The organism is Streptomyces sp. NPDC111628, from assembly GCF_055635195.1.
The window spans coordinates 453,775-509,463 of sequence record NZ_JBVKBZ010000007.1 but is presented as its reverse complement, the minus strand read 5'-3'; the positions used below and the strand labels follow the sequence as shown (position 1 = coordinate 509,463).

The 55,689-nt window shown below is 72.4% G+C and carries 50 protein-coding genes and 1 pseudogene (2 of these 51 cut by a window edge); 19 read left to right on the top strand and 32 right to left on the bottom strand.

What is annotated here, in order from left to right:
- Positions 1 to 1,183 carry the 3' portion of an MFS transporter gene (locus tag ACZ7MF_RS34900; RefSeq protein WP_471482197.1) on the top strand. Its footprint begins 44 nt before the window's first position, so the window shows 1,183 of its 1,227 coding nt (coding positions 45-1,227); its start codon lies beyond the left edge, outside the window; it ends in the stop codon at positions 1,181 to 1,183.
- 48 nt (positions 1,184 to 1,231) lie between these two features.
- On the opposite strand, the gene ACZ7MF_RS34895 is transcribed toward ACZ7MF_RS34900, so the two are convergent.
- Together ACZ7MF_RS34895 and ACZ7MF_RS34890 are read right to left on the bottom strand one after the other, a co-directional pair.
- Positions 1,232 to 3,676, bottom strand: a complete 2,445-nt coding sequence (locus ACZ7MF_RS34895; RefSeq protein ID WP_471482196.1) for an ABC transporter permease — start codon at positions 3,674 to 3,676, stop codon at positions 1,232 to 1,234.
- Positions 3,677 to 3,708: 32 nt separating this feature from the next.
- On the bottom strand, positions 3,709 to 4,485 hold the full coding sequence (locus tag ACZ7MF_RS34890; protein ID WP_471482195.1) for an ABC transporter ATP-binding protein: 777 nt from the start codon (positions 4,483 to 4,485) through the stop codon (positions 3,709 to 3,711).
- Between the two features lie 128 nt (positions 4,486 to 4,613).
- Between ACZ7MF_RS34890 and ACZ7MF_RS34885 the strand changes: the two genes are divergently transcribed.
- Positions 4,614 to 5,228 carry a TetR/AcrR family transcriptional regulator gene (locus ACZ7MF_RS34885; protein ID WP_471482194.1) on the top strand — a complete coding sequence of 205 codons (615 nt, stop codon included), beginning with the start codon at positions 4,614 to 4,616 and terminating at the stop codon, positions 5,226 to 5,228.
- A 144-nt stretch (positions 5,229 to 5,372) separates the two neighbouring features.
- Here the strand turns inward: ACZ7MF_RS34885 and ACZ7MF_RS34880 are convergent, their stop codons facing one another.
- The 3 genes from ACZ7MF_RS34880 to ACZ7MF_RS34870 form a co-directional block, all read right to left on the bottom strand.
- Positions 5,373 to 5,960 (bottom strand): hypothetical protein, encoded by a 588-nt coding sequence (locus ACZ7MF_RS34880; protein ID WP_471482193.1) that lies wholly within the window; start codon positions 5,958 to 5,960, stop codon positions 5,373 to 5,375.
- A 133-nt stretch (positions 5,961 to 6,093) separates the two neighbouring features.
- Entirely contained in the window at positions 6,094 to 6,921 is an 828-nt protein-coding gene (locus ACZ7MF_RS34875) for an MBL fold metallo-hydrolase (protein WP_471482192.1), read from the bottom strand.
- 155 nt (positions 6,922 to 7,076) lie between these two features.
- Entirely contained in the window at positions 7,077 to 7,301 is a 225-nt protein-coding gene (locus tag ACZ7MF_RS34870; protein WP_471482191.1) for a hypothetical protein, read from the bottom strand.
- Between the two features lie 515 nt (positions 7,302 to 7,816).
- Here ACZ7MF_RS34870 and ACZ7MF_RS34865 point away from each other — a divergent pair.
- Positions 7,817 to 9,907, top strand: coding sequence for a WD40 repeat domain-containing serine/threonine protein kinase (locus ACZ7MF_RS34865; protein WP_471482190.1), 2,091 nt, complete (start codon positions 7,817 to 7,819; stop codon positions 9,905 to 9,907).
- Positions 9,908 to 9,931: 24 nt separating this feature from the next.
- On the opposite strand, the gene ACZ7MF_RS34860 is transcribed toward ACZ7MF_RS34865, so the two are convergent.
- Positions 9,932 to 10,510: a TetR/AcrR family transcriptional regulator gene (locus ACZ7MF_RS34860; protein WP_471482189.1), complete on the bottom strand. Its 579-nt coding sequence runs from the start codon at positions 10,508 to 10,510 to the stop codon at positions 9,932 to 9,934.
- A 159-nt stretch (positions 10,511 to 10,669) separates the two neighbouring features.
- Here ACZ7MF_RS34860 and ACZ7MF_RS34855 point away from each other — a divergent pair, with 159 nt between their 5' ends.
- Positions 10,670 to 11,113, top strand: a complete 444-nt coding sequence (locus ACZ7MF_RS34855) for a DUF4267 domain-containing protein (RefSeq protein ID WP_471482188.1) — start codon at positions 10,670 to 10,672, stop codon at positions 11,111 to 11,113.
- A gap of 15 nt (positions 11,114 to 11,128) precedes the next feature.
- Here ACZ7MF_RS34855 and glnA read toward each other — a convergent pair whose 3' ends face one another.
- On the bottom strand, positions 11,129 to 12,490 hold the full coding sequence (gene glnA / locus ACZ7MF_RS34850; protein WP_087812139.1) for a type I glutamate--ammonia ligase: 1,362 nt from the start codon (positions 12,488 to 12,490) through the stop codon (positions 11,129 to 11,131).
- Positions 12,491 to 12,781: 291 nt separating this feature from the next.
- Between glnA and ACZ7MF_RS34845 the strand changes: the two genes are divergently transcribed.
- The 3 genes from ACZ7MF_RS34845 (at position 12,782) to ACZ7MF_RS34835 (ending at position 15,932) form a co-directional block, all read left to right on the top strand.
- Positions 12,782 to 13,450 carry a DUF3105 domain-containing protein gene (locus tag ACZ7MF_RS34845; RefSeq protein WP_471482187.1) on the top strand — a complete coding sequence of 223 codons (669 nt, stop codon included), beginning with the start codon at positions 12,782 to 12,784 and terminating at the stop codon, positions 13,448 to 13,450.
- Positions 13,447 to 14,073 (top strand): DUF305 domain-containing protein, encoded by a 627-nt coding sequence (locus tag ACZ7MF_RS34840; protein WP_471482186.1) that lies wholly within the window; start codon positions 13,447 to 13,449, stop codon positions 14,071 to 14,073. Before ACZ7MF_RS34845 ends, ACZ7MF_RS34840 begins: the two co-directional genes overlap by 4 nt.
- An 83-nt stretch (positions 14,074 to 14,156) precedes the next feature.
- The gene (locus ACZ7MF_RS34835; protein WP_471482185.1) at positions 14,157 to 15,932 is read left to right on the top strand and encodes an NAD+ synthase; all 1,776 of its coding nucleotides are present in this window, start codon (positions 14,157 to 14,159) and stop codon (positions 15,930 to 15,932) included.
- Positions 15,933 to 15,959: 27 nt separating this feature from the next.
- On the opposite strand, the gene ACZ7MF_RS34830 is transcribed toward ACZ7MF_RS34835, so the two are convergent.
- The 3 genes from ACZ7MF_RS34830 to ACZ7MF_RS34820 are packed head-to-tail and all read right to left on the bottom strand — an operon-like array spanning position 15,960 to position 16,972.
- Complete coding sequence (locus tag ACZ7MF_RS34830) at positions 15,960 to 16,406, bottom strand: VOC family protein (RefSeq protein WP_164413669.1); 447 nt, start codon at positions 16,404 to 16,406, stop codon at positions 15,960 to 15,962.
- A 51-nt stretch (positions 16,407 to 16,457) separates the two neighbouring features.
- Entirely contained in the window at positions 16,458 to 16,712 is a 255-nt protein-coding gene (locus ACZ7MF_RS34825) for a Txe/YoeB family addiction module toxin (RefSeq protein ID WP_030189135.1), read from the bottom strand.
- On the bottom strand, positions 16,709 to 16,972 hold the full coding sequence (locus ACZ7MF_RS34820; protein ID WP_052839935.1) for a type II toxin-antitoxin system Phd/YefM family antitoxin: 264 nt from the start codon (positions 16,970 to 16,972) through the stop codon (positions 16,709 to 16,711). The genes ACZ7MF_RS34825 and ACZ7MF_RS34820 overlap by 4 nt, the downstream gene beginning before the upstream one ends.
- Positions 16,973 to 17,146: 174 nt before the next feature.
- Here ACZ7MF_RS34820 and ACZ7MF_RS34815 point away from each other — a divergent pair, with 174 nt between their 5' ends.
- Entirely contained in the window at positions 17,147 to 20,149 is a 3,003-nt protein-coding gene (locus ACZ7MF_RS34815; RefSeq protein ID WP_471482184.1) for a bifunctional [glutamine synthetase] adenylyltransferase/[glutamine synthetase]-adenylyl-L-tyrosine phosphorylase, read from the top strand.
- A 143-nt stretch (positions 20,150 to 20,292) separates the two neighbouring features.
- Here the strand turns inward: ACZ7MF_RS34815 and ACZ7MF_RS34810 are convergent, their stop codons facing one another.
- Both ACZ7MF_RS34810 and ACZ7MF_RS34805 read right to left on the bottom strand, forming a co-directional pair.
- Positions 20,293 to 21,156, bottom strand: coding sequence for a phosphatase PAP2 family protein (locus ACZ7MF_RS34810; protein ID WP_471482183.1), 864 nt, complete (start codon positions 21,154 to 21,156; stop codon positions 20,293 to 20,295).
- Between the two features lie 94 nt (positions 21,157 to 21,250).
- The gene (locus ACZ7MF_RS34805) at positions 21,251 to 22,285 is read right to left on the bottom strand and encodes a LacI family DNA-binding transcriptional regulator (RefSeq protein WP_003976582.1); all 1,035 of its coding nucleotides are present in this window, start codon (positions 22,283 to 22,285) and stop codon (positions 21,251 to 21,253) included.
- A 391-nt stretch (positions 22,286 to 22,676) separates the two neighbouring features.
- Here ACZ7MF_RS34805 and ACZ7MF_RS34800 point away from each other — a divergent pair, with 391 nt between their 5' ends.
- The 7 genes from ACZ7MF_RS34800 to ACZ7MF_RS34770 all read left to right on the top strand — a co-directional run bounded on the left by ACZ7MF_RS34800 (position 22,677) and on the right by ACZ7MF_RS34770 (position 34,400).
- Positions 22,677 to 23,948: an extracellular solute-binding protein gene (locus ACZ7MF_RS34800; protein WP_471482182.1), complete on the top strand. Its 1,272-nt coding sequence runs from the start codon at positions 22,677 to 22,679 to the stop codon at positions 23,946 to 23,948.
- A 116-nt stretch (positions 23,949 to 24,064) separates the two neighbouring features.
- On the top strand, positions 24,065 to 25,069 hold the full coding sequence (locus ACZ7MF_RS34795) for a carbohydrate ABC transporter permease (protein WP_385360597.1): 1,005 nt from the start codon (positions 24,065 to 24,067) through the stop codon (positions 25,067 to 25,069).
- Between the two features lie 13 nt (positions 25,070 to 25,082).
- Positions 25,083 to 25,994: a sugar ABC transporter permease gene (locus ACZ7MF_RS34790; protein ID WP_391906658.1), complete on the top strand. Its 912-nt coding sequence runs from the start codon at positions 25,083 to 25,085 to the stop codon at positions 25,992 to 25,994.
- A gap of 129 nt (positions 25,995 to 26,123) precedes the next feature.
- Entirely contained in the window at positions 26,124 to 27,806 is a 1,683-nt protein-coding gene (locus ACZ7MF_RS34785) for a glycoside hydrolase family 13 protein (protein WP_471482181.1), read from the top strand.
- 95 nt (positions 27,807 to 27,901) lie between these two features.
- Positions 27,902 to 28,462, top strand: a complete 561-nt coding sequence (locus tag ACZ7MF_RS34780) for a GNAT family N-acetyltransferase (RefSeq protein ID WP_471482180.1) — start codon at positions 27,902 to 27,904, stop codon at positions 28,460 to 28,462.
- A gap of 107 nt (positions 28,463 to 28,569) precedes the next feature.
- On the top strand, positions 28,570 to 33,984 hold the full coding sequence (gene pulA / locus ACZ7MF_RS34775) for a pullulanase-type alpha-1,6-glucosidase (RefSeq protein ID WP_471482179.1): 5,415 nt from the start codon (positions 28,570 to 28,572) through the stop codon (positions 33,982 to 33,984).
- Positions 33,985 to 34,040: 56 nt separating this feature from the next.
- Positions 34,041 to 34,400: a 5-carboxymethyl-2-hydroxymuconate Delta-isomerase gene (locus tag ACZ7MF_RS34770; protein ID WP_471482178.1), complete on the top strand. Its 360-nt coding sequence runs from the start codon at positions 34,041 to 34,043 to the stop codon at positions 34,398 to 34,400.
- Between the two features lie 18 nt (positions 34,401 to 34,418).
- Here the strand turns inward: ACZ7MF_RS34770 and ACZ7MF_RS34765 are convergent, their stop codons facing one another.
- The 6 genes and pseudogenes from ACZ7MF_RS34765 to ACZ7MF_RS34740 form a co-directional block, all read right to left on the bottom strand.
- Positions 34,419 to 34,865: a hypothetical protein gene (locus ACZ7MF_RS34765; RefSeq protein ID WP_471482177.1), complete on the bottom strand. Its 447-nt coding sequence runs from the start codon at positions 34,863 to 34,865 to the stop codon at positions 34,419 to 34,421.
- Positions 34,862 to 35,554: a TetR/AcrR family transcriptional regulator gene (locus ACZ7MF_RS34760; RefSeq protein ID WP_471482176.1), complete on the bottom strand. Its 693-nt coding sequence runs from the start codon at positions 35,552 to 35,554 to the stop codon at positions 34,862 to 34,864. Before ACZ7MF_RS34760 ends, ACZ7MF_RS34765 begins: the two co-directional genes overlap by 4 nt.
- Before the next feature lie 66 nt (positions 35,555 to 35,620).
- Positions 35,621 to 36,688 (bottom strand): annotated as a pseudogene (locus ACZ7MF_RS34755) (PDR/VanB family oxidoreductase).
- Positions 36,685 to 37,575 carry a metal-dependent hydrolase gene (locus ACZ7MF_RS34750; protein WP_471482175.1) on the bottom strand — a complete coding sequence of 297 codons (891 nt, stop codon included), beginning with the start codon at positions 37,573 to 37,575 and terminating at the stop codon, positions 36,685 to 36,687. The pseudogene ACZ7MF_RS34755 and the gene ACZ7MF_RS34750 overlap by 4 nt, the downstream one beginning before the upstream one ends.
- 130 nt (positions 37,576 to 37,705) lie before the next feature.
- Entirely contained in the window at positions 37,706 to 39,637 is a 1,932-nt protein-coding gene (locus ACZ7MF_RS34745; protein ID WP_471482174.1) for a hypothetical protein, read from the bottom strand.
- A 64-nt stretch (positions 39,638 to 39,701) separates the two neighbouring features.
- Positions 39,702 to 40,211: a tetratricopeptide repeat protein gene (locus tag ACZ7MF_RS34740; protein ID WP_471482173.1), complete on the bottom strand. Its 510-nt coding sequence runs from the start codon at positions 40,209 to 40,211 to the stop codon at positions 39,702 to 39,704.
- 134 nt (positions 40,212 to 40,345) lie between these two features.
- On the opposite strand from ACZ7MF_RS34740, the gene ACZ7MF_RS34735 reads away from it, so the two are divergent.
- Positions 40,346 to 40,792 (top strand): hypothetical protein, encoded by a 447-nt coding sequence (locus tag ACZ7MF_RS34735; RefSeq protein WP_109031736.1) that lies wholly within the window; start codon positions 40,346 to 40,348, stop codon positions 40,790 to 40,792.
- A gap of 76 nt (positions 40,793 to 40,868) precedes the next feature.
- Here ACZ7MF_RS34735 and ACZ7MF_RS34730 read toward each other — a convergent pair whose 3' ends face one another.
- The 8 genes from ACZ7MF_RS34730 to ACZ7MF_RS34695 all read right to left on the bottom strand — a co-directional run bounded on the left by ACZ7MF_RS34730 (position 40,869) and on the right by ACZ7MF_RS34695 (position 49,251).
- Positions 40,869 to 42,386: a DUF1996 domain-containing protein gene (locus tag ACZ7MF_RS34730; RefSeq protein ID WP_471482172.1), complete on the bottom strand. Its 1,518-nt coding sequence runs from the start codon at positions 42,384 to 42,386 to the stop codon at positions 40,869 to 40,871.
- A 159-nt stretch (positions 42,387 to 42,545) separates the two neighbouring features.
- On the bottom strand, positions 42,546 to 43,199 hold the full coding sequence (locus tag ACZ7MF_RS34725) for a response regulator transcription factor (protein ID WP_356865955.1): 654 nt from the start codon (positions 43,197 to 43,199) through the stop codon (positions 42,546 to 42,548).
- The gene (locus tag ACZ7MF_RS34720) at positions 43,184 to 44,461 is read right to left on the bottom strand and encodes a sensor histidine kinase (RefSeq protein ID WP_471482171.1); all 1,278 of its coding nucleotides are present in this window, start codon (positions 44,459 to 44,461) and stop codon (positions 43,184 to 43,186) included. The genes ACZ7MF_RS34725 and ACZ7MF_RS34720 overlap by 16 nt, the downstream gene beginning before the upstream one ends.
- 53 nt (positions 44,462 to 44,514) lie before the next feature.
- Entirely contained in the window at positions 44,515 to 45,582 is a 1,068-nt protein-coding gene (locus ACZ7MF_RS34715; RefSeq protein WP_471482170.1) for an SDR family oxidoreductase, read from the bottom strand.
- A gap of 80 nt (positions 45,583 to 45,662) precedes the next feature.
- A complete protein-coding gene (locus ACZ7MF_RS34710) occupies positions 45,663 to 46,271 on the bottom strand; it encodes a winged helix-turn-helix domain-containing protein (RefSeq protein ID WP_471482169.1) in 609 nt (202 codons plus the stop codon).
- Positions 46,272 to 46,611: 340 nt separating this feature from the next.
- The gene (locus tag ACZ7MF_RS34705) at positions 46,612 to 47,541 is read right to left on the bottom strand and encodes a DUF6891 domain-containing protein (RefSeq protein WP_471482168.1); all 930 of its coding nucleotides are present in this window, start codon (positions 47,539 to 47,541) and stop codon (positions 46,612 to 46,614) included.
- A gap of 56 nt (positions 47,542 to 47,597) precedes the next feature.
- On the bottom strand, positions 47,598 to 48,629 hold the full coding sequence (glnII, locus tag ACZ7MF_RS34700) for a glutamine synthetase (protein WP_471482167.1): 1,032 nt from the start codon (positions 48,627 to 48,629) through the stop codon (positions 47,598 to 47,600).
- A gap of 136 nt (positions 48,630 to 48,765) precedes the next feature.
- A complete protein-coding gene (locus tag ACZ7MF_RS34695) occupies positions 48,766 to 49,251 on the bottom strand; it encodes a MarR family transcriptional regulator (RefSeq protein ID WP_471482166.1) in 486 nt (161 codons plus the stop codon).
- A gap of 103 nt (positions 49,252 to 49,354) precedes the next feature.
- Here ACZ7MF_RS34695 and ACZ7MF_RS34690 point away from each other — a divergent pair, with 103 nt between their 5' ends.
- On the top strand, positions 49,355 to 50,227 hold the full coding sequence (locus tag ACZ7MF_RS34690) for an alpha/beta fold hydrolase (RefSeq protein ID WP_471482165.1): 873 nt from the start codon (positions 49,355 to 49,357) through the stop codon (positions 50,225 to 50,227).
- Positions 50,228 to 50,230: 3 nt separating this feature from the next.
- On the opposite strand, the gene ACZ7MF_RS34685 is transcribed toward ACZ7MF_RS34690, so the two are convergent.
- Both ACZ7MF_RS34685 and ACZ7MF_RS34680 read right to left on the bottom strand, forming a co-directional pair.
- Positions 50,231 to 50,932, bottom strand: a complete 702-nt coding sequence (locus ACZ7MF_RS34685; RefSeq protein ID WP_471482164.1) for an RlpA-like double-psi beta-barrel domain-containing protein — start codon at positions 50,930 to 50,932, stop codon at positions 50,231 to 50,233.
- Between the two features lie 118 nt (positions 50,933 to 51,050).
- On the bottom strand, positions 51,051 to 51,410 hold the full coding sequence (locus tag ACZ7MF_RS34680) for an arsenate reductase family protein (RefSeq protein ID WP_471482163.1): 360 nt from the start codon (positions 51,408 to 51,410) through the stop codon (positions 51,051 to 51,053).
- 174 nt (positions 51,411 to 51,584) lie between these two features.
- Here ACZ7MF_RS34680 and ACZ7MF_RS34675 point away from each other — a divergent pair, with 174 nt between their 5' ends.
- Positions 51,585 to 51,899 carry a hypothetical protein gene (locus tag ACZ7MF_RS34675; RefSeq protein ID WP_003976610.1) on the top strand — a complete coding sequence of 105 codons (315 nt, stop codon included), beginning with the start codon at positions 51,585 to 51,587 and terminating at the stop codon, positions 51,897 to 51,899.
- Between the two features lie 54 nt (positions 51,900 to 51,953).
- Here ACZ7MF_RS34675 and ACZ7MF_RS34670 read toward each other — a convergent pair whose 3' ends face one another.
- The 4 genes from ACZ7MF_RS34670 to ACZ7MF_RS34655 form a co-directional block, all read right to left on the bottom strand.
- On the bottom strand, positions 51,954 to 53,141 hold the full coding sequence (locus tag ACZ7MF_RS34670) for a winged helix DNA-binding domain-containing protein (protein WP_471482162.1): 1,188 nt from the start codon (positions 53,139 to 53,141) through the stop codon (positions 51,954 to 51,956).
- Between the two features lie 86 nt (positions 53,142 to 53,227).
- The gene (gene pspAB, locus ACZ7MF_RS34665) at positions 53,228 to 53,806 is read right to left on the bottom strand and encodes a PspA-associated protein PspAB (RefSeq protein ID WP_471482161.1); all 579 of its coding nucleotides are present in this window, start codon (positions 53,804 to 53,806) and stop codon (positions 53,228 to 53,230) included.
- A gap of 9 nt (positions 53,807 to 53,815) precedes the next feature.
- Positions 53,816 to 54,730, bottom strand: coding sequence for a zinc metalloprotease HtpX (gene htpX / locus ACZ7MF_RS34660; protein WP_471482160.1), 915 nt, complete (start codon positions 54,728 to 54,730; stop codon positions 53,816 to 53,818).
- 94 nt (positions 54,731 to 54,824) lie between these two features.
- Positions 54,825 to 55,196 (bottom strand): winged helix-turn-helix transcriptional regulator, encoded by a 372-nt coding sequence (locus tag ACZ7MF_RS34655; RefSeq protein WP_003976614.1) that lies wholly within the window; start codon positions 55,194 to 55,196, stop codon positions 54,825 to 54,827.
- A gap of 93 nt (positions 55,197 to 55,289) precedes the next feature.
- Here ACZ7MF_RS34655 and ACZ7MF_RS34650 point away from each other — a divergent pair, with 93 nt between their 5' ends.
- Positions 55,290 to 55,689, top strand: the 5' portion of a protein-coding gene (locus tag ACZ7MF_RS34650) for an SDR family oxidoreductase (RefSeq protein WP_471482159.1). It continues 440 nt past the right edge of the window; 400 of the gene's 840 nt are visible here — the first part of the coding sequence; it begins with the start codon at positions 55,290 to 55,292; its stop codon lies off the right edge, out of view.

The following is a 55,689-nucleotide window of genomic DNA, read 5'->3' as shown; positions in this document are numbered from 1 at the left end:
CGGTACCACCGAGTTCGTGATGATGGGCCTGCTGCCCGACGTCGCGCACGACCTGGACATCTCGATCCCCACCGCCGGCCACCTCGTCTCCGCCTACGCGCTCGGCGTCGTCATCGGCGCCCCGCTGCTCGCGGCGGCGACGACCCGGATGTCCCGCCGCGCCGTCCTGATCGCCCTGATGGCGCTGTTCGTGGTGGGCAACGCCCTGTCGGCCGTCGCCCCCGGCGAGATCTCGCTGCTGGCCGCCCGCTTCGTCAGCGGCCTGCCGCACGGTGCCTTCTTCGGCGTCGGCGCGGTCGTCGCCACCGGCATGGTCGCGCCGGAACGCAAGGCCCGCTCCGTCTCCCTGATGTTCCTCGGCCTCACCGTCGCCAACATCGTCGGCGTCCCCGCCGCCACCGCCATGGGCCAGCAGCTCGGCTGGCGGGCCACCTTCCTCGGCGTGAGCGCGATCGGGGTGGCGGCGATAGCGGCGCTGGCCGTCCTGATCCCGCGCGACAGCGCCCCCGCCCCCACCACCGGCCTGCGCGGCGAACTGGCCGCCCTGCGCTCCCTGCCCGTCTGGCTGGCGCTCGGCACGACGGTCGCGGGCTTCGGCGCGCTCTTCGCGGCCTACAGCTACATCACGCCGATGCTCACCGACGCCGCCGGATTCGCCGAGACCAGCGTGACGCTGCTGCTCGCCCTCTTCGGCGTCGGCGCCACCGCGGGCAACCTGCTCGGCGGACGCCTGGCCGACCACTCCCTGCGCGGCACCCTCTTCGGCGGCCTGGCCTCTCTCGTCGTCGTCCTGGCGCTGTTCCCCCTCCTCATGCGTACGCCGGTCACCGCGGCCGCGTCGGTGGCCCTGCTCGGCATGGCCGCCTTCGTCACCGGCTCGCCCCTCCAGCTCATGGTCATGGAGAAGGCCGCCGCGGCCCCCTCCCTGGCCTCCTCCGCCAACCAGGCCGCCTTCAACCTGGCCAACGCCGGCGGCGCCTGGATCGGCGGCCTCGCCCTGGCCGCCGGATTCGGAGCCACCTCCCCGGCGACGGCGGGCGCGGCCCTGGCGGTCCTCGGCGTCGCGGTCGCGGCGACGGCATGGACGGTGGACCGCCACCGCGCCACCACCGCACCGGCCCCCGGCCGCGAGCGCGTGGTCGCGGGTCACGTGCCGAAGACGGCGGAGCCCGTACGGCGCTGACGCGAGCGCGGGCGGCGTCCTGCGGTCCCCGCACAGTCGGCCGAGGGCTCAGGCGTCGCGGCGTCGCAGCGCGGACGCCACCGGCACCACCGTGCCGAGTACGGCGAGAAGCGCCGAGGCCGCCGTCACCGCGCCGACGGCGGCCCACGGCACGACGACCGGCGCCGTGCCGAAGAGCTGGTGGAGGGCGGCGCCGAGGCCGAGGATGTTGACCCCGGCGGCGAGCAGCGCCAGGGTCACCCCGACCATCGTGACCAGTAGTGCCTCGGCGACGAAGAAGTGCAGGACCTGGCGCGGCGTGGCCCCGGTCAGGCCGAGGACGGCCAGGTCGTGGCGCCGGTCCGCGGTCGCCATCAGCAGGGTGTTCAGGATCGCCACGAAGCAGAAGAGCACGACGATCACGGCGGTGGACCGCTGCCGGGTCTCGGTGAGCCGGCGCGCCTGCGCGGCCTCGGCGGTGACCAGCCCGTCCCGGGTGGTGAGCCGCGCCCCGCTGCCTGCGAGCGCCGCCCGCACCCGCGCCAGGGCGGCCGGGCGGTCCGTCCCAGGAGCCAGGGAGAGCGCGGCCCGGCGCACCAGCCCGTCGCGGGCGAACAGGCCTGTCCCGGCGAAGCGTTCCGGCAGATAGGCCACGTCCTCGCCGGGCAGCGCCGCGTAGGTGGCGGCCACCCGCAGGATGACCTCGCGGCCGTCCGCGAGCCTCGTACGCACCCGGTCGCCGACCTCCATCCCCCACCGCTCGGCGACGGCCATGCTCCGCTCGTCCAGGTCGTCCAGCGAGCCGTGCACGACCTCCAGACGGGTCGACCGGCGCAGGGCTCCGGGTGCCACCGCCAGCCCGTCGTTCTCCGCCAACCGCCCGTCCCCGTCCGGGAAGTAGACGGTGGTCGGCACGGGCGCCGCGACGCGCACCCCCGTCACCCGGGCCACCCGCTCCGCCACGCGCGGGCTGAACCCGCGCGTCCCGTCCTCCGGCACGACGGCGTACGGCGCCCCGACCCCCGCCCGCAACCCCGCGTCCCGGGCGGCCCCCAGCGAGTCGGTGGCCGTGAGCAGGGACAGGGCGAGCCCCACCGTCAGCAGCACCGGCGCCGCGGTGGCCGCCGTACGCCGGCGCGAGGCGAGCGCGCTCTGCCGCACGAGGAGGGCGGCCGGGCCGCGCGACCGCCGCGACGGCCGCATCAGCACCCGGACGACGGGACCCACGAGCAGCGGTGCCAGCGCGGCGACCGCGACGACGGGCACCAGCAGCGAGACCACGTACGCGGTGGGGGAGAGGACCGTCCGGGGCGCGGCGAGCCCGATCCAGCACGCCGTCCCCGCCCCGCCGACCAGCCCCACGACGCCGAGGGCGGCCCGGCCGGGCGCCACCGCCGTATCCTCGGCCGTACTCTCCCGCAGCGCCTCCACCGGCCGTATGCGCGAGGCCCGGCGCGCGGCGGCCACCGCACCGCACAGGGCCACGAGCAGTCCGGTCAGGACGGCGGCCCCGAGCGGCGCGAGCACTCCCGGGCGCGCGGAGATCTCCACCGCGAACCAGGGCGGCGCGATGTCCATCCCGACCAGCAGACGTGTCAGCGGCCGGGTGCCGAAGAGCCCGAGCACCCCGCCCCCGGCCGAGGCGAGAGCACCGACCAGCAGAGCCTCGGCGCGGACCATGCGGCGCACCTGCGGTCCGGTGGCGCCGACGGTCCGCAGCAGGGCGATCTCCCGGCGCCGCTGCACCACCGCGAAGGCGAACGTGGAGGCCACCACGAACACGGCGGTGGTACCGGCGACCGCGGCCATGACCGGCAGCAGGGTGAGGGTGTTGTCCAGGGCCTCCCGGTCGTTCGCGGCGTCCGCGTCGGCACGGTGCCGGTCGGCCCCGGTGAGCACCTCGGCCGTGTCGGGGACCACCGCGCGCACCCGTTCCACCGGCCCCAGCGCGACCAGGGCGTCGACGCGGGGCGACAGCCGCTCCGCCTCCTGCGCGCTGAAGAAGACGGCGTCCTCCCAGTCGACCGGCGCGACGGTGCCGACGACGGTGTGGCGTCCCGGCCCGTCGGCGGCCGTCAGCACGGTCACCGACTCCCCGGTGCGCGCCCGGCCGGAGGGGACGACGATCTCGCCCTCCGCGCGCGGCGCCCGCCCGTCCCGCAGCGCGTACCCGCCGAACTCGGCCACCGGCCACGGGTGCCCGACCTGCTTCTGCGCGCCGCCGCCGTCCGCGAGCCGCGCGTAGAAGGCCCGGTCGACGACCGTGGCGCCGGTCGCGGACACGTCCCGTATCGACTGCGGGGACAGCCCCCGGGCCGCGGCGGGAGACCGTACGCCGAGGTCGTGCTGTGCGGAGTCCCAGCGCGGGTCGGCGGGCAGGACGACGGCGGGCGCGTGGGCGAAGCGGTGCGGGGGCCGCTGCGAGGGCTCCGCCGCCGACATCAGTACGACGCCGAGAGAGGTCAGTTGGGCCACCGCGAGGACGAGCGCGACGACCGTCCCGAGGAATGACACCCAGCGCAGCCGAAGCGTACCCAGCGCGACTCTCAGCACGGGGCACCCGCCGCCTCTTCCGCCGCGGGCCGGCCCAGTGCCGTCATCCGCTCGGCGACGGCCTCCGGGGTGGGCGAGCGCAGCTCTCCCGCGAGGAGCCCGTCGGCGAGGAAGACCACGCGGTCGGCGAAGGCCGCGACCTGCGGATCATGCGTGACCATCACGACGGTTCCCGCCTCCCGCTCACCGGGGGAGTGCACCAGATCCCGCAGGACGCGCAGCAGTTCGTGCCCCGTCGTGAGGTCGAGCGCCCCGGTCGGCTCGTCGGCGAAGAGGACGGCCGGGCGGGTCACCAGCGCGCGGGCGACGGCCACCCGCTGCTGCTGGCCCCCGGAGAGGTGATGCGGACGGCTCCCCGCCCGGTCGCCGAGCCCCACCTGCTCCAGCGCCCGCCGGACCTCCCCGCGCGCCGGGCGCCGCCCGGCGAGCCGCAGGGGCAGCGCCACGTTCTGCTCGGCGGTGAGGGAGGGCAGCAGGTTGTACGCCTGGAAGACGAACCCGGTGGCGGTCCGGCGGAACCGGGTCCGTCGAGTCTCGTTCAGCGAGGTCAGATCCGTCCCGTCCAGCAGGACGCGGCCGGAACTGGGCCGGTCGAGCCCGGCGGCGCACTGCAACAGGGTCGACTTGCCGGACCCCGAGGGCCCCATCACGGCGGTGAAACACCCGCGCTCGAACCGCAGGTCGACCGGCCCGAGCACGGTCACCTCCGTCCGCCCGGACCCGTACTGCCTGGTCAACGCCTCCAGCCGCACCGCTTCGTCATCCCTCATGTCGCTCGCTCCCCCTCGACCGCACACATGTGGACGCCGTCCACATTCTCGACGCGTCGTAGACTAGCCGCCGATGTGAACGACGTCCACATCGAAGGGGCGGGAGAACCGCGGACAGAGGAGCACCGATGGCCCCACGCGACACGTACCGGCACGGCGACCTGCGCAACGCGCTCATCGCGGCCGGTGTCGAGCTGGCCCGCGAGGGCGGTCCCGACGCGGTGGTCCTGCGCGAGGCGACCCGTCGGGTGGGCGTCGCCCCGAACGCGGCCTACCGCCACTTCGCCGACCGCCGGGCCCTGCTGGCCGCGGTCTCCCAGGCGGGCCTTGCGGAACTGGCCCGCACGATGGAACGCGAGTTGGTGACAGGTTCCCCCGCCCGCGCGCGCCTGCGCGCCCTGACCCGCGGCTACCTCGCCTTCGCCCAGGCCGAAACCGGCCTGTTCCGCGCCGCGTTCGCGACGACGGGCATGGCCGACACCGACACGGCGGAAGCGGCCGGGACCGAGGGCCGGACCGCCTACCGCCTCCTCACCGAGGCCCTGGACGACCTGGCCGCCTCGGGCGCCCTGCCCCCCGAACGCCGCCCGGACGCCGAGTACTTCGCCTGGTCCACCGTCCACGGCATGGCCGTACTCCTCACCGACGGCCCCCTGCGCGGCCTCACCCCGTCGCAGGCGGCGGAGGCGGAGCGCAGGGTGACGGACGCGGTGGAGCGGGGGTTGTGCGGCACGTCCGGGTGACAGGGTGGCCGTATCCCGTCACTCGGCGTGGTTCGCCCGTCTACCTTGACGTACGTCGCGACAGGACGCGTACGGCGGGAGGGCGTGGCTGCCTCGCGGTCGATTCGGCGGCATGGACGACGTTCGTGGCCTGGCCGGGCGCGATCAGTCCTCGGGCCTGATCTTCGAGGCCACGAAGAGCAGCGCCACCGTTGCCGCGATGAAGACTCCGGCCAGTTCTTCGTAACCGGTGAAGTAGGCGACGGGGATGGCGATGCCGCAGGCCGCTCCGAGCAGCTCGAAGACGCCCCCGATCAGCCGCCGGGGGCGATTCGCGGGCGGCGGGTGATGGGGGTTCGGCGGGCCGTGCCAGTAGTGCATGGGGCCCGCCCTGGGCTTCCAGCCCTCTGCCCGGAGTTCCAGATACTCCGGGTGGTGGCGGGCGTAGCCCAGACGACGGGGCGCCAGGCGCTGCCACGGCAGCAGGCCCCGGCGGATCGCGATCCAGACGAGCCCCGGCAGGCAGGCGACGGCCGCCCAGACCGCCGCGACCACCCGCTCCCCGGTCGAGGACGACAGAATGCCGAGCAGCCGGTCCAGCTGACCACTGGCGGCGTAGGCGATCAACGCGGCGACGGAGAGCACCGCCGCGGTCCGTTCTATCTGGTGTCCGGTGTGGCAACGGGCACAGCGTGGCACGGACACGATTTCCATACGCCAGGTGGAGCGCAGGACGATGATGAACGGGGTCATGGTGGTGTCCGTGTCCTTGTGCAACCCCAGGACGTGGTCGTGCCACGACGGTGGAGTGTCCTCGCCGCAGAACCAGCACTCCCGCACCACGCGTTCCCCTCCCCCGGCCGTCGCGCCGAACGGACCCTACCAACTAGCCGTCCGTGCCGCCCCGTTCGCTTCGTCGCGCAATCCTCGCGGCCTGGCCTTCGTGGATGTCGTTCACCCACTCCCAGCCGGGCTCGACCGAAGGCCCGAGCCTCGGATCGTCCGGAGCGCGGCCGTCCCTCAGCGCGTGCAGGTACTCCCGGTCCTGGTCGATCCGCACCCGGACCTGATCGGCCATGGCGACGGCTCCGTGCCCCGGCACGAGCACGTCGACGCCGTCCGCCACCTTCTCCAGCAGCCGTAGCCCGGTGAGATAGTCCTCAACCGGATGCTCCGTGTCGTCGAGCATCGGAACGAAGAGATCGGACAGCATGTCGCCGGCGACAAGCACCCCGCGATCCTCGACCAACAGCGCCGCGTGGCCCGGAGCATGAGCCGGATGTTCGATCACCCGTACGTCAGGCCCGTGCCACGGAATCAGCTCTGCTCCGGCGGGCAACCCCACGACGAGACCGAACAGATCCAACGGTGTCTCTTCGGCGATTTCCGGCGGCAGCCCCTCGGCGACACGAGCCTGCCACCCCTCTTCCGAGCGGAGCTCTCGCAGGTACGCCGAACAGCGGGCCGTGCCGTAACGCGGCGCACTGCCGAGTGCGGCGTGCCACAACGCGTGATCCCAGTCCGGATGTGTCGCGAAACCTGCCACGACGGGCTGGCCCAACTGGCGAAGGTCCTCCGCCAGGCAGACCATCTCGCCGGTCGTCAACCCGGGATCGACGACCAGCACACCAGCCACGCCCTGCACGACGACGGTGTTGTTCCGCAGCAACTCGCTCCGGTGCACCAGCACACCGTCCGCGACCGGTGTCAGCATGAGGTCTCCTCACATCAGCCCGCAAATTCCTGCCGAGACGGTAGCTCCGGACACTCGGGCAACGCAGGCCTTTGGACACCCCGGTTGCCCGGTGCGCGAACCCGGCCCCGGACACGGTGGTCCGGGGCCGGGTGTGGTGCGGGGCTGCGGTCGGGTCAGACGCTCGTCGTGTGGGCCTGGGCCGCCGCGCCGCCGAAGGGTGCCGAGACGCCGAGGCCGCCGGTGAGGGCGAACGGGCCGGACTCCGCGTGGAAGCCGGCGGCGAACGCGCCGTCGCCCGCGACGAGGGCCGCGCTCGCGGTGAGGCCGATGCCGCCGGACACCCGGTCCAGGTCCGCGTCGGAGATCTCGGCCGTTTCGACCTGGGGGACAGTGTTCATGGCAGGTCTGTTCCTTTCGGGGGAAGGGAGGGGAGCGGTGCGGCATGCAGGCCCGAGGCGTCCGGAGTGGGGGTCCGGTACAGGCCACCGGCGTGCCGCGCACCGATCAAAGCACGGGGGCGAACGGGTCACCATGGTCGAGCTGTTGGGCGCCACCGGCCGACGCCCCCGACTTCATCAGTGTGTGAATGCGGTCAGGGAAAGAGACCGGATCTTCACGCCATCCGCCGGGGTGCCGGGCTCCGCGGCGCCGCGACGCGCCTGGTCCGGCCGGTGTGCCGTCGGCACTCCCCGACCGTGCGACCGAGCGATGAACTCTGTGGAGATTCACGGGTTTTCCGGGACCGATCCCGGCGCCGGACCCCGGCCCTGGGGTGTGACACACCGGTTGTGGAATGATCCGGGCGCAGGTTCGCCGCCCCGGGCCGCGAGCCTTCGTCGAGCAGAGACTTGGTCGAGCAGAGACTTGAGGGAGCCATGATCCGCTGCACCGCATCCACCGAAGCCTTCGCGGGATGACGGACCGTCGGCCGGACCCGGCCACCGGTGACATACCGGCGGAGATCGGTCCCTACCGGCTGGAGCGGCTGCTGGGCGAGGGCGGGATGGGCCGCGTCTACCTCGGACGTACGCCCGCCGGGAGTGCCGTGGCCGTCAAGGTCGTCCACCGTGCGTACGCCGCCGACCCGGAGTTCCGCAAGCGGTTCGCGCTGGAGGTCGCGGCGGCCCGGCGCGTCCAGGGGCTCTACACCGTGCCCGTCGTCGCGGCGGACCTGGAGGCCGCGGAACCCTGGCTCGCCACGGCCTACGCCCCCGGGCCCTCCCTCCAGCAGGCCGTCGGCGAACGGGGGCCGCTGCCCGCCGACGAGGTGCTCGCGCTGACGGCCGGGGTCGCCGAGGCGCTGGAGACGATCCACGCCGCCGGGGTGATCCACCGGGACCTGAAGCCCTCCAACATCGTCCTCACCGCCGACGGACCCAAGGTCATCGACTTCGGCATCGCCCGTGCCGCGGACGTCACGGCCCTGACCGCCACGGGCATGCGTGCCGGAACGCCCTCCTACATGGCGCCCGAGTACATCCGGGGGCAGCAGGTCACCGAGGCCGGTGACGTCTTCGCGCTCGGTCTCGTCGCCCACTTCGCCGCGACCGGACGGCTCGCCTTCGGCGGCGGCAGCGACCCTTCAGTGGCGTACCGGATCCTGGAAGCGGCGCCGGACCTCGACGGCTGCCCCGCGTCCGTGCGCGGCGTCGTGGCCCGCTGCCTGGAGAAGGACCCGGCCCGGCGGCCGACGCCCGCCGAGATCGTCCGGCTCTGCGGCCGGGCCGCGCAGGGGGACTTCGACGACGGCCGCACGCCCACCGTCGTGTCCGCGCCCCCGGCGACCGGCCCGGACGCGCCCACCGCCACCGCCCCGGCGCGCACCCCGGCCCCGGACGCCGAGCCCGAGACCCCGTCCACCCCGCCGTACGCCGCCCTGCTCGGCGTCGTCGGTGCCATCGCGCTGGTCGTCGTCCTGGTCGTGACGCTGCTGCCCTGGTCGGGGAAGCCCCCGAAGAGCAAGCAGCCGTACCCCGTGGTCGCGGCGACCGACATCTTCGCCAAGGGGAGCACCGGCATCGCGTTCGGCCGGGACGGCAGGACGCTCGCCACCGGCGGCGAGGACGGCAGGATCAGGCTCTGGGACGTCACCACGCGCAAGGTGCGCGCCACCCTCACCGAGAAGGACTGGCGGGGGGAGCCGATGAGCATCCTCAACGTGACGTTCAGCGCCGACGGGAAGACGCTGGCCGCGAGGACCTACAACAGCCTGGTCGGCGTCTGGGACGTGCCGGGGCGACGGGAGATCCGCCGTATCGAGGAACACACCTACGCCCTCGCCCTCAGCCCCGACGGCAAGCGGATCGCCTTCGGCAACATCGTCGGCTCCGAGCTGTGGGACGTCGACAGCCGCAGCGAGGACGCGCGCGCCCACTTCACCCAGGAGGTGCGCATGATGGACGTGGCGTTCAGCCCCGACGGGAAGACCCTCGCCACCGTCGGCGACCCCTCCGGCAAGCGCAGGTTCCCGGACCACGAGCCGGTCAAGCTGTGGGACGTGACCCGGATCGACCCGAAGCCCTACGGACAGGGCGACCCCCGCCTCACCCTCGCCGTCGACGACGTCACCTACGCCGTCGCGTTCAGTCCCGACGGGAAGACCCTCGCCACCGGCGGACCGCGCAGCGACGTCCGGCTGTGGGACGTGGCCACCGGCCGCCTGAAGGCCACCCTCGCCAACGACCGCGCGGAGGCCCGGGACCTGGCGTTCAGCCCCGACGGCCGGAGCCTCGCCGTCACCGCCGACGGCGGGGTGTTGCTGTGGAACCTGGCCGACCGCAAACCGAGCGCCATCCTGTCCGACGACGACACCGGCTACGGCTACGACGAGATCCAGGAGCTGGCCTTCAGCCCCGACGGACGCCTCCTCGCCGGCACCACCCTCGGGGGCGTCGACGAACCCGACGAGGATTCCGACGCCCCGGACCAGTACGGCCCTCCGAACGACCCGAAGGCGAACCACGGCGTACGGCTGTGGAAGGTCCCGGCCAAGACCGCTCACTGAGCGGGCCCACCCCGTGCTTCCGGATCAGGCCACGGCGAGCCGGTCCACCAGCAGCTTCACCCGCTGCTCGGTTTCCTCCGGCGGCAGCCGTCCCGACCGGGTCAGGGTCGTCACCCCGTGCAGGGACGCCCAGAACACCTCGGTGAACAGCCCCGGTTCGACGCCGTCTCCGGCGACCTCGGCCAGGCTCTCCAGCAGCGCGGCGAAGGCGTCCTTCAGCGGCTCCGGGGTGTCCTCCCGTGCGTACGCCAGGCCGCCGTCGAGTTGGAAAATGGCGTCGTAGACCGCCGGGTTGCGTTCGGCGAAGGTCAGGTAGGCGCGGGCGAGGGCGTACACCCGGGCGCGCGGGCCGTCGGCGGCGGCGGTCGCGGCCCGCACCGCCGCGGCCATCTCGGTGGCGCCCTGGAGGGCGACGGCGCCGATGATCTCGCGTTTGCCGCGGAAGTGGCTGTAGAGGACGGGCTGGCTGTACTCGATGCGCTCGGCGAGCCGGCGGGTGGTGACCGCGTCCCAGCCCTGCTGCTCGGCGAGTTCACGGGCGGTCGCCACGATGAGGCGCTCGCGCTCCGTCCGTTCCCGTCGCTTGCGTTCCTGTACCGACATGATTCGATCCTAGCACTGCTAGACAATGGAGCGATGGTAGTACTAGCGTTGCCTCATCGGCTAGCAGCACTAGATGACGACTTCGAGCCACACCACTACGCGTTCATGGTCGGCGAGCAGGAGTTCGACGCCGCCCTCGCAGCAAGAAGGAGAAGCCGCATGTCGCTGAAGAACGTCAACACCGCCCTGGTCGCCGCCTGCGCCCTGTTCGTCCTCTACCTCGGGCTGTCCTTCATCCTGGCCCCAGAAGCGTCCACTCGAGGAGTCGGCCTGCCGGAGTGGCCCGCCGGCGACGGCGACGGCTTCCTCGTCATGAAGGGCACCCGCGAACTGGCGATGGGCCTGACCCTCGGCATCCTGCTGGTGACGGGCCACCGCCGCGCCCTGGGCTGGGTCCTGCTGACGGAGGCCGTCGCCCCGTTCGGCGACATGGTCAACGTCCTGGCCCACCACGGCTCCCTGGCCGCCGCGCTCGGTATCCACGGCCTGACCTCGGCGGTGATCGCGATCACCGGCCTGCTGACCCTCCGCGAAACCGGCAAGGCCCACAAGGCCCCCGCCCCGGCCCCCGCCCCGACGCCCGCCTCCGCGCAGCCCGCCTGACGTCTGTGCCCCGGACTACAGCACCGGCAGCGACTTCCGCAGTTCGAACGCCGTGACCTGGGACCGGTACTCCTCCCACTCCTGGCGCTTGTTGCGGAGGAAGAAGTCGAAGACGTGTTCGCCGAGGGTCTCGGCGACCAGGTCGCTGCGCTCCATCAGGGCGAGGGCCTCGCCCAGGTTCTGGGGGAGGGGCTCGATGCCCAGGGCGCGGCGCTCCGCGTCGGACAGGGCCCAGACGTCGTCCTCGGCGCCCGGCGGGAGTTCGTAGCCCTCCTCGATGCCCTTGAGACCGGCGGCGAGGAGGACCGCGTAGGTCAGGTACGGGTTGGCGCCGGAGTCGATGGAGCGGACCTCGACGCGGGCCGAGCCGGTCTTGCCGGGCTTGTACATCGGGACCCGGACCAGGGCCGAGCGGTTGTTGTGGCCCCAGCAGATGTAGGAGGGGGCCTCGCCGCCCGCGCCGGCGGTGCGCTCGGTGCCGCCCCAGATGCGCTTGTAGGAGTTCACCCACTGGTTGGTGACCGCGGAGATCTCGGCGGCGTGGCGGAGCAGGCCCGCGATGAAGGAGCGCCCCACCTTGGAGAGCTGGTACTCCGCGCCGGACTCGTAGAACGCGTTGCGGTCGCCCTCGAAGAGGGAGAGGTGGGTGTGCATGCCCGAGCCCGGGAACTCCGAGAACGGCTTCGGCATGAAGGTGGCCTGGAGACCCTGTTCGAGGGCCACCTGCTTCATGACCAGGCGGAAGGTCATGACGTTGTCGGCCGTGGAGAGCGCGTCCGCGTAGCGCAGGTCGATCTCCTGCTGGCCGGGGGCGCCCTCGTGGTGGGAGAACTCCACCGAGATGCCCATCGACTCCAGCATGGTGATCGCCTGGCGGCGGAAGTCCATGCCGATGTTCTGCGGGGTGTGGTCGAAGTAGCCGGAGTTGTCGGCGGGGGTCGGGACCGAGCCGTCGACCGGCTTGTCCTTCAGCAGGAAGAACTCGATCTCGGGGTGGGTGTAGAAGGTGAAGCCCAGGTCGGAGGTGCGGGCCAGGGCGCGCTTGAGGACGTAGCGCGGGTCCGCGAAGGACGGCGAGCCGTCCGGCATCAGGATGTCGCAGAACATGCGGGCCGTGCCGGGGGCCTCCGCGCGCCAGGGCAGGACCTGGAAGGTCGACGGGTCCGGCTTGGCGATCATGTCGGACTCGTAGACCCGGGCGAAGCCCTCGATCGCGGAGCCGTCGAAGCCGATGCCCTCGTCGAAGGCCTGCTCCAGCTCGGCCGGGGCCACGGCGACGGACTTGAGGAAGCCCAGCACGTCCGTGAACCACAGGCGTACGAACCGGATGTCGCGCTCCTCCAGCGTCCGGATCACGAACTCCTGCTGCTTGTCCATCTTCCGCTTCCCCATCCTTGCTGGTCAGGCCGCCTGTCTCCGGTACGGCGGGAGGCGGTCGGGCACTTGAGCATCACACCACAGCGCCGTTACGTATGCGTTGCGGACCTCCGTCGGCCGGCCCACCCCGTGACCGCAGCGTAGAGGCCACCTGTTCGATCGGGCCATTCCGGGGATCCGGCCGGGACGGATCCTGTGCCCGCCCTACGAAGGACGGGCCCCGCGCCATTACGATCAGCGGACCTCACGGTCGTCCGTTCCCCAGATTCCTTCCCAGAAGGGCAACACCCCATGGGTTCCGCCAAGAAGAGCAGCAACACGGCGCGACAGGCCCGCATAGCCGAGATGCGGCGTGCCGAGGAGGCCCGCAACCGCCGGAACCGGATCCTCACGATCACGCTCAGCACCGTGGTCGTCGCCGGTCTCGTCGTCGGCGGCGTCTTCCTCGTCCGGTCGCAGTCCGACGACTCCTCCGGCGACACGGCGTCCGACGGCAAGACCTCCGGCAAGTTCGAGACCGGCGCGGACGGCGTACGGACCTGGAAGGGCGACCTGGGGCGCAACCACGTCACCAAGAAGGTGACCTACCCGGTCGAGCCCCCCGTCGGCGGCGACCACAACCAGGTCTGGATGAACTGCAACGGCGACGTCTACACCAAGCCGCTGAACAACGAGAACGCCGTGCACTCCCTGGAGCACGGCGCCGTCTGGGTGACGTACACCGACCAGGCACCCAAGGCCGACGTCGAGAAGCTGGCCGCCAAGGTCAAGAAGACGCCGTACTCGCTGATGAGCCCCGACGACAAGCAGAAGGACCCGATCGTGCTGTCCGCGTGGGGGCACCAGCGCACGGTGACCGGCGCCGACGACCCGAACGTGGACAAGTTCTTCGAGAAGTTCGTCCAGGGGCAGCAGACCCCCGAGCCGGGGGCCGCGTGCACCAACGGACTGTCCCAGTGACCGCGAAACGGGCCGGCTGGATCGCGGGGGCCGCGGCCGCCGTGCTCGTCGCGGCCGGCGGGATCACCTACGCGGTCGCCGGGGACGACGGCGGGAGCAAGACCCCGGCCGCCGACTCCGCGGACGCCGGGTTCGCGCGGGACATGTCGGTCCACCACCAGCAGGCCGTGGAGATGTCGTACATCGTGCGCGACCGCACCGGCGACGAGGAGGTGCGGCGGCTCGCGTACGACATCGCGCAGACCCAGGCCAACCAGCGCGGCATGATGATCGGCTGGCTCGACCTGTGGGCGCTGCCCAAGGTGTCGTCCGACCCGCCGATGACCTGGATGGGCATGGGCGACGCGCCCTTGGCCGGTGAGGGTTCGCTGATGCCGGGGATGGCCACCGACGCCGAGATGGAGAAGCTCGGGACGCTGGACGGCAAGCAGGCCGAGGTCTACTACCTCCAGCTGATGACCGAGCACCACAAGGGCGGCGTCCACATGGCCAAGGGGTGCGTCGAGAGGTGCACCGTCGGCGTGGAGAAGCGGCTGGCCCGGGGAATGGTGGAGTCCCAGGAGTCGGAGATCCGGCTGATGGCCGACCTGCTGGCCGAGCGGGGCGCGAAGCCGCGGAGCTGAGACGGCGCGCGTGAGGTCTCGGACATCAGGCGGTAACACATCCGTCGCCCCATTGCGTCGTTCTGACGATTACAGTGGGGCCCGTGCCCCGACTACGACTCGCCCTCAACCAGATCGACTCCACCGTCGGCGACATCGACGGCAACGCCGAGTCGGTCCTGCGCTGGACCCGGCACTCGGCCGGGCAGGGAGCGCACCTGGTGGCGTTCCCGGAGATGATGCTGACCGGGTACCCGGTGGAGGACCTGGCCCTCAGACCGTCCTTCGTCGAGGCCTCCCGCGCCGCCCTGCGCTCCCTCGCGGCGCGGCTGGCGGACGAGGGTCTAGGCGGGGTCCCCGTGGTCGTCGGCTACCTCGACCGCTCGGCGACCGCCCGGCCGAGGTACGGCCAGCCCGCCGGCGCCCCGCAGAACGCGGCGGCCGTGCTGCACGGCGGCGAGGTGGCGCTGAGCCTCGCCAAGCACCACCTGCCGAACTACGGCGTCTTCGACGAGTTCCGCTACTTCGTGCCCGGCGACACCCTGCCCGTGGTGCGGGTGCGCGGCGTGGACGTGGCGCTGGCCGTCTGCGAGGACCTGTGGCAGGACGGCGGCCGGGTGCCGGCCGCCCGCTCGGCGCGGGCCGGGCTGCTGCTCTCCGTCAACGCCTCCCCGTACGAGCGGGACAAGGACGACACCCGGCTGGAGCTGGTGCGCAAACGCGCCCAGGAGGCCGGGTGCACCACCGCCTACCTCGCCATGACCGGCGGGCAGGACGAGCTGGTCTTCGACGGCGACTCGATCGTCGTCGACCGGGACGGGACGGTGCTGGCCCGGGCGCCGCAGTTCACCGAGGGCTGCGTGGTGCTGGACCTCGACCTGCCGGCCGCCGGGACGGGTGCCGAGGCGCCCACCGGCGTCGTGGACGACGGACTGCGCATCGACCGGGTGGTGCTCTCCGAAGCGCGGGAGGCGGCGGACACGGTGCCCGCCGGTGAGCCGTGGCTGTCCGGCGGGCACGCCGAGCCGCTGGACGACGACGAGGAGGTCTACTCGGCGCTCGTCACCGGCCTGCGCGCGTACGTCACGAAGAACGGCTTCCGCTCGGTGCTGATCGGGCTGTCCGGCGGCATCGACTCCGCGCTGGTCGCGTCGATCGCCTGCGACGCGCTCGGCGCCGAGCACGTGTACGGCGTCTCGATGCCCTCGAAGTACTCCTCCGGGCACTCCAGGGACGACGCGGCCGAGCTGGCCCGGCGCACCGGTCTCAACCACCGCACCGTGTCCATCGAGCCGATGTTCGACGCGTACACGGGCGCGCTGGAGCTGACCGGCCTGGCGGAGGAGAACCTCCAGTCCCGCCTGCGCGGCACGCTGCTGATGGCGCTCTCCAACCAGGAGGGCCACCTCGTACTGGCCCCCGGCAACAAGTCGGAGCTGGCGGTCGGCTACTCGACGCTGTACGGCGACTCGGTGGGCGCCTACGGACCCATCAAGGACGTGTACAAGACGTCGGTCTTCCGGCTCGCCGAGTGGCGCAACCGCGCGGCCCGGGACCGCGGCCGGACCCCGCCGATCCCGGAGAACTCGATCACCAAGCCGCCGAGCGCGGAGCTGCGCCCCGGCCAGGTCGACACGGACTCGCTGCCGGACTACCCGGTGCTGGACGCGATCCTCGCCCGGTACGTCGACCGGGACCGGGGCGCGGACGAGATCGTGGCCGCCGGGTACGACCGGGAGCTGGTGACGCGGACGCTGCGCATGGTGGACACCGCCGAGTACAAGCGGCGGCAGTACCCGCCGGGCACCAAGATCTCGCCCAAGGGCTTCGGCAAGGACCGCCGCCTGCCGGTCACCAACCGCTGGCGGGAGCGCGGCTGAGGCGACCGGCCGGGGCGGCGGGGCCGGTCAGCCCTCGCGCTTGAGGTCGGCCAGCACCTTGTGCAGCGGCTCCGCCACCCGGCGCCGGTACTCCTGGATCGCCCAGCCGTTGCCGTCCGGGTCCTTGAAGTACATGAAGGTGGCGCCGTCGTCCGGGGCGTACTGCACCGGCTCCGAGACCTCCAGACCCCGGGCGGTCAGCTCCGCGTGGGCCGCCTTGATGTCGGCGACGCAGAGCTGGAGGCCCTGGTACGAGCCCGGTTCCGGCCGGGTCTGCCCCTGGGCCATGTCCCAGATGGCGTCGCCGAGGGCGACCGAACAGCCGGAGCCCGGGGGCGTCAGCTGGACGATCCGCATGCCCGGCATGACCTCCTGGTCGATGTCGACGTGGAAGCCGACCTTGTCCCGGTAGAAGTCCCGGGCACGGTCGATGTCGCTGACGGGGAGCGGGATGACTTCGAGCGTGAAGTCCATGGCGTGACTCCTTCGGCTTTCGTCGATCGCGGGTGTCGGTACCGGCGGGTGTCAGTAGTGGTAGCGCGCCTGGACGATGACCAGCAGGTCATCGGTGGGCTTGTACACAAGACGGTGCGTGTCGTCGATGCGCCGTGACCAGTAGCCGGACAGGTCGCCCTTGAGCGGCTCCGGCTTGCCGATGCCCTTGAACGGGTCACGGGCGATGTCGGCGATCAGTCTGTTGATCCGCTTGGTCACCTTCCGGTCGCTCTCGGCCCAGTGGACGTAGTCCTCCCAGCCGTGGGACGTGAAAGTGATCCTCACGCCCGCTCCGCGTCCGGGTCGATCAGCTCACGCTGCCGCGCGTCGCCCGCCTCGGCCTCCGCGATGGAGTCGAGCAGACGGCGGGCGTTCCGCGGCGAGCGCAGGAGATGCACCGTCTCCGTCCACGCCGTGAAGTCCTCCTCGGACATGAGCACGGCGTTCCCCTTGCGGGAGGTGATGTGCACCGGGGCGTGGTCCTCGTTGACCTGCTCTATCAGCGGGAACAGATTCTGACGGGCTTCGCTGGCGGTGATGGACATACCAGTGCCTCCCTTCCTCGGCTGGTACAAGATATCGTACGAGTCTGGGACGGTCCACCGGAAAGCGGGAGCGCTACGTCCCGGCGCCCGCACGCCGTTCCCCGGCTACGCTCAGCCCGTACGACCTTGATCCCACCCGGGCCCACGTGCCCCACTGTCCGACAGGAGGCCGAGATGACGGCGCCGGGGCGCAGGAGCAGTACCTTCACGCGACTGCTGCGGCACGGTTTCACCGATCCCTCGGCCGCCGAACGGCTGCTTGACGGGGCCGAGCTGGCCGAGCTGCGCGCCGATCCTGTCCTGCTGGAGGCGCTGGGCGCCACCGCCGACCCGGACCTCGCCCTGCACGGACTGGTACGGCTCCTGGAGGCGCAGCCCGACGCCACCGCCCGCCAGGAGCTGCTGGACACCCTGATAGCGGCCAAGCCGCTGCGCGACCGTCTCCTCGGTGTGCTCGGCGCCTCCGAGGCGCTCGCCGACCACCTCGCCCGGCACGCCGGGGACTGGCAGGCCCTCGTCACGTACGAGCCGCGCGACCTGCACCCCGGCGTCGAGGAGTTCGAGCGGGGGCTCGCCGAAGCCACCGACCCGGTGTCCCTGCGCGTCGCCTACCGGCGCTGCCTGCTGTCCATCGCCGCCCGCGACGTCTGCGGCACCATCGACGTCGCCGAGACCGCCGCCGAGCTGGCCGACCTCGCCACCGCCACCCTGCGCGCCGCCCTGGCCCTCGCCGAGGCCGCCGCGCCCGAGGACGCCGCGCGGTGCAGGCTCGCGGTGATCGCGATGGGCAAGTGCGGCGGACACGAGCTGAACTACGTCTCCGACGTCGACGTCATCTTCGTCGGGGAGGCGGCGGACACGGGCCCCGACGCCGACGAGGCCAAGGCCATGCGGGCCGCGACCTCGCTCGCCGCGCACATGATGCGGATCTGCTCCGAGACCACCGTCGAGGGCTCCATCTGGCCCGTCGACGCCAACCTCCGCCCCGAGGGCCGCAACGGCCCCCTGGTGCGCACCCTCAGCAGCCACGTCGCCTACTACCAGCGCTGGGCCAAGACCTGGGAGTTCCAGGCGCTGCTCAAGGCCCGCCCGGTGGCCGGCGACCCCGGGCTCGGCGCCGAGTACGTCGCCGCCCTCCAGCCCCTGGTGTGGCAGGCCGCCGACCGCGAGAACTTCGTCCCGGACGTGCAGAAGATGCGCCGCCGGGTGGTGGAGAACATCCCCGTCACCGAGGTCGACCGGCAGCTCAAGCTCGGGCCCGGCGGCCTCAGGGACGTCGAGTTCGCCGTGCAGCTCCTCCAGCTGGTGCACGGACGGGCGGACACCTCCCTGCACAGCGGCACGACCCTGGACGCCCTGGCGGCCCTCGCCGCGGGCGGCTACGTCGGCCGCACCGACGCCGCGCAGCTCGACGAGGCGTACCGCTTCCTGCGCTCCATGGAGCACCGCATCCAGCTGCACCGGCTGCGCCGCACCCACCTCGTGCCCGAGGACGAGGCCGACCTGCGCCGCATGGGGCGCTCCCTGGGCCTGCGCAACGACCCGGTGACCGGGCTGCTGCGTGCCTGGAAGCGGCACGCGGCCGTCGTCCGCCGGCTGCACGAGAAGCTGTTCTACCGGCCGCTGCTCGACGCCGTCGCCCAGCTCGCCCCCGGCGAGGCCCGGCTCAGCCCCGAGGCCGCCCGGGAACGCCTGGTCGCCCTCGGCTACGCCGACCCGGCCGCCGCCCTGCGGCACCTGGAGGCGCTGGCGTCCGGCGTCACCCGCAAGGCGGCCATCCAGCGCACCCTGCTGCCCGTGCTGCTCGGCTGGTTCGCCGACTCGGCCGACCCGGACACCGGGCTGCTCAACTTCCGCAAGGTCTCCGACGCGCTCGGCACCACCCCCTGGTACCTCAGACTGCTGCGCGACGAGGGCGCTGCCGCCGAGAACCTCGCCCGGGTGCTCTCCGCCGGGCGGCTCGCCCCCGACCTGCTGATGCGGGCCCCGGAGGCCGTCGCGCTGCTCGGCGACGGCGTCGCCGGGGGACTGCGGCCGCGCGGCCGGGCCCAGCTGGAGCAGGAGACCCTCGCCGCGGTCCGCCGCGCCGACGACGCCGTACAGGCCGTCACCGCGGTGCGCGGCGTACGGCGCCGGGAGCTGTTCCGCACGGCCGCGGCCGACATCGTCGGCTCCTACGGCACCGAGGCCCAGCCCGTCGAGGCCGACCAGGGCGCCCTGGTGGACCTGGTCGGCGGCGCGGTGTCCGACCTGACGGCGGCGACGCTCGCGGGCACGCTGCGGGCGGTCGTGCGCGACAAGTGGGGCGACGTCCTGCCGACCCGGTTCGCGATCATCGGCATGGGCCGCTTCGGCGGACACGAGCTGGGCTACGGCTCGGACGCGGACGTGCTCTTCGTGCACGAGCCCCGCGAGGGGGTGGACGAGCGGGAGGCGGGCGACGCCGCCAACAAGGTCGTCTCCGAGATGCGCCGCCTGCTCCAGGTGCCGAGCGCCGACCCGCCGCTGCTGATCGACGCCGACCTGCGGCCCGAGGGCAGGTCGGGGCCGCTGGTGCGGACCCTGAAGTCCTACGAGGCGTACTACCGGCGCTGGTCGCTGGGGTGGGAGTCGCACGCCCTGCTGCGGGCCGAGTTCGTCGCCGGGGACGAGGAGCTGGGGCGGCGCTTCATCGAGCTGATCGACCCCCTGCGGTACCCGGCGGGCGGACTGGAGGAGGACGCCGTAAGGGAGATCCGGCGGCTCAAGGCCCGTATGGAGTCCGAGCGGCTGCCGCGCGGTGCCGACCCCAAGCTGCACGCCAAACTGGGGCCGGGCGGCCTCTCCGACGTGGAGTGGACCGTGCAGCTGTTCCAGTTGCGGCACGGGCACGAGATCGCCGGGCTGCGGACCACCGGGACGCGCGCGGCGCTGGCCGCCGCCATGGACGCCGGGCTGGTCTCGGAGGAGAACACCGCCACCCTCGACGAGGCGTGGGTGCTGGCGACCCGGGTCCGCAACGCGGTGATGCTGGTCCGCGGCCGGGCCGGCGACACCTTCCCCACCGACCCGCGCGAGCTGGCGGCCGTCGGCCGCTACCTGGGCCACGGCTCGGGCCACGCAGGCGACATGCTCGACGAATACCGCCGCACGGCCCGCCGGGCTCGCACGGTGGTGGAGGACCTGTTCTACACGTGAGGCCGCTTAGCTGCGGGCAGTCGTGCCTCCCCCAGTGCCTGAACGGCCTGGGAGGTACCCCCAGGCGGCACGGGTGGGCGCAGCGGCACCCCGCCACGCCGGGCTGCGCACCCACCCCCGGCCACACTCGCCCCGGGCACCCCTCAGGCCCGCCCCGGCAACCACACCCTCCGCCGCCGCGCAGCGACCGGCACCACCCGGGGCAACCGGTACGGCAACCGCCCGTACCAGACGTACGCCACCCCGTACCCGAAGGCCAGACACGCCAGCCCCCCCACCGCGTCCAGCCAGAAGTGGTTCGCCGTCGCCACGATCACCACCAGCGTGAGCGCCGGATACACCAGCCCCAGCACCCGCACCCACGGCACCGACGCCAGCGCGAAGATCGTCAGCCCGCACCACACCGACCACCCGATGTGCATCGACGGCATCGCGGCGTACTGGTTGGACATGTTCTTCAGGTCCCCCGACGCCATCGACCCCCAGGTCTGGTGGACCATCACCGTGTCGACGAAGTGCCCGCCGTTCATCAGCCGGGGCGGGGCGAGCGGGTACAGGTAGTAGCCGACGAGGGCGACACCCGTGGTCGCGAAGAGCACCAGCCGGGTCGCCGCGTAACGGCCGGGATGACTGCGGAAGAGCCACACCAGGACACCCAGAGTCACCACGAAGTGCAGCGTGGCGTAGTAGTAGTTCATGCCCACGACCAGCCAAGTCACCGAGTCGACGGCGTGGTTGACGGATTCCTCGACGGCGATGCCCAGTTGCTGCTCGACGCGCCAGATCCAGTCGGCGTTGCGCAGGGCCGCGGTCCGCTGTTCCGGCACCGCGTTGCGGACGAGGGAGTAGGTCCAGTAGCTGACCGCGATCAGCAGGATCTCGAACCACAGGCGCGGTCGGCGCGGGGTGCGGAGCCGGGACAGGAGGCTCTTCCCCGTCGTCCCAGTGACGGGGTGTGGAACGCTGTGCTCCAGGCGTTCCCGAATCCTCACGGTCGCGTCACCCATAGGCATGAAGTCTGCCAGAAAAGCCTTCTTCCACCGATCATCCCTCAGGTGGATCCGACCCGCATCCGCCCCGGAGCCGGCACCCCCGCGGGGATCAGGGGCGGCCGCGCTCGCCCGGCGCCGACGCCGTCGAGCCGCGCACCACCAGCTCCGGCATGAACACGAACTCGCTGTGCGGCGCGGGCGTCCCGCCGATCTCCTCGAGGAGCGTGCGCACCGCCGCCTGACCCATCGCCGGGACCGGCTTGCGGACCGTGGTGAGCGGCGGGTCGGTGAAGGCGATCAGCGGCGAGTCGTCGAAGCCGACGACGGAGACGTCCTTGGGCACGTCCAGGCCCAGCTGCCGGGCCGCGCGTATCGCGCCCAGCGCCATCATGTCGCTGGCGCAGACCACCGCCGTGCAGTCCCGCCCGATGAGCGCGGAGGCCGCCGCCTGGCCGCCCTCCAGGGTGTACAGCGAGTGCTGGACCAGCTCCTTCTCCACCGTCTCGGCACTCAGCCCCAACTGGTCCTGGACGGTGCGCACGAAGCCCTCGATCTTGCGCTGCACCGGCACGAACCGCTTCGGCCCGAGGGCCAGTCCGATCCGGGTGTGGCCGAGCGAGACGAGGTGGGTGACGGCGAGGCTCATCGCGGCCCGGTCGTCGGGGGAGATGAACGGCGCCTGCACCTGCGACGAGAAGCCGTCGACCAGGACGAAGGGCACGCCCTGCGCGCGCAGCCGCTCGTAGCGCTGCATGTCGGCGGTGGTGTCGGCGTGCAGCCCCGAGACGTAGATGATGCCGGCCACCCCGCGGTCGACCAGCATCTCGGTCAGCTCGTCCTCCGTGGAGCCGCCCGGCGTCTGGGTGGCGAGGACCGGCGTGTAGCCCTGGCGGGTCAGTGCCTGCCCGATGACCTGGGCCAGGGCAGGGAATATCGGGTTCTCCAGCTCCGGGGTGATCAGGCCCACCAGGCCCTCGCTGCGCTGCCGCAGCCGCACGGGGCGCTCGTAGCCCAGCACGTCGAGGGCGGCGAGCACGGACTGGCGGGTGGTGGCGGCGACGCCCGGCTTCCCGTTGAGGACGCGGCTGACGGTCGCTTCGCTCACCCCCGCCTGGGCGGCGATGTCGGCAAGCCGTGTGGTCACAGGGGTGGACTGTACCTGTCGACCGCTGCCTTGCACACCGATCGGGCGCCGTGGGCGGCCGGTTGGACGGCCCGTCGGACGGCCCGGCGCGGGCTGCTGCGTCATCGCGCTCCCTCGAGAAAGTGGCGGCAAGAGCTTGCAGAGTCTTGCACAACCCGCCCGATACCGCTCGGGCCCCGTAAACAAGCGTCTCATGACGGTCGCCGAGAGGTCACGCCCGGATAACTTCGGAGATCTCTTGCACATTTTTGCAGCAAGACCTTTCGCCGGGCTTTCAACGCTGTTACGTTCACGTCGCCCGACGGCAGCAACGAAGCGGTCGGCGGTCGGCAGGAGCGGCGGACGGGCCCGCACCCTGCACCACACGGGCTTTCACCCTCAAGGAGAACTCATGCGGCGTGGCATAGCGGCCACCGCGCTGGTGGCGTCCCTCGCCCTGGCGGCGACGGCGTGCGGCGGAGACGACGGCGGCGACAGCGAGTCCGGCGGACCGGTCACCATCACTTACTGGGACACCTCCAACGCGACCAACGAGGCGCCGACCTACAAGGCCCTGGTCAAGGAGTTCGAGGCCGCCAACAAGGGCGTCAAGGTCAACTTCGTCAACGTGCCCTTCGACCAGGCGCAGAACAAGTTCGACACCGCCGCGGGCTCCAAGGGCGCCCCGGACGTGCTGCGCTCCGAGGTCGGCTGGACGCCCGCCTTCGCCAAGAAGGGCTTCTTCCTGCCGCTGGACGGCACCGCGGCCCTCGCCGAGCAGGACAAGTTCCAGCCCAACCTGATCGAGCAGGCCAAGTACGAGGGCAAGACCTACGGTGTCCCGCTGGTCACCGACACCCTCGCCTTCGTCTACAACAAGGCGCTCTTCGAGAAGGCCGGCGTCGAGGCCCCCAAGACCTGGGACGACCTGAAGAAGGCCGCCGCCACCATCAAGGACAAGACCGGCGTCGACGGCTACTGGGCCTCCACGGCCGGCTACTACGCGCAGCCGTTCCTGTACGGCGAGGGCACCGACACGGTCGACGCCGACGCCAAGAAGGTCACCGTCGACTCCGCCGAGGCGAAGAAGGGCTACGGCACCTGGCTGAGCCTCTTCAACGGCAAGGGCCTGCACAAGGCCGACACCACCGCGGACGCCTACGCCCACATCCAGGAGGCGTTCGTCAGCGGCAAGGTCGCCTCGATCATCCAGGGCCCGTGGGAGATCACCAACTTCTACAAGGGCACGGCGTTCAAGGACAAGGCCAACCTCGGCATCGCCACCGTCCCGGCCGGCTCCACCGGCAAGGCGGGCGCCCCGACCGGCGGCCACAACCTGTCGGTGTACGCCGGTTCGGACAAGGCCCACCAGGAGGCGGCGCTGAAGTTCGTGAACTTCATGACCTCGGCGAAGTCCCAGGAGACCGTCGCCCTGAAGAACTCGACGCTGCCGACCCGCGACGACGCCTACACCGCCAAGGTCAAGGCCGACCCGGGCATCGCCGGCTTCCAGACGGTCCTGCCCGCCGCCCAGCCGCGCCCGGCGCTGCCCGAGTACAGCTCCCTGTGGACGCCGCTGGACGACGAGCTGCCGCAGATCGCCGGCGGCAAGAAGTCCCTGGACGAGGGGCTGGGCGACGCCGAGACCGCGATCGCCAAGCTGGTGCCGGACTTCAGCAAGTAGCAGCACCCGACCGCCGGGCCCCCGCTGTGGGGGGAGGGGCCCGGCGGTCACCGGCCGTGCGCCGCACCCCGACCGCAGACCCCTGACCTTCCCGATGCTCCCGAAGGTGTCGAACCATGACAGTCGCCATCGACCGCGCGACCGGCAAGCGCCGCGGTGACCGCACCCCGCGGCCCGGCCTCGGCCGGCGTCTGAAAGACGGCTACCAGAAGCACTGGTACGCCTACGCCATGATCGCGCCGGTGGCCGTCGTGATCGGCGTCCTCGTGCTGTACCCGCTGGGCTACGGCCTCTACCTCACCCTCACCGACGCCAACAGCCTCAACACGGGGCGCACCATCGGCGTCAACGAGATCGAGGCCACCTACAAGTTCGTCGGCCTGGACAACTACGCCGACATCCTGTGGGGCCCGACGGCCTACGACCGCTTCTGGTCGCACTTCATCTGGACCATCGTGTGGACGGCGGTCTGCGTCGGCCTGCACTTCTTCATCGGCCTCGGGCTCGCCCTGCTGCTCAACCAGAAGCTGCGCGGCCGCACCTTCTACCGGCTGATCCTCGTCCTGCCCTGGGCCGTGCCCACCTTCGTCACCGTCTTCGGCTGGCGCTTCATGCTCGCCGACCAGGGCATCATCAACTCCGCCCTGGACTGGCTGCACCTGCCGACGCCCGCGTGGCTCGAGGACACCTTCTGGCAGCGCTTCTCCGCGATCATGGTCAACACCTGGTGCGGCGTGCCGTTCATGATGGTCTCGCTCCTGGGCGGCCTGCAGTCCATCGACAACAGCCTCTACGAGGCCTCCGAGATGGACGGCGCCAACGCCTGGCAGCGCTTCCGCTACGTCACCCTGCCCGGTCTGCGCTCGGTCAGCTCCACGGTCGTCCTGCTCGGCATCATCTGGACCTTCAACCAGTTCGCCGTGATCTTCCTGCTGTTCGGCAACACCGCCCCCGACGCGCAGATCCTCGTCACCTGGGCGTACCAGCTCGGCTTCGGACAGCAGCCGCGCGACTTCGCGCAGTCCGCGGCCTACGGCATCCTGCTGCTGGCCATCCTGATCGTCTTCACCTCCTTCTACCGCCGCTGGCTGAACCGCAATGAGCAGCAGCTCGCGAACTGAGGCAGGAGCCGCCATGAGTACAAGCACCGCGCCCACCAAGGCCCCCGCCGAGCAGGTCACCGCGTCCACCACGCCGCCGCGCAAGGTCCGCGGCCGCGGCGAACGCAGCCGCGCCGCGTCCCTCGCCTCCCACGGCGTGCTGACCCTCGCGAGCCTCGTCGCGCTCTTCCCGGTCGCCTGGCTGGTCTACCTGTCCCTCGGCCCGGACAAGAACGACTACCTGCACCCCGGACGCATCTGGTCGAAGATGACCTTCGACAACTACGCGTTCGTGCTCCAGGACACCAACTTCTTCGACTGGCTGAAGAGCTCGCTGATCGTCTCGCTGGGCACCACGGTCATCGGCGTCATGGTCGCCGCCACCACCGGCTACGCGGTCTCGCGGATGCGCTTCCCGGGCTACAGGAAGCTCATGTGGGTCCTGCTGGTCACGCAGATGTTCCCCATCGCGGTCCTGATCGTGCCGATGTACCAGATCCTGTCGAAGCTCCAGCTCATCGACAACTACTTCGGCCTGATCCTCGTCTACTGCTCGACCGCGGTGCCGTACTGCGCCTGGCTGCTCAAGGGCTACTTCGACACCATCCCGTTCGAGATCGACGAGGCCGGGCGGGTGGACGGCCTGACGCCGTTCGGCACCTTCTTCCGGCTGATCCTGCCGCTGGCCCGGCCGGGCCTCGCGGTCGCCGGCTTCTACAGCTTCATCACCGCGTTCGGCGAGGTCGCCTTCGCCTCGACGTTCATGCTGAGCGACACGAAGTACACCTTCGCCGTCGGACTCCAGAGCTTCGTCAGCGAGCACGACGCCCAGCGCAACCTGATGGCGGCCACCGCCGTGCTCGTCGCGATACCCGTCTCCGCGTTCTTCTACCTGGTGCAGAAGAACCTGGTGACCGGCCTCACCGCGGGCGGCACGAAGGGCTGATCGCCGCCCGACCCGGAAAACGTCCGGCCGCGGTGCCCATCCGACCCCGCAGCACCGCGGCCGGCCGCCTCCTCCGCCACCGACGCCTCGACTCCGTACCGCTCCGTTTCGCTACGTACCAAGGACGACATGAGCCAGCAGCCTTCCGCCGCACCGGCCCCCACCTCCGCCGTCGCCACCGTCTCCGAGCGCCACGACTGGTGGCGGGACGCGGTCATCTACCAGGTGTACCCGCGCAGCTTCGCCGACAGCAACGGCGACGGCATGGGCGACCTGGAGGGTGTCCGCACCCGCCTGCCGTACCTGCGCGACCTGGGCGTGGACGCCGTGTGGCTCAGCCCCTTCTACGCCTCCCCGCAGGCCGACGCCGGTTACGACGTCGCCGACTACCGGGCCGTCGACCCCATGTTCGGCACCCTCCTGGACGCCGACGCCCTGATCCGCGACGCCCACGCGCTGGGCCTGCGCATCATCGTCGACCTGGTGCCCAACCACTCCTCCGACCAGTACGAGTGGTTCAGGCGCGCCCTCGCCGAGGGCCCCGGCTCCCCTTCCCGGGACCGCTACCACTTCCGCCCCGGCAAGGGGAAGAACGGCGAACTGCCCCCCAACGACTGGGAGTCCATCTTCGGCGGCCCCGCCTGGACCCGGGTCACCGAGCCCGACGGCACGCCGGGGGAGTGGTACCTGCACCTCTTCGCGCCCGAGCAGCCCGACTTCAACTGGGAGCACCCGGCCGTCGGCGACGAGTTCCGCTCCATCCTGCGGTTCTGGCTGGACATGGGCGTGGACGGCTTCCGCATCGACGTCGCCCACGGCATGGTGAAGGCGGAGGGCCTGCCCGACCTGGGATCCCACGAGCAGCTGAAGCTGCTGGGCAACGATGTCATGCCGTTCTTCGACCAGGACGGCGTCCACGACATCTACCGTCAGTGGCGGCTCATCCTCGACGAGTACTCCGGCGAGCGCATCTTCGTCGCCGAGGCGTGGACCCCGACGGTCGAGCGCACCGCCCACTACGTCCGCCCCGACGAACTGCACCAGGCGTTCAACTTCCAGTATCTGGGCACCCACTGGGACGCCGAGGAACTGCGCACGGTCATCGACCGGACGCTCGACGCCATGCGTCCCGTCGGCGCCCCCGCCACCTGGGTCCTCTCCAACCACGACGTCACCCGGCACGCCACCCGCTTCGCCAACCCGGCGGGCCTCGGCACCCAGATCCGCCTGGCCGGCGACCGCGCACTGGGCCTGCGCCGCGCCCGCGCCGCCACCCTCCTCATGCTGGCCCTGCCCGGCTCGGCCTACGTCTACCAGGGCGAGGAACTGGGCCTCCCCGACGTCGTCGACCTGCCCGACGAGGTCCGCCAGGACCCGGCCTACTTCCGCGGCGCGGGCCAGGACGGCTTCCGCGACGGCTGCCGCGTCCCGATCCCGTGGACCCGCGAGGGCTCCTCGTACGGCTTCGGAGACGGCGGCAGCTGGCTGCCGCAGCCGGCGGGCTGGGGCGAGCTGAGCGTCGAGGCGCAGACCGGCGAGCCCGGCTCGACCCTGGAGCTGTACCGCGAGGCCCTGGCCGTCCGCCGCGCCACCGCCGACCTCGGGGCGGGCGACGCGATCGAGTGGCTGCGCGCCCCCGAGGGCGTCGTCGCCTTCCGGCGCGGGGACTTCGTCTGCGTCGCCAACACCACCGGCGAATCGGTGGCGGTGCCCGCACACGGACGCGTCCTGCTGGCCAGCGGTGAGATCACCGAGGCAGCCGGCGAGGCGAAGGTCCCGGCGGACACGACGGTCTGGTGGGTCCGCGCCTGAGGGCCCAAGAAACCCCGGTACTGCTGATGGGCCCGCCACTTGCCGGACGAGGGAGTGGCGGGCCCTCGGCGACCGGTGTGCGGTAGACACACCTCATGTCCGAGACATACGCATGGCCTGCCGCCGCCCCGCTGCGGGGAGCCCGCGTGCAGCTGGAGCCCCTGACGGCCGCTCACGCCCGGGAAGCGGTGGACTTCCTCGACGACGTGCGTCTGCACCGGTGGATCGGCGGTTCTCCGCCCACCGGGGAGGAGCTGGAGCGGCGCTACCGGCGGCAGGCCGTCGGTCACTCGCCCGACGGCCGGCAGGGCTGGCTGAACTGGATGCTGCGACGGCATGCCGACGGCAGGCTGGTCGGCACCGTGCAGGCAACGCTCCACCGGCCCGGCCCCGGCCGGGTCGAGGCCGAGCTCGCCTGGGTCGTCGGTCACGACTTCCAGGGTGCGGGCTACGGCAAGGAGGGCACTGCCACCATGGCGCTCTGGCTGCGCGAGCGGGGAGTGTCGCGCTTCGTGGCCCATGTGCACCCGGAGCACCGGGCCTCGGCCGGGGTGGCGCGGTCCCTGGGCATGGAACCGAGCGGTGAGGTCCACGACTTCGAGGAGTTGTGGAGCACGGCTCCGGCCGCCGAGCCGCCGCACGGCCGACGGCTGTGAAAGTTCTTGCCGATACTTTCATGACCCTTGCCGCAACTCTTGCGGCAGCGCTACGGTCTCGCCGGGGTCGGACCCGATCGAGCCGTCAGCACAAGGAGTTCACGTCCGTGATACCGAGATGGCCGGTGCCTGCCGCGCGCCGTACCGCACGAGTGAGACGGGTCGCGGCTGTCACCGTGACCGCGCTCGCCGCCGCCCTGCTCCCCCCGCTCGCCGCGCGGGCCGACACCCCGCCCGCGCCCCCGTCCGACGCGAAGCTGGCGAAGACCGCCGCACGCCACGACCTGACGCGTGAGCAGTTCTACTTCGTCCTGCCGGACCGTTTCGCCAACGGGGACGCCAAGAACGACCGCGGCGGCCTGACCGGCACCCGGCTCACCACCGGCTACGACCCCACCGACAAGGGCTTCTACCAGGGCGGCGACCTCAAGGGCCTGACCCAGAAGCTCGACTACATCAAGGGGCTGGGCACCACCTCCATCTGGATGGCGCCCATCTTCAAGAACCAGCCCGTGCAGGGCACCGGCAAGGACGCCTCGGCCGGCTACCACGGGTACTGGATCACCGACTTCACCCAGGTCGACCCGCACTTCGGCACCAACCAGGACCTGAAGAACCTCATCTCCAAGGCCCACGCCAAGGGCATGAAGGTCTTCTTCGACGTCATCACCAACCACACCGCCGACGTGGTCGACTACGAGGAGAAGTCCTACGACTACCTCTCCAAGGGCGCCTTCCCCTACCTGACCAAGGACGGGCAGCCCTTCGACGACGCCGACTACGCCGACGGCGACCGCAGGTTCCCACGGGTGGACAGCGGCTCCTTCCCGCGCACCCCCGTCGTCCCGGCCGCCAAGAAGAACCTCAAGGTCCCCTCCTGGCTCAACGACCCGGCGATGTACCACAACCGGGGCGACTCCACCTGGGCCGGCGAGTCGGCCACCTACGGCGACTTCAACGGCCTCGACGACCTGTGGACCGAACGGCCCGAGGTCGTCGGCGGCATGGAGAAGATCTACCAGCGGTGGGTCAAGGACTTCGCCATCGACGGCTTCCGGATCGACACCGTGAAGCACGTCGACATGGAGTTCTGGACCCAGTGGGCGACCGCGCTGGACGCCTACGCCGCCAAGAAGGGCCGCGACGACTTCTTCATGTTCGGCGAGGTCTACTCCGCCGACACGTCCGTCACCGCGCCCTACGTCACCGAGGGCCGTCTGGACTCCACCCTGGACTTCCCCTTCCAGGACGCGGCCCGCGCGTACGCCTCCCAGGGCGGCAGCGCCCAGAAGCTCGCCTCGGTCTTCGGCGACGACTACAAGTACACGACCGACAAGGCCAACGCCTACGAGCAGGTCACCTTCCTCGGCAACCACGACATGGGCCGCATCGGGACCTTCCTCGAACAGGACGACCCGGACGCCACCGACGCCGAACTGCTGAAGAAGGACCGGCTCGCCAACGAGCTGATGTTCCTCAGCCGCGGCAACCCGGTGATCTACTACGGCGACGAGCAGGGCTTCACCGGCGCGGGCGGCGACAAGGACGCCCGCCAGCCGATGTTCGCCTCCCGCACCGCCGACTACCTCGACGACGACCAGCTCGGCACCGACCGCACCCACGCGGAGGCCGCCTACGACACGAGCGCCCCGCTCTACCGGCAGATCAGCGCCCTCGCCAAGCTGCGCAAGGCCAACCCGGCCCTCGCCGACGGCGTCCAGACCGAGCGCTACGCCGCCGACGGCCCCGGCGTCTACGCCTTCTCCCGCACCGACGCCAGGACCGGCACCGAGTACGTCGTCGCCTTCAACAACGCCGACACCCAGAAGAGCGCCACCTTCGCCACCGGCTCGGCGCACATGGCCTTCCGCGGCCTCTACGGCACCGACGACGACGTGAAGTCCGGCGCCGACACCAAGGTCACCGTCACCGTCCCGGCCCGGTCGGCCGTCGTCCTCAAGGCCGCGGGCAGGCTCGCCCAGCCCGCCGCCGAGCCGACGATCACCCTCCGCGCCCCGGACCCCGGCGCCACCGGCACCGTCGAGCTGAGCGCCGACGTCGCGGGCGGGCAGCTCAATCGCGTCGTCTTCGCCGCCCAGACCGGCGACGGCAAGTGGCGCACCCTCGGCACCGCCGACCACGCCCCCTACAAGGTCACCCACACCGTCGACGCGCACACCCCGCCCGGCACCGCCCTGCGCTACAAGGCGGTCGTGGTGGACTCGGCCGGCCGCACCGCGAGTGCCACGGCCGCCTCCACCACCGGCACCCCGCCCGCCGAGGAGGTCCCCGGCGCCGCCTCCCGGGACTACGCCGTTGTCCACTACAAGCGCGCGGACGGGAACTACGACGACTGGGGCCTGTACGCCTGGGGCGACCTCGCCGACGGCGAGGCGACCACTTGGCCGGACAGCCACCCCTTCACCGGCCGCGACGCCTACGGCGCCTTCGCCCACGTCAAGCTCAAGCCGGGCGCGTCGAACGTCGGCTTCGTCGTCGTCGACAAGGACGGCAACAAGGACGTCTCCGCCGACCGGAACATCGACGTCACCGAGACCGGCGAGGTGTGGATCGAGCAGGGCAAGGAGCAGGTCGTCACCGAGCGGCCCGAATACCCCGCCCAGGACACCACCAAGGCCGTCCTGCACTACCACCGCGCCGACGGCGACTACGACGGCTGGGGCCTGCACGTCTGGGGCGACGCCGCCAACCCCACCGACTGGGCCAAGCCGCTCCAGCCGGTCAGGACCGACCCCTACGGCGCAGTCTTCGAGGTGCCCCTCACCGACGGCGCGAGCAGCCTCAGCTACATCGTCCACAAGGGCGACGAGAAGGACCTGCCCACCGACCAGGCCCTCGACCTCAAGGCCGACGGCCACGAGGTGTGGCTGCTGAGCGGTCAGGAGGAGTACCTGCTGCCGCAGCCCGCGGGCTCCGCGGCGGCCGTCGACCTCACCACCTCCAAGGCGGTCTGGATCGACCGGAACACCGTCGCCTGGAACGGCTCCGAGGGCGCTGCCTCCACCCAGCTGCTCGCCTCCCGCACCGGCTCGATCAGCGCCGCGGACGGCCGGCTCACCGGCACCGACCAGCAGTGGCTCCGCCTGGACAAGAGTGCCCTCACCGACGCCCAGAAGGCGAAGTTCCCGCACCTGAAGGAGTACACCGCCTGGTCCGTCGACCCGCGCGACCGCGACCGGGTCCGCGAGGCCCTGCGCGGCCAGGTCGTCGCCGCCCAGCGCACCGCCACCGGCGCCCTGCTCGCGGCGACGGGCGTGCAGACCGCGGGCGTCCTGGACGACCTGTACGCGGGCCGGGCGACCGGGGCCGACCTCGGCCCGGTCTTCCGGCACGGCCGGCCCACCCTCTCCGTGTGGGCGCCGACCGCGCAGGACGTGCGGCTGGAGATCGGCGACCGCACCGTGCGGATGCGCCGCGACGACGCCACCGGCGTCTGGTCCGTCACCGGCCCGAAGTCCTGGAAGGGCAAGGCCTACCGGTACGCCGTCACGGTCTGGGCGCCCACCGCCGGTGAGGTCGTCACCAACAAGGTCACCGACCCCTACTCCCTCGCCCTTACCACCGACTCCGAGCGCAGCCTCGCCGTCGACCTGGACGACCGCTCCCTCGCCCCGCGCGGCTGGGACGGCTACGACAAGCCCGAGGCGGTGCCGCTCAGGGACGCCCAGATCCAGGAGCTGCACATCCGCGACTTCTCCGTCGCCGACCCGACGGCCGACGCGGACCACCGGGGCACCTACCTCGCCTTCACCGACGAGCAGAGCGACGGCTCCAAGCACCTGCGCGAACTGGCCGAGGCGGGCACCTCCTACGTGCACCTGCTGCCCGCCTTCGACATCGCCACCATCCCCGAGAAGAAGTCCGAGCAGACGACGCCCGACTGCGACCTCGCCGCCCACCCGGCCGACTCCGACAAGCAGCAGGAGTGCGTGACGAAGGCCGCCGCCAAGGACGCCTTCAACTGGGGCTACGACCCGTACCACTACACGGTTCCCGAGGGCTCCTACGCCACCGACCCGGACGGCACCGAGCGCACCGTCGAGTTCCGCAGGATGGTCAAGGCCCTCAACGACGACGGCCTGCGCGTCGTCATGGACGTCGTCTACAACCACACGGCCGCCAGCGGCCAGGCGGAGACCAGCGTCCTCGACCGGATCGTGCCCGGCTACTACCAGCGGCTGCTGGCCGACGGCTCGGTGGCCAACAGCACCTGCTGCTCGAACACCGCCACCGAGAACGCCATGATGGGCAAGCTCGTCGTCGACTCGGTCGTCACCTGGGCCAAGGAGTACAAGGTCGACGGATTCCGCTTCGACCTCATGGGCCACCACCCGAAGGCCAACATCCTCGCGGTCAGGAAGGCGCTGGACGAGCTGACCCTCAAGAAGGACGGCGTCGACGGCAAGAAGATCATCCTGTACGGCGAGGGCTGGAACTTCGGCGAGGTCGCCGACGACGCCCGCTTCGTCCAGGCCACCCAGAAGAACATGGCCGGCACCGGCATCGCCACCTTCTCCGACCGGGCCCGCGACGCCGTGCGCGGCGGCGGCCCCTTCGACGAGGACCCCGGCGTCCAGGGCTTCGCCTCCGGCCTCTACACCGACCCGAACTCCTCGGCGGCCAACGGCACCGAGGCCGAGCAGAAGGCCCGCCTGCTGCACTACCAGGACCTGATCAAGGTCGGGCTGACCGGCAACCTCGCCGACTACGCCTTCACCGACACAGACGGCAAGGAGGTCAAGGGCTCCGAGGTCGACTACAACGGCGCCCCCGCCGGATACGCGGCGGCACCCGGCGACGCCCTCGCCTACGCCGACGCGCACGACAACGAGTCCCTCTTCGACGCGCTGACCTTCAAGCTGCCCAAGGACACGTCCGCCGACGACCGGGCCCGCATGCAGGTCCTCGCCATGGCGACCGCCGCCCTCTCGCAGGGCCCGGCGCTCTCCCAGGCGGGAACCGACCTGCTGCGCTCCAAGTCGCTGGACCGCAACTCCTACGACAGCGGCGACTGGTTCAACGCCCTCCACTGGAACTGCGCCGACGGCAACGGCTTCGGCCGGGGCCTGCCACCGGCCGCCGACAACCAGGACAAGTGGCCCTACGCCAAGCCCCTGCTGGGCGCGGTGCAGGTCGGCTGCCCGCAGATCAACGGCGCCTCGGCGGCGTACCGGGACCTGCTGAAGATCCGTACGGGCGAGCAGGACTTCTCCCTCGCCACGGCCGGGCAGGTCCAGTCCCGGCTCTCCTTCCCGCTCTCCGGCCAGGACGAGACGCCCGGCGTGATCACCATGCGCCTCGGTGACCTCGTGGTCGTCTTCAACGCCACGCCCGAGCGGCAGGAGCAGCGCCTCGACGCCGCGGCCGGGACCGGCTACCGGCTGCACCCGGTGCAGGCGGCGGGCGCGGACGCGGTGGTGAAGGAGGCGGCGTACGCGGCGAAGACCGGCACGTTCACCGTGCCGGCCCGTACGGTCGCCGTGTTCCAGCGGGCCGGCTGACGGCAGGAGGTCTGCGGTTAGGGTGAGCCCTGCTGTCCACGCCAACGGGAGGGCTCATGCCGCAGATCACCGTCGACTACTCCGACCGGCTCGCCGGCGACTTCGACCGGCCCGCCTTCGCGCGGGCCCTGCACGAGGCCGTCGTCGAGATCGCGGCCGCCCGGCCGCCGGCCTGCAAGACGCAGTTCCGCCGCACCGAGGACACCGTGGTCGGCCCCGACGCCGAGGGGCACGCCGTCGTGCACGTCACGCTCGGGCTGCTCGCGGGCCGCACCGACGAGACCAAGGTGCGGCTGACCGAGGCCGTCCTGGAACTGCTGCGGCAGTACGCCAAGCCGGGCGACGGCCTCGCCCTGCACGCCTCCGCCGAGGTCCGCGACCTGGACCCGTCGTACCGGAAGTTCGAGACCGAGTAGCCGGACGGGCGCCGGGCCTCAGGACAGGTCGCGGCGGCCCAGCCAGGCCGGCCGCACCGGCACCCCGTCCGCGTCCAGCTCGGTCTCCCGCGCGGGGGCGGGGGCGGGTGGGGCCGCCTCGGCCACCGGCTCCGGGGCCGCTCCGGCCTCGGGCTCCGGCTCGGGCCCGGGTGCCTGCGGCGCCGCGGAGTCCGTCAGCAGCTCCGCCACCGTGAACCGGGTCACGAACGACTGCCAGGCCCCGTCCACGACGAGCAGGAACCCGTCACCGACCCGCAGCAGGCGACGCCGCCGGGGGCTGAGGGGGTGGGTGGGGGAGTAACTCCGCGCCCGCCGCTCCAGCTCGGCGAGCGCCTCCTCGTGGGACCCGGACACGTGCGCCACCACCTGGGCCTCCGTGTGCTTGCGCTCCCCGGTGCCCATGGTCGTCTCCACGACCAGCCCCCACGTCGGCACGGCGCTCACCGGGCCGTCAGCGCGAGCAGCCGCTGCACCAGGTCCCCGAAGGGGCCGTCGGCCGGCTCGTCCGCGAGGACGCGGCGCAGCAGGGCGCCCATCTCCTCGTCGTAGGCGGCGCTCACCGCCAGCAGCGCGGCGAAGTCGTGCACGAGCTGCGCCTCCAGCTCGGCGCGCGGGATGCGGCGCCCGTCCAGCCAGAGCAGCGCGGTCGACTCGGCGAGCGAGATCCAGGAGCGGACGACCAGTTCCAGCCGTGCGGGCGGTTCGGTGACGTCCAGGTGCGAAAGGATCTGGACATACGCGGCCTGCCGTACCGAGTCCACCAGCGCGTTGGTCGTGGAGGAGCCCACGGCCGGGCCGCCGCGCATCAGGGCCGAGAAACCCGGGCCGTGCTCGTCGACGAAGTCGAAGTAGCGGCCCATCACGCGCAGCAGCCGCGCGCCCAGCGGGCCCTGGTGCGGCTCCACGAACCGGGCCGCCAGATCGTCCGCGGCGCGCTGCAACGCGGCCTCGTACAGGCTGAGTTTGCCGGGGAAGTAGTGGTAGACCAGCGGGCGCGAGATGCCCGCCGCCGACGCTATCTCGTCGATGGAGACCTCGTCGGGCGAGCGACGGCTGAACAGATCGAGCGCGACGCCGATCAACTGCTGCCGCCGCTCCTCGACGCCCATTCTGCGGCGCACCCCGGTAGTCATACGAACACCTTACCGATCGAATCCGGCCCCGAACGGGCCGGACCGGGCATCGGCATTCATCGGCGTTCACATGTCGAGCACGAGCCGGGTGCCGAGGCACCGGGACACGCAGATGAGCATCGAGTCGCCGCGTTCAGAGTCGGTCAGCAACTCGTCCCGGTGGTCGATCTCGCCCTCCAGCACCTTCTGTTGGCAGGTCCCGCACCAGCCCTGCTCGCAGGAGTACGGGGCGTTCGGCAGCTCGGTGCGCACGGCGGCCAGCACCGAGGAGTCGCCGGGCACGGTCAGCGTCCGCCCGCTGCGGCGCAGCTCGACCTCGAACTCCGTGTCGCCGTCGGCCGTCGTACGCGGCGCGAACCGCTCCAGGTGCAGTGCGGCGCCCGCCGGGACGCGTTCCTCCACGGCCGCCATCAGGCCCTCCGGGCCGCAGCAGTACACGGCCGCACCCTCGGGGAGCTCCGCCAGGAACGCGTCGAGACCGGGCCGCCCGTCCTCGTCCTCGGCGACGACGGTGACCCTCCCGCCGTCCGGGTCCAGCTTCTCGATCTCCTCCAGGAACGGCATCGACGCCCGCGTCCGCCCGCCGTACAGCAGCCGCCAGTCGGCGCTCTCCGGCAGGGCCCGCAGCATCGGCAGCACGGGCGTGATGCCGATGCCCCCGGCGACGAACGCGTAGGCGGGCGCCCCGACCAGCGGGAAGCGGTTGCGCGGTCCGCGCACCTCCAGCTCGGTGCCCTCCTGCACCTGCTCGTGCACCTCGCGCGAGCCGCCCCGCCCGTCCTCGACCAGCCGGGCGGCCACGGTGTACGACGAGGTGTCCTCCGGATCGCCGCACAGCGAGTACTACCGTACGAGGCCCGAGGGCAGCACCAGGTCCAGGTGGGCGCCCGGCTCCCAGCGCGGCAGGCCGGTCCCCTCCAGCCGCAGCCGCACCACTCCGTCGGCCAGCCGCTCGTGCGCGGTCACCAGCAGCGTCAGCGCGCGGGAACGGGGCCGCCCGGAGACCGGCGGATCCAGCGCGGGCAGCGGCCACAGCGGCGAGCCCTGGACGCGGCGCCGCAGCGCCCGGCGGACGACGAGCGCGGCACCGGCCGCGAGCAGCAGAGCCGACACCGGCTTCGGACGCGGCCTCATGCGGCACCCTCCTGGGGCTTCTCGGCGGCCGAGGCGGCCACGGCGGCGGGGGAGGTGGCGAGGTAGGCGACGGCCTGCTCGGTGGAGCACTCCTTGGACGGGTGGTAGGCGCGGCTCAGATAGCCGGGTATGGAACGGGTGATCGCGCCGGTGGACGGCAGCAGGCCCTGCCGGCCGCGCCGGTGGAAGTCCCGGAAGGTGGCCCTGCCGTCGACGAGCGTCGGGTCGTTCGCCATGAAGAACCTGGTCCCGCGTTGCCACAGGAACACCAGCGCCGTGAACGCGGTCGCCCAGGTCCGCACCCGCCGCGCGTAGTCCCCGTCCACGTGCACGAAGAGGTCGAAGGCCACGGACCGGTGCTCGACCTCCTCGGCGCCGTGCCAGCGCAGCAGGTCCAGCATGGTCGGATCGGCGCCCCGCCGGTCGAGCGCCTCGGCGTTCAGCACCCAGTCGCCGAGGAAGGCCGTGTAGTGCTCGATGGCCGCGATCAGCGCCACCCGCTCCATCAGCCACCAGCGGCGCGGGCGGCCCGGCGGCAGGGTGCGGTCGCCGAGCAGCTTCTCGAAGAGCCAGTCGACCTGCGCGGTGTACGGCGTCGGGTCGAGCCCCTGGTCCCGCAGGTGCGGCAGCACCTCGTCGTGGGCCTGGGAGTGCATCGCCTCCTGCCCGATGAACCCGATGACGTCCTCGCGCAGCCGCTCGTCCCGTATATGGGGCAGCACCTGCTTGTAGACGTGCACGAACCACCGCTCCCCGGCGGGCAGCAGCAGGTGCAGCACGTTGATGGTGTGGGTCGTGAACGGGTCCCCCGGCACCCAGTGCAGCGGGGTGTCCTCCCAGGCGAAGGACACCTTCCGCGCCTTGAGCGGGGCATGCTTGTTAGACATGGCGTCAATGTACTGACGGGTACGGTCCGGCGGAACCCTCCTGCAGGTACTTGTTGACGCCAGTGTCAGCTAGGCAGGTATCAGCTGGGCAAGTGTCGGCTGGGCAGGCGTCGGCTGGGCTCGGGCTCGGCTAGCGCAGGCCGCCGATCGTCCGTCCGCCGTCCAGCGTGCCCTTCAGCTCGGCCCGCGCGCCCTGCTCGGCCTTCGCGGTCAGCAGGTTGCCGTCGGCGGAATCGCTGATGCCGCCCGTCGCCTCGATCGACTCGGTGTCGGGGCCGCCCGCCGCGAGCAGGTACCAGTGCCCGCCCTCCGACTTCCACAGCACCCCGGCCAGCACCTGCGGATCACGCTCGCCGCACGCCGGCACGTCCTGTGCCTTCGCCGCCACCGCGCCCTGCACACCGCCCGGCGTCCGGAACTGCGCCAGCACCCGGGCCCCTTCGCCGCGCCAGGTCTCGGCGCGGGTGCACACCCACGCGCCGGAGCCCGTCCCGTCGGGCAGCGGCTGCGACGCGAACTCCCAGGCGTTCACCGACCGCACCCCCTGCCCGCGCACCGCGCCCAGCGAGCACGCGTACGGCGCCCAGGCGTCCAGCGCCTTCGCCCCCGAGGCGTCCTTCCCCGCACCGGGGCGCCCGGTGGTGAGCCGGGCCGGCACCAGCTCGCCCAGGTCGGTCACCACCCGGGTGTCCGAACCGTCGGTCAGCTCCAGCGCGTTCCACGACGTGCAGGCCCCGGACTGCTGCTGCACCGGGCTGGCCAGCGGGGCCGTCACGCCGTCGGTCAGCGTCAGCTCCCTGGCACCGGAGTCCGGCTCGACGAGATCGCGCGCCGCCGCCTTCGTCACCCAGGGTGCCGTCAGATAGCGGACGTTGCCGTCGGCGCGCCCCAGCACCACCGCGGTCGCCGCGGCCCGGCCCGCGCCGTCGGTCCGTGCGAAGTCCAGGGCGGCACCGGCGGAACCGTCCTTCGGCTCGGCGTACCGGACCAGGCGCAGACCGTCGTGCAGGATCACCACCCGCGCGGTGTCGACCTCCCCCGCGTACAGCAGCTGCGGCGGACCGGCCGGACCGCCGGTCGCCGTCCCCGGCGTCGCGGACACCCCCACGCTCTCGCCGGGCCGCGCCCAGACGGCCAGGGCACGGCGCAGCAGCTCCTCGTCGCCGGTGAGGCCACCCCGGGCCGGCCACACCGAGAAGTCCGTGCGCGCGGACGTCTCCCACGCGGCCGGCGCGGCCTTCGTCAGCCTGCCAGGATCGAGCGCGGCCTCGGCCGCCGGGTTCTGCGCGTACGGCGGCGCGGCGGCACCGTCCGGACCCCAGCCCTCCCCGGGCAGGCCGAGGAGCGCCCCGCACACCACCAGCGCCGCCGCGGCGACCAGCGCGGCCTTCGTGTGCTGCCGCCGACGCAGCAGATCGGTCGGCCGGGCCTGCAACGAGCAGGGGTCGAACTCGGGCGAGCCGAGCAGCCCGTACTGTCCCGGCACCCCGTCGGCCTCGCGCAGCGCGGCGTCCGCGTCGGCGACCCCGGCGGCCCGCAGCACCTGCCGCACCGCGTCGTCGGGCAGCCGCTCGAGACCGCGCAGCACGTACGCCGCCCGGCCCGGTCCGGACAGCGCGGACAGCCGCTGGTCCAGGGCGAGTTCGTCCGCGCCGCCCGAGCGCGGGAAGAGCTTGAGGCCCCTGACGTGGGGCAGCAGCGGCGGCAACTGCGACCGCCGGGGCCACGCCCGCCGCCGCAGCGGGAGCCCCGCCTCCAGCGCCGTACGCACCACCCGCAGCCGGACCAGCGCGTACCCGGGGTCGACCTCGCGGCCGGTGGACTGGGCCGGAATCACCGGGGTCGTGGTCCGGTTCCGGGGCAGGGCACGCTGGGTGAGGGCGTGCGCGGACAGGACGCGGCGGCCCCGGCCGAGACCCGGCGGCAGCACCAGATAGGCCAGCCGCGCCAGGCGCGGATAGTGCTCGACGAGCGCGGCCTCGGCCTGCTCGACGTCGACGACCGGGTCGGCCGAGGAGGCGGAGGACGGTGCGGGGCGCGGGGCGACATCCTGTGGCTGCACGTTCAGCAGAACGAGCGAACGGGGCGATGGTCACCGTAGGACCGCCGCCCCGGGCGGGGGCGGGCTACTCCGCCGGCTCCACCAGGAGCTGCGCGTAGGTGGCCATCGACCGCTGGTAGCGCGGCAGATGGGGCGCCAGCGCGCCGAGCACCAGGGACAGGCCCTCCCGGTCGCGGCCCATGCTCGACAGGCAGAGCGCGAGCGCGGCCCGCACGGCGTCGTCCAACTCGTCCGACGGGGCGACCAGTTCCGGAGAGAGCAGCTTCACGCCCTCCTCCGGGTGCCCGGTGTTCCGCAGCGAGCTGGAGAGCTGGATCTTCGCCCGGCGCCCCTTGTAGGCGCTGACCTCGCCGAGCCCGCGCTCCAGCGCCTCGCGGTACAGCGGCACCGCGCGGTCGGAGTGGCCCGTCGAGTCCCAGGCGCAGGCCCGCTCGAACAGGCCGAGGGGGCTGTCCGCGGGCAACTCGTCGGCGAGGGCGTCGACGACCGCCCGGAAGTCGGCGGCGTCCTCCTCGGCGTAGTCGTCGAACGCCGCCCAGGCGGCCGTCACACGCTCTTCCCAGTCCTGGTCCACGGGCCCACTCTCGCACGGCGTCCGCACAACGGCACCCGGACTCCTGAGTACTTCGCGCCCCGCGCCCGTATCGATGACGGGGCCCCTCGCCGGGGCTCCGTGCGGCATGTCGCCACAGCGGACCGGAGGAACACATGAGGCTGACCCGACCGATGCTCGCGCCGGCCGCCCTGGCGGCGGTCCTGGCGCTGACGGGCTGCGGCGCCGACGGGGACGGCGCGGACACCGTGCCCGCGACGGCGACCGGCAGCCTGGAACACCTGGCCGCCGAGGCCGAGTGCACCCCGAACATGCAGACCGACGCCGACACCATCCGCCAGGCCCTGTGCGGGAAGGGCGACGGGAAGTACGTCCTGGCCACCTTCTCCACCGACCGCGGCCAGCGCGAGTGGATCAACACGGCCAAGGACTACGGCGGCTTCTACCTCGTCGGCCGCAAATGGGTCGCCGTCGGCCACGAGGACGTGGTGGCCGACCTGCGCGGCACGCTCGGCGGGACCCTGGAACAGGGCGTCCAGCACGGGGGCGGCGGCGCCGGACACTCGGCCGGGCACGGCGAGCACGCCGGGCATTCCGGCTGACCGGACGCGGACGCGCGAAGGGGGCCGGTGACGGAAATCCGTCACCGGCCCCCTCCTTGCGCGCGGGCCGGTACCGCTACTGGCAGTCCTCGCCCCGGTTGATGCAGTCGACCACCTCGTTCATCAGGTCCTCGTCCATGACGTTGATGAAGTCGTTGTGATCCGTGATCGGCTTGTGCAGCTGCTCAGGGAAGCTGTCCACGGCGTACGGGTTCTGCACCTGGCCGTTCTCGACGGTCGGGGTGGGAATGTCGTACGCGAGGCGGATCTGCAGCTGGGGCACGGCCTGGAAGCCGTTCGCGCAGCTGCCGTCCTCCTGGACGAACGCCATGTGGTCCCGGTGGTTGGCGCTGTCGATGTTCTGGCCGTCCCAGCAGCTCTGGAAGTTGACCGTGCGCAGCACCTGGCTGCCCTCGGGGCACAGCGGGTACTTGTCCGTCACCTGACGGTCCTCGAAGCCGGAGCAGCTCCACGAGGTGTTGGCGTTGGCGTCGCCGTTGGTGAAGGACTTGGCGTCACCGGTGATGACGCGCAGGAACTTCGGCATCGCGACCACGTCGCCCTGCCGGCTGCCGACGAACTTGATCTGCGCCTCGGCCGGCTTGAGGATCTTGCCGATGTTGCCCTCGGCGCCACCGCCCTGGTCGTTCGCGTCGAACTCCTGCGTACCGTCCTGGAGGCGCAGCACCGGCCAGTAGTAGGTGGACTTGTCGCCCTGGTTCTGGCACGAGGTGTCCGCGTTGGCGAGATCCTCGTCGCTGGAGAAGGCGTCGTTGTCCTGGTTGCCCACGTAGTCGTGCGTGTGGTGCGCGCCGTTGTCGACGCCCGGGGCGGCGATCAGGTTGTCGCTGTTGAACAGGTTGTTCTCGTTGACGCCGCAGTCGGTGGTGAAGGTGCCGGTGGAGCCGCCGTCACCGTCGGCGGCCAGGCCGTTGCGGCTGTTGCGGGTGTTCGGCTGGACGTCGTTGATGTCGACGAAGTCCTCGGCGACCGGACCCGCGACACCGTTGCCGTTGTCGTCGTTGCCGTCGTCGCCGCCCTGGTCCTGGCCACCGTCGTCCTGACCGCCGTCGTTCTGGCCGTCGTCCTGGCCGCCGCCGTTCTGGCCGCCGCCGTTCTGCTGGTCCGCGGGACGACCCTGGCATCCCGCCAGCTCGTCCAGGTTGTCGTCGGCCTTGCCGCCGGCCCGGTTGATCTCCAGCTGGATCCGGTCGATGATCGCCTTCCGCCGGTCCTTGAGCGGGCCGAGAATGGTGTTCTGGACGAACTGCGAGTCACCCGCCTGTGCCCGCCGGGTGGTGGCGAGGCGCTGGTAGGCGTTGGTGATCTGGCTGTCCATCGTGGCCAGTTCGCCGTCCACCTCTCCGCGCGCCCGGTCCGGCACGTCACGGATCTGCTGGCCGACGTCGGGGCAGTCGATCGTCGCGACCTGCGCGCCGGCCGACCTGGTCCGGTTGTGACCCCCGTGATCCTCGTGCGCCGAAGCGTAGAAGTTGGCCCAGACCAGCCCGCCCCCGCCGACCGCCAGGGCCGCCGCCCCGGCAACGATCTTGGTGGCCAGCGGCGTACGGCGTTTTCTTGTGTTGCGTCCCATGGAACTCCTCAAACTTCCTTGCGGGGGCATCGCTTGCGGGGCATCGAGGGCGCCCGACAGGAGTGAAGCGGCTCCCATCCATACGGAAGCCGCTCCGGAGGTGTTCACCCGTCTCGGGAATTGCTGGGGCCCCTGGGGCCCCGGGGACGCGTCACAGGGTCAGCGGCCGCGGTCCAGATACGCCAGAACCGCTAGGACACGGCGGTTGTCGTCGTCGGAGACCTCCAGGCTCAGTTTCGCGAAGATGTTCGCCGTGTGCTTCGCGATCGCCCGCTCCGTGACGACGAGCTTGCCGGCGATCGCCGCGTTGGTCCGGCCCTGCGCCATCAGCTCCAGCACCTCCAGCTCGCGCGGCGTCAGCCGCTCCAACGGCCGGTCCTCCGCCGCACGCCGGCTGAGCAGCTGCTGGATGACCTGCGGGTCCATCGCCGTACCGCCCGACGCCACCCGCCGTACGGCGTCGATGAACTGCTCCGCGTCGAACACCCGGTCCTTGAGCAGGTAGCCCACCCCGCCGCTCCCGTCGGCCAGCAACTCGCGCGCGTACAGCTGCTCCACGTGCTGGGAGAGGACCAGCACCGGCAGCCCGGGCCGGTCGCGGCGGGCCTGGAGCGCGCACTGCAGGCCCTCGTCGGTGAGCGTGGGCGGCAGCCGGACGTCGACCACCGCGACGTCCGGCTGCAGTTCGGCCAGGGCCCGGGTCAGCTCGGGGCCGGTCTCGACGGCCGCGGCGATCTCGAAGTCGTGGGCCTCGAGGAGCCGGACCAGTCCGTCGCGCAGCAGGAACAGGTCTTCGGCTAGGACAACGCGCAAGGGATCTCCATGGTGACCATGGTGGGGCCGCCCGCGGGCGAGCTGACGGCCAGGACGCCGTCGAATGTACCGAGTCGGCGCTCCACCCCGGCCAGGCCGGAGCCCGCTCCGATCGACGCACCGCCCTTGCCATTGTCGGTGACGGAGAGGCGCAGCCGCCCCTCCGCGTAGTGCAGGTCGATCCAGATCCGGTCGGCGCCGGAGTGCTTCACGGCGTTGGTGAGGATCTCGCTGACCGCGAAGTACGCGGCCGACTCCACGGGTGCCTCGGCGCGGCCGGGCAGGTCCACCTCCACCTCGACGGGGACGGGCAGGCGCAGGGCCAGGGCCCGTACCGCGTCGCCCAGACCGCGTTCGGCGAGCACCGGCGGGTGGATGCCGCGCACCAGTTCGCGCAGCTCGGTCAGGGCGTCGGCGGAGGACCGCCGGGCCTGTGCGAGCAGTTGCCTGGCTTTCTCCGGGTCCTTCTCCAGCAGCGCCTCGATGGTGCCCAGGTCCATGCCCATGGCGACCAGCCGGGCCTGCGCCCCGTCGTGCAGGTCCCGTTCGATGCGGCGCAGTTCGGCGGCGGAGGTGTCGACGGCGTCGCGCCGGGTCTCGGTCAGCACCCGCACCCGCTCCGCCAGTTCGCCCTGGCCGGAGCCGAGCACCGCACCGGTGAGCCGGAAGTGGGCGCGCAGCAGCAGCGGGGTGAGCCAGAGGGCGGCGACGAGGAGGACGGCGCCCAGCCCGGCGGCGTAGAAGGCGGAGGTCTGGTCGGTGACCTTGACGAAGCCGTACCAGTACCCGTCGGGCAGCACCCGCCACAGCCCGGCCGCGATGGCGAAGCCCTCCAGCGGGTAGAGCGGCAGGGCGAAGGCGACCAGCGCGGTGACGAAGCCCGCGGTCATGTCGACCGGCAGCCACCGGATGTCCCGCCAGGTCGCCGGGTCACGGAGCATCCCGAAGGTGCGGGCCCACGGATTGGCGTCCTCGGGCAGCGGCCGGTACGCCCGCGGGATCCGCACCCCGCCCCACTCGGCGGCGAGCAGCCGCCGCCGGTCCGCGAACGCCCGTACCCCCGCAAGCACCCACGGCGTCGTGACGATGCCGACGCCGATCGGGATCAGGGCGATGGAGACGAGGGCGAAGCAGAAGCAGACCACCGCGCCGGGCAGGGAGATGAACATGAGGGCCAGTCCCCGTGCGCCCGACAGCGCGACGTTCCGCGCCCGCTCCCGTGTCCGTGGCCCCTGTGTGCTGCTCTTCGTCTCGATGCTCATGGCATCAGTCTCGCCGAGGCGACCGGGGCGGGTCACGGGGCCGGGCACCCCGATCAGGGGGTGGTGTCAGATACACCTCCGCCCCCGCCGGGCCCGTCGTCGGCGGCGGCGTCGGTGGCGACGGTGGCGTCGGTGGCGAGGACCTTCGCCTCCGTCTCCGGGTCCAGGCCGACCGGGGGCCGGTCCGGGCGACGCGGTGCCGGGCCGCCGAGGTCCCGCAGCCAGGCCCAGGTGTCGGCCACGGTGTCGGCGGCCGGGCGGCAGGCCAGGCCGGTCGCCAGGGCCCGGGAGACGTCCGCGCTCTGCAGGGCGTCGTGCAGGTCGCTGCCCGGGGGTGTCCACACCGGCAGCTGCCCCCACGGCTCGACACCGGCGGCGAGGACGGTCTCGGGGGCGGTCCAGCGCAGCCGGGCCGCGCCGCCGGTGACCTTGGCGCAGGCGTCGAGCAGGTCACCCATGGTGGTGTGCCCCGGCGGGGAGGCCAGGTTGTACGGCCCGCTCAGCTCCCGCTCCACCGCGCCGAGCACCCAGGCGGCGAGGTCCCGGACGTCGACGTACTGCAGGGGCAGGTCCCGCGGGCCGGGTGCGAGGACCGGGCCGCCGCGGGCCGTGCGGTTCAGCCACCACGGCAGCCGGCCGATGTTCTCGTACGGGCCGAGGATCAGACCGGCCCGTACCAGCACCGAGCGGTCCGCGCCGAAGGCGTCCAGGACGGCCAGCTCGGCGCCCCGCTTGTCCCGGGCGTAGTCGCTCTGCCCGGCGTCCGCCGAGGCGCCCTCGACGAGCGGGGCGTCCTCGGTGTACCCGGCGGGCGGGGCCCAGGCGTACACCGAGCAGCTCGACACGTACACGTACCGTCCGGCGCGGCCCCGCAGCAGCCGCGCCGCGTCCCGCACCGCGCGGGGCGCCGCCGACCAGGTGTCCACGACGGCGTCCCACGTGCCCTCGGCCAGGGCGGCGAGCCCGTCGGGCGCGATGCGGTCGCCGTGCAGCGCCCGCGCTCCGGGGGGCGGGGCGTGCCGTCCGCGGTGCAGGACGGTCACCTCCCAGCCACGGCCGAGCGCCGCCTCGACCACGGCCCGCCCCACGAACTCCGTACCGCCCAGCACCAGTAGCCTCATGCCGTCACTGTGCCGGGTGCGGCGGCCGGAGGGAACGCCGCTCTGCCGTGGGCAGACGGGCGGTGGGGCGGGGTCCGGGCTCAGTGCCCGGTGGGCGGCGTGTACTTGTAGCCGACGCGCCGCACGGTCTGGATCGTCTGCCGGTGCTGCGCGCCGAGCTTCCGGCGCAGCCGGGCCACGTGCACGTCGACGGTGCGGCCGTCGCCCACGTGGCCGTAGCCCCAGACCGTGGTGACCAGCTGGTCGCGGGTGTGCACCCGGTGCGGGTGCGCGACGAGGTGCGCGAGGAGTTCGAACTCCAGGTAGGTCAGGTCCAGTTCGCGCCCGTCCACGGCGGCGGTGCGTCGTACGGGGTCGATCCGGACGAGCGGGTCCACGCCGTCCGCGTGCGAGGATCCGGCCGCGCCCAGGGGGTGGAACGGCGGCTGCTGGTCGGCGGGGACGAGCACCAGGTAGCCGACCATCGGCGGCCGGCCGGGCAGCGCGGGCAGCGTGTGCGGGGGCGCGGGCAGCCAGGTGGCGCCCGGCGGCAGCAGGTCCGAGACGTCCACCACCTCGTCCCGGTCCACGGCGCGCAGCCGGTGCCGGGAAGCACCCCCGCCCGGGAGGGCGGAGGCGGTGGGGCCCGCGGTGCGGGGGTCGGTGGAGGAGTCGAGGGTGACGGTGGAGAGGGAACGGGGGGTCGCCATGAGACGTCAGCTCTTTCGCGCGAGAGGTTCGTCGGGAGGGGCGACGGGCGCGAGTTCGTGGTCGGGCGCGTCGCGGGACGTACGTCGTGCGCACCGGCGGCAGGCGCGGAAGGCCTGGGGGTGTGGCTCTCTAGCGGGCCGGCGCGATCGTCGCGCGGCAACACACCCGGTCGAAGTCGTCGTGCTGACGGGAAGGCCAGAAGGGCTCGAGGTCGTGGCGACCCGTCGCTGCGTACTTCCGGAAGCTGGCCATGGGCCCATTGAAGCAGACGGCGGCGGGGGAGAGGAGACTCCTCTCAGTGCGTGGACGCCGACCGGCCGGAACCGGCTGCCCGAGCGGTCATCCCACCAGCCGTTTGCGCCAGTTCAGCGGGGACACGGTGATGGCCCGGCCCGGATCGCCGTTCCACTCCGTGGACAGCCCGGACCCGGCGAAGGCCGCCACGACCTCGTGTCCGACGGCCGTGGTCGTCTCCTCGGAGCCGTCGAAACCGCCGTAGTGCAGCATGAGCCCGTGTCCCTCGGCGGCGGCCTCGGTGCTCTGCCGGTGGAAGAAGACGAAGCCCCGGGCGCCCTCGCGCTCCGCGCCCATCTCGGCGGTGCCGCAGCCCCGGCAGCAGGCGAAATTCTCCCGGGCCGTGACACCGGCCGCGTCCAGGGCCTCGAAGACCCGGGTGAGACGGTCCGGGTCGGTGGGCCCCTCGCCCCAGGCGTTCTGCTCGGCCAGCCGCTCCAGCCACAGCCGGTCCACCAGCCGCCGGGCCTGGGCGGGGGACACCGGCCGTTCGCCGTACTCGCCGCCGACGAGGTAGTCCTGCGCGATCTCGGAGAGCGTCCTGCGGGTGTCGTAGCCGCAGCGGAGCTGCTCGCGCACCCGCCGCTCGACCTGCTCGCGGACCTCGTCCGGCAGGTCCGGGACCTCGTCCGGCGGCGGGACGGGGATCGGCTCCCAGGCGACGTCCGCGTCCCAGCCGGGCTCCTGGCGTGCCCAGCCGGTCAGGAGGTCGGCCACGCGGTGCGGGTCGTCGAGGCCGGTACCGAAGAACGCGTCCGCGGCGGCCCGGTGCTCCAGCCGGTACTCCCCGCCGTCCTCGTGCCAGACCTGCGCGAAGACGTCGGGGACGTCCGGTATCCGCTGGACCACCAGGAAGCGGTCGCCCGGATGGCCGATGCGCGTCACCAGCTCCCGCAGCTGGACCGCCCGGATCCGGGGGTGCGTCTGCCAGTTCTCCGTCTCGACCCTGATGGCGAGGTCCCCGTCGTTCTCCATGACCCCACCCTCGCACGCGCCACTGACAACGCGGCCGGGGCCGCGGTGGCCCGGGGTCAGACCTGGCCGGCCTTCTCCAGTGCCGTGCAGCAGGTGTCGACGAGGAGGCGGGTCACGACGTACGGGTCGACGTTGGCGTTGGGGCGGCGGTCCTCGATGTAGCCCTTGCCGTCCTTCTCGACCTGCCACGGGATGCGCACCGAGGCGCCGCGGTCGGAGACGCCGTAGGAGTACTCGTTCCACGGGGCGGTCTCGTGCAGGCCGGTGAGGCGGTCGTCGATGCCGGCGCCGTAGTTCTTGACGTGGTCCATCGGCTTGGAGCCCTCACCGAGCGACTCGGCGGCGGTGATGATCGCGTCGTAACCCTCGCGCATCGCCTTGGTGGAGAAGTTGGTGTGCGCGCCCGCGCCGTTCCAGTCGCCCTTGACCGGCTTGGGGTCGAGGGTGGCGGAGACCTCGAAGTCCTCGGCGGTGCGGTAGAGCAGCCAGCGGGCCACCCACAGCTGGTCGGAGACCTCCAGCGGGGCCAGCGGGCCGACCTGGAACTCCCACTGTCCCGGCATGACCTCGGCGTTGATGCCGGAGATGCCGAGTCCGGCCGTCAGGCAGTTCTCCAGGTGCGCCTCGACGACGTCGCGGCCGAAGATCTCGTCCGAGCCGACCCCGCAGTAGTAGCCGCCCTGTGCGGCCGGGAAGCCGCCCTCGGGGAAGCCGAGCGGGCGGGCGCCCTTGAAGAAGGTGTACTCCTGCTCGATGCCGAAGACCGGCTCCTGCGCGGCGAAGCGCTCGGACAGCTCGGCCAGCGCGGCGCGGGTGTTGCTCGGGTGCGGCGTCATGTCCGTGTCCAGGACCTCGCACAGCACCAGGATGTCGTCGCCGCCGCGGATCGGGTCGGGGCAGGAGAAGACCGGCTTGAGCACGCAGTCCGAGGAGCTGCCCTCGGCCTGGTTGGTGGAGGAGCCGTCGAAGCCCCAGATCGGCAGGGCGTCCAGACCGGCGGGGGCGTCCGTGATGATCTTCGTCTTGGAACGGAGCTTGGCCGTCGGCTCGGTGCCGTCGATCCAGATGTACTCGGCCTTGAAGGTCACGGGGCCACATCCTTCGGGGTGGGTCTCGGCGCACGTGCGGGTGCGGCGGCGCTGGTGCGGCAGGGGTGCCGCGTCTACTGCCGTGCAGCGTGCCAACGGGCGATTTCCCGGCCGTTGCCCGTATGTGAACCCCGTGTTACCCGGGCTCGTTGTGGTGCGGCTCACGCCCGTCGTGTCCGGCCGCCTCCCGCACACCGGTCAGGAAGCCCCTGATCGCCGCCAGTTCCCGCTCGTCGTATCCGCGCAGCAGCTCCACCGCCCGCCCGATCAGCGGTCCGAAGTGGGACCAGCCCAGTGCGACGGCCCGCTCGTCCACCTCGACGGTGACCCTGCGCCGGTCCCGTTCGTCGCGCACCCGGCGCACGTGACCGGCCCGCTCCAGCCGGTCGACCAGCGACGTGGTGCCCGCGGAGTTCAGCCCGAGGGCGGCGCCCAGGCGCCCGGCGGTCATCGCCTCGCCCGCCCGGGCGGCGTCCATGAGCGCGATGAGTGCGCGGACGTCGGTGGGGTGCATGCCGTTGCGCTGCGCGAACCGCGCGCTGTGCGCGCCCAGTTCGACGGTGACCGCGCGCAGGAGATGGACGATCTCCAGCTCCGGCTCCGGCACTCTCTGGTCGGTCATGGGGGCCGTCCTCCGTCATCGCCTCGCTCGACAAGTATCTCGTTCAGCGAGAGAATACCGGAAGGGCAGGAACAGGGAGCAAGCGAAACAGGGGGCACCGCTCATGAGCGCTCGCGGTCCGTACGACGCCGGCCGTTTCCAGGACGCCTACGACAAGGTCATGGCCAAGTGGCCCACGGGGACCGGGTCGGTGACCGTCCCCACTCCCTTCGGCGAGACGCACGTCCACGTGACCGGCCCGGCCGACGGCCGCCCCCTCGTGCTGCTGCCGGGCGGCGGTGCGGCGACCTCCGCGTCCTGGTACGCCCAGGCCGCCGAGCTGTCCCGCACCCACCGCGTCCACGCCGTCGACCTGATCGGCGCGCCGGGCCGCAGCACACCGGCCGGCGACCGCCACCCCCGTACGGTCGCCGACCTGACCGGCTGGCTGGACGCTCTCCTCGACGGCCTCGGCATCGCGGAGACGGACCTCGGCGGGCACTCCTACGGCGCCTGGATCGCCCTGCACCACGCCCTGCACGCGCCCGGCCGGGTACGCCGCCTGTTCCTCCTGGACCCGACCCAGTGCTTCGCCGGGTTCAAGGCGGCCTACCTGCTGCGCGCGCTGCCGATGCTGCTGCGGCCCACGCCCCGCCGGGTCCGCGCCTTCCTGGAGTGGGAGACCGGTGCGACCCCGCTCGACGCGGACTGGCTCGCCCTCCAGGAGGCCGCCGTCGGTTTCCCGGAGCGCAGGCCGGTCACCGGACCCCGCCCGGCCCCGGAAGCGCTGCGGGCGCTTGAGGTGCCGGTCCTGCTGCTCCTGGCCGGGAACAGCAGGACTCACGACACCGCCCAGGTGGCGGCCCGGGCGCGGGCCCTGCTGCCGCACGTCGAGACGGCCGTCCTGCCGGACGTGTCGCACCACGCGCTGCCCCAGTCCGCGCCGCCCGGCCTCGGCCGCCGCCTCGGCGACTTCCTCACCGCGCCCGCCGGCTGAGCCTCAGCCGACCTTCTCGATCAGCGCCCGCCGGATCAGGAACTTGCCCTCCTCCCGGACCTGTTCGAACGCCGCGTTGTTCAGCAGCGCGCAGCTTCCCGACACCGAGTTCACCTCCACGGTCGTGGACTTGTCGTTGTCGAGGTTGGTCACCCGGAGCTTCGTGCCCACCGGGAACTGGTTGCTGGAGGCGGCGGGCGCGCCGCCCTCGCCGGAAAGGGTGACGGTGGAACCGGCGCAGACCTGCTGGCCGGCCTGCGCGGCGCCTCCGGCCTGGTCACCGGCGCCCTGCTGCTGCTGCGGCGGCTGCGGCGGCTGCGCGGCCTGGGAGTCCTGGGCCTGGGAGTCCTGCGCCTGGGGATCCTGGGCCTGGGGGTCCTGAGCCGACTCCCCGACCGCGCACCCGGACGCCGCCTGCTTGCGCTCGATCTCCGCGACGACGGCCTCGCGGTTCTCGATCCGGGCCTGCGACTGCGCGTCGGGATTGGCCCGCTGGCCCTCGATGAACCGCTGGTTGTTGCCGAGCGCGGTGGCCAGGCCCTGGCAGACGCCCGAGTCCTGGGCGGCCTTCGTCCGGGCCTCCTGGGTGGTCTGCGCGGCATTCGACGCGTTCGCCGCGAAGAAGGCGCCGCCACCGGCCACCGCGGCGGCGCCGACCAGGAGCGCGATCTTCTTCTGCGTACCGAGAGTTCTCCTGCGCGACATGCGCGCCTCCTGAAGAGGTAGGGGAGCGTACGCCGCTATGTACGAGATACCGAACGGAGTTGCTCACCGGTCGCGACGACGGGCGCACGTAACCTGCGTCACACCGTCGAGTCCCGGTCTAGCGGGACAGGGCGTCCCGGACCGCCTCGTCGGAGCGGCCCACCACGGCCGTTCCGTCGTCCGCCGTGATGATCGGGCGCTGGATCAGCTTCGGGTGTTCGGTGAGCGCGGTGATCCAGCGGTCGCGTGACGCCTCGTCACGGGGCCAGTCCTTCAGGCCCAGTTCCTTGGCGGCCGCCTCCTGGGTGCGGGTGATGTCCCACGGTTCGAGTCCGAGCCGGGTGAGCACCTCGCGGATCTCGTCCGCGCTCGGTACGTCCTCCAGATAGCGGCGGACGGTGTAGTCGGCCCCCTCCGCGTCGAGCAGGCTGATCGCGCTGCGGCACTTCGAACAGGCCGGGTTGATCCAGATCTCCATGCCGGACACGGTAGCCGGAGGGTGTCGAAACTCGTTCACCACGTGGGTCCCAGCGGCCCCGAAAGCCCTTGTGGGCAGGGGCTTTTGTCAGTGGTGGGCGGTAAAATAGAAGCAGTGTTCGAGGGTGTCGCCGGGGAGTCCGGACGGCGCCCTGACCGCGACAGGAGGATGCCCGTGCCCGCTGCCGCACTGAAGCCGAAGCCGTTGCCCACCCAGTCCACCGCCAAGCGGCCCGTCCTGCTCGACCTGCCGTACGAACCCGTGGAGAAGCGTCCGCTGCCGGCGGGCCGCCCCCGCGAGTGGTACGTGACGCACAACCGCCGGCTCAAGGCGATGCGGCTCGCCATCGCCCTGCTCGACTCCGGCGTCTACCTGCCCAACCAGGCGCGCAACGAGAGGATACGGAGCGCTGCCCTGACCATCGGGGTCCACCCGCCGTCGGACACCACGTGCCACATGGTGCGGGCGCTGATGCGGTACTCGCGGTGAGCGGGACGCCGGGTGCCCCTTCTCCTGCGGGCGCCCGGCGTTCCAAGGCCTGACCTACGCCGACAACTCCCGTTCCAGCGGCGTCCGGAACCGCGGCGTGATCCGGGTCGTGCCCACCCAGGACGACAGGCGTTCGGCCTCCGTCCCGATCGCGGCCTCGGCGTCGCCGCCGATGTCCTCGCCGGCCGGCAGCCGCCAGACGATCTCGCCGTCGGCGCGCTGGGCCCAGCCCCCGACCACGCGGCCGTTCCACCACACGGTCGGTCCGACGTTGCCGCTGCGGTCGAAGAGCATCGGCCGCAGCCCGGGGGCGAGGTACCAGTCGCGCTGCTGCCAGCCCATCGCGGTGGGATCCAGCGCGGGCAGCAGTGCCGCCCACGGCTCGGCGGGCCCGGCGACCGGGCCGGTGTCACCGGAGACGACGTACCCCGTGCCCTCGTCCAGCGAGACCGCCTCCGCGCCGATCGCGGTCAGCGCGCGGCGCACCTCGGTCACCCGCCACCCGGTCCACCACTTGAGGTCGTCCTCGGTCGCCGGACCGCAGGCCGTCAGCCACCGGCGCAACAGCTCGGCCTGGGCCCCGGCCGGGTCCAGCTCGGGATGCTCCGGCGCCGGCGCCCAGCGGAACTGACTGGACGTCCACGAGCCCAGCGGCCGCCCCCGCACCACCTTGCCCTCCACGCCCAGCACCCTCAGCAATTGGGTGGAGACGGTGTGCACGCCCTCGTAGCTCTTCCCGGCCGCGTAGACGTACTGCTCCTTGAGCCGCGGCTCGTCGCGGGCCAGTTCGGCCGCCGTGGCCTGGCCGCGCCGGGCCAGCGCGGCCAGTGCGGACTCCTCCACCTCGGTCAGCCAGGCGGCGTCCGGCGCCCCGGCCGCCGCCATGTTCTTGAGCAGTCTGGCCCGCTCCCGGGCGGCGACGGTGCGGCCGGTGGAGGCGTGCACGACCGCCGTCAGCTCGGTGGGGAACACGAACACCGTGTGCCGCATGCCGTGCATCCGGACCAGTGCCCCGTCCTCGTACAGCGCCCGTTCCGTCTCGCCCACGGTCTTCGCCGCGTCCGCCAGCCGCGCACCCACGGCCAGGTGCACCGCCGCCGGGTCCGTGCCGTGCAGCGCCACCAGCGATCCGGCGACCTCCTCGGGGCTCCCCGCCCGCGCGGCCCCCGCCAGCCGCTGCCGCAGGGCCAGCCGGTGCCGCCGTTCGGCCGTCCCGATGTGCCGTCGTCCGCCGTCATCCATGGGGCCCTCCGCCCGTCGTCGCGTCCGTAGCGTCCTCGGTACGGACATCGTGCCCGACGCCACTGACAGGCGGCCGCGCCCGGCGGTCAGAGTCCGGGCGCGCCCCACACCGGGAACCAGCGGCCCAGGTCGCCCTCCACCGGCAGTTCGCCGGCGAGCACCGCCCGTATCCGCAGCTCCAGCGCGTTGTCCCGCTGCCGCCGTTCGCCGGGCAGGGGCGCGAAGGGGTAGAACGTGCCGCGCTTGTACAGGTAGACGAGGGCGAGCCGCCGCCCGTCGTCGTCCACGAAACCGGCCAGCGAGCACAGCAGCCGCGGGCCGAACCCGCCCGTCTCCAGGGTGCTGTTCACCGCGTGCAGGTCGTTCACCAGAAGGGGCAGTTCGCCCGGTGAGCGCTGCGAGACGAGCCAGGAGTAGCCGTAGGAGTCGTGGGTCAGCTCCACCGGGGTCCGGCCGGCGTCCGCGTCCAGCAGGGCGCGGATCTCGCGGTGCGTGCGCTCGAATGCGGCGCCCTCGACCGTCGCGAAGCACACCGCCCCCTGCCCGGTCGGACGGAACCCGGCGGCGGCCTCCAGGCCCACGGCCGCGGAGGGCAGCGCGAAGAGCCGGTCCAGATCCGGGCCCACGGCTTTGGAGCGGCCGAGCAGGATGTCCAGCAGTCCCATGCCCGCGCCTCAGGCCTTGCCGGGGGCCGGTGCCTCGCCCAGCTCGGTGGAGATCCGGCCCAGCTGGTCGAGCCGCTGCTCCAGGCTGGGGTGGGTGGCGAAGAACCGGCCGAGGCCGGGTTCGCTGCCGAAGGCCGGGGTGAAGTAGAAGGCGTTGAAGGCCTGGGCCGTGCGCAGGTCCTTGGTCGGGATGCGGGCGATGTCGCCGGTGACCTTGGTGAGCGCCGCCGCCAGCGCCGAGGGGCGCCCGGTGAGCAGGGCCGCGGCCCGGTCGGCCGCCAGCTCCCGGTATCGGGACAGGGCCCGGATCAGCAGGAAGCTGAGCGCGTACACGGCCGCCGAGACGCCCATCACGACCGCCAGCACGGCCATCGTGTTCTGGTCCCGCCGCCCGCCGAAGAGCTGCGAGTAGAAGGCGAACCGCACGATCAGGCCCGCGATCACGCCGAGGAACGACGCCACCGTGATCACCGCGACGTCCTTGTGCGCCACGTGCGACAGCTCGTGCGCCAGCACCCCCTCCAGCTCCGCGGGCTCCAGCCGCCGCAGCAGCCCGGTCGTGACACAGACCACCGCGTTGTCCGGATTGCGGCCGGTGGCGAAGGCGTTCGGCATCTCCATCTCCGACACCGCGACCACCGGCTTCGGCATGTCGGCCATCGCCGCCAGCCGGTCCACCACCCCGTGCAGCTCCGGATACTCCTCCCGCTCCACGACCCGGCCGCGCATCGCGAACAGCGCGATCCGGTCGGAGAACCAGTACTGCGCCCCGAACACCAGCGCCACGATCACCACGACCAGGACCCAGGACTTCAGCAGCGCGATCAGCGCGGCGACGAAACCCACGTACAACAGGCCGAGCAGGAAAAGGGTGATCCCCATGCGCACGGTCAACCGCCGGTCGCTCCGGAAGCGGCTCTGCATCTGTACCACCTCACAGTCGGGCACTCGTCCCGCTGTCCAGTGTGCACCCGGCGCCCCGGAGGCCAGGCGCCCCGGAGGCCAGGCGCCCCGGAGGCTAGGCGGTGTCGAACGGTGCCAGCCGCCGGGTGATGCGGTCGAACAGCTCCGTCAGCGGCTCGCCGATGTCCCGGCCGAACTCGCTCAGCCCGTACGTGACCCGGGGCGGTGTCGTCGGCTCGACCTCCCGCCAGACCAGGCCGTCCTCGACCAGCACGCGCAGGGTCTGAGCGAGCATCTTCTCGCTGATGCCCTGGATGCTCTCGCGCAGCTCGTAGAACCGGAGGTCGTTGCGCCGCAGGGCGATCAGCACCCAGATGCCCCACCTGCTGGTCACGTGGTCGACCATGTCGCGCGCCAGGCAGTCGGTGTGAAACACGTCATACCGCGCCCCGGGCTCGACCCGTCCGGGCTGCAAACCTTCTGTCATGTCATGAGCTTACCTTCAGGTATGCCCTTACCAAAAGTTAGCCGGTGCTCCTAGCGTGAAGATCCACAGAGGACATCCGACAAGGAGCTCATCATGATCGTCGTGACCGGGGCCACCGGGAACATCGGCCGCCCGCTGACGCGGGCGCTGGCAGAGGCGGGCGAGCAGGTGACGGCGGTGTCACGGCACCCGGCGGCGGTACCGGACGGCGTCCGCCACCTGGTGGCCGACCTCGCCGAGCCGGCCGGGCTGCGGCCCGCGCTGGCCGGGGCCAAGTCGCTGTTCCTGCTGCTCTCCGGCGACCTGCACGCCCTCGGCGCCAACCCCGCCGACCTCATCGGCGAAGCCGCGCGGAGCGGGGTCCGCCGCGTCGTCCTGCTCTCCACGCTCGGCGTGGTGACCAGGCCCTTCGGGGCGACCCGGATCGCGATGCGCGAGCTGGAGGACACGCTGCGGGAGTCCGGCCTGGAATGGGCCGTCCTGCGGCCCGGCG

Bases quoted from the DNA above. Each gene is read 5' to 3' on its own strand.
- ACZ7MF_RS34780 (WP_471482180.1), top strand. From the start codon at position 27,902: ATGTCCGAGACATACGCATGGCCTGCCGCCGCCCCGCTGCGGGGAGCC.
- ACZ7MF_RS34830 (WP_164413669.1), bottom strand. From the start codon at position 16,406: ATGGACTTCACGCTCGAAGTCATCCCGCTCCCCGTCAGCGACATCGAC.
- ACZ7MF_RS34810 (WP_471482183.1), bottom strand. From the start codon at position 21,156: ATGGGTGACGCGACCGTGAGGATTCGGGAACGCCTGGAGCACAGCGTT.
- ACZ7MF_RS34750 (WP_471482175.1), bottom strand. From the start codon at position 37,575: ATGTCTAACAAGCATGCCCCGCTCAAGGCGCGGAAGGTGTCCTTCGCC.
- ACZ7MF_RS34670 (WP_471482162.1), bottom strand. From the start codon at position 53,141: ATGGATGACGGCGGACGACGGCACATCGGGACGGCCGAACGGCGGCAC.
- ACZ7MF_RS34690 (WP_471482165.1), top strand. From the start codon at position 49,355: ATGAGCGCTCGCGGTCCGTACGACGCCGGCCGTTTCCAGGACGCCTAC.
- ACZ7MF_RS34880 (WP_471482193.1), bottom strand. From the start codon at position 5,960: ATGACCCCGTTCATCATCGTCCTGCGCTCCACCTGGCGTATGGAAATC.
- htpX (WP_471482160.1), bottom strand. From the start codon at position 54,730: ATGCAGAGCCGCTTCCGGAGCGACCGGCGGTTGACCGTGCGCATGGGG.
- ACZ7MF_RS34705 (WP_471482168.1), bottom strand. From the start codon at position 47,541: ATGGAGAACGACGGGGACCTCGCCATCAGGGTCGAGACGGAGAACTGG.
- ACZ7MF_RS34845 (WP_471482187.1), top strand. From the start codon at position 12,782: ATGGGTTCCGCCAAGAAGAGCAGCAACACGGCGCGACAGGCCCGCATA.
- ACZ7MF_RS34655 (WP_003976614.1), bottom strand. From the start codon at position 55,196: ATGACAGAAGGTTTGCAGCCCGGACGGGTCGAGCCCGGGGCGCGGTAT.
- ACZ7MF_RS34890 (WP_471482195.1), bottom strand. From the start codon at position 4,485: ATGAGGGATGACGAAGCGGTGCGGCTGGAGGCGTTGACCAGGCAGTAC.
- ACZ7MF_RS34785 (WP_471482181.1), top strand. From the start codon at position 26,124: ATGAGCCAGCAGCCTTCCGCCGCACCGGCCCCCACCTCCGCCGTCGCC.
- ACZ7MF_RS34770 (WP_471482178.1), top strand. From the start codon at position 34,041: ATGCCGCAGATCACCGTCGACTACTCCGACCGGCTCGCCGGCGACTTC.
- glnA (WP_087812139.1), bottom strand. From the start codon at position 12,490: ATGGACAAGCAGCAGGAGTTCGTGATCCGGACGCTGGAGGAGCGCGAC.
- ACZ7MF_RS34875 (WP_471482192.1), bottom strand. From the start codon at position 6,921: ATGCTGACACCGGTCGCGGACGGTGTGCTGGTGCACCGGAGCGAGTTG.
- ACZ7MF_RS34870 (WP_471482191.1), bottom strand. From the start codon at position 7,301: ATGAACACTGTCCCCCAGGTCGAAACGGCCGAGATCTCCGACGCGGAC.
- ACZ7MF_RS34860 (WP_471482189.1), bottom strand. From the start codon at position 10,510: ATGTCGGTACAGGAACGCAAGCGACGGGAACGGACGGAGCGCGAGCGC.
- ACZ7MF_RS34855 (WP_471482188.1), top strand. From the start codon at position 10,670: ATGTCGCTGAAGAACGTCAACACCGCCCTGGTCGCCGCCTGCGCCCTG.
- ACZ7MF_RS34760 (WP_471482176.1), bottom strand. From the start codon at position 35,554: ATGACTACCGGGGTGCGCCGCAGAATGGGCGTCGAGGAGCGGCGGCAG.
- ACZ7MF_RS34790 (WP_391906658.1), top strand. From the start codon at position 25,083: ATGAGTACAAGCACCGCGCCCACCAAGGCCCCCGCCGAGCAGGTCACC.
- ACZ7MF_RS34730 (WP_471482172.1), bottom strand. From the start codon at position 42,386: ATGGGACGCAACACAAGAAAACGCCGTACGCCGCTGGCCACCAAGATC.
- ACZ7MF_RS34735 (WP_109031736.1), top strand. From the start codon at position 40,346: ATGAGGCTGACCCGACCGATGCTCGCGCCGGCCGCCCTGGCGGCGGTC.
- ACZ7MF_RS34800 (WP_471482182.1), top strand. From the start codon at position 22,677: ATGCGGCGTGGCATAGCGGCCACCGCGCTGGTGGCGTCCCTCGCCCTG.
- ACZ7MF_RS34795 (WP_385360597.1), top strand. From the start codon at position 24,065: ATGACAGTCGCCATCGACCGCGCGACCGGCAAGCGCCGCGGTGACCGC.
- ACZ7MF_RS34680 (WP_471482163.1), bottom strand. From the start codon at position 51,410: ATGGAGATCTGGATCAACCCGGCCTGTTCGAAGTGCCGCAGCGCGATC.
- ACZ7MF_RS34815 (WP_471482184.1), top strand. From the start codon at position 17,147: ATGACGGCGCCGGGGCGCAGGAGCAGTACCTTCACGCGACTGCTGCGG.
- ACZ7MF_RS34715 (WP_471482170.1), bottom strand. From the start codon at position 45,582: ATGAGGCTACTGGTGCTGGGCGGTACGGAGTTCGTGGGGCGGGCCGTG.
- ACZ7MF_RS34885 (WP_471482194.1), top strand. From the start codon at position 4,614: ATGGCCCCACGCGACACGTACCGGCACGGCGACCTGCGCAACGCGCTC.
- ACZ7MF_RS34820 (WP_052839935.1), bottom strand. From the start codon at position 16,972: ATGTCCATCACCGCCAGCGAAGCCCGTCAGAATCTGTTCCCGCTGATA.
- ACZ7MF_RS34720 (WP_471482171.1), bottom strand. From the start codon at position 44,461: ATGAGCATCGAGACGAAGAGCAGCACACAGGGGCCACGGACACGGGAG.
- ACZ7MF_RS34685 (WP_471482164.1), bottom strand. From the start codon at position 50,932: ATGTCGCGCAGGAGAACTCTCGGTACGCAGAAGAAGATCGCGCTCCTG.
- ACZ7MF_RS34695 (WP_471482166.1), bottom strand. From the start codon at position 49,251: ATGACCGACCAGAGAGTGCCGGAGCCGGAGCTGGAGATCGTCCATCTC.
- ACZ7MF_RS34710 (WP_471482169.1), bottom strand. From the start codon at position 46,271: ATGGCGACCCCCCGTTCCCTCTCCACCGTCACCCTCGACTCCTCCACC.
- pspAB (WP_471482161.1), bottom strand. From the start codon at position 53,806: ATGGGACTGCTGGACATCCTGCTCGGCCGCTCCAAAGCCGTGGGCCCG.
- ACZ7MF_RS34865 (WP_471482190.1), top strand. From the start codon at position 7,817: ATGACGGACCGTCGGCCGGACCCGGCCACCGGTGACATACCGGCGGAG.